Source organism: Pseudomonas sp. GL-B-26 (assembly GCF_019947405.1).
Taxonomy (GTDB): Bacteria; Pseudomonadota; Gammaproteobacteria; order Pseudomonadales; family Pseudomonadaceae; genus Aquipseudomonas.
In genome coordinates, this window is sequence record NZ_JAGYGJ010000034.1 from 1 (window position 1) to 56,287 (window position 56,287).

General features: G+C 59.6%; 53 protein-coding genes and 1 tRNA gene (1 of these 54 cut by a window edge). 42 read left to right on the plus strand and 12 right to left on the minus strand.

The genetic code is table 11. The features are described from left to right. The 5 genes from KGB23_RS20835 to KGB23_RS20855 form a co-directional block, all read left to right on the plus strand. The coding region (locus KGB23_RS20835) for an Ig-like domain-containing protein (RefSeq protein WP_223432409.1) at positions 1-6,511 on the plus strand (6,511 nt) is incomplete at its 5' end. Between the two features lie 42 nt (positions 6,512-6,553). After that, entirely contained in the window at positions 6,554-8,068 is a 1,515-nt protein-coding gene (locus KGB23_RS20840) for a TolC family protein (protein WP_223432410.1), read from the plus strand. Continuing rightward, on the plus strand, positions 8,052-8,657 hold the full coding sequence (cysC, locus tag KGB23_RS20845; RefSeq protein WP_223432411.1) for an adenylyl-sulfate kinase: 606 nt from the start codon (positions 8,052-8,054) through the stop codon (positions 8,655-8,657). Before KGB23_RS20840 ends, cysC begins: the two co-directional genes overlap by 17 nt. Beyond that, entirely contained in the window at positions 8,654-9,439 is a 786-nt protein-coding gene (locus KGB23_RS20850; RefSeq protein ID WP_223432412.1) for an aspartyl/asparaginyl beta-hydroxylase domain-containing protein, read from the plus strand. Before cysC ends, KGB23_RS20850 begins: the two co-directional genes overlap by 4 nt. Beyond that, positions 9,427-10,491 carry a sulfotransferase gene (locus KGB23_RS20855; protein ID WP_223432413.1) on the plus strand — a complete coding sequence of 355 codons (1,065 nt, stop codon included), beginning with the start codon at positions 9,427-9,429 and terminating at the stop codon, positions 10,489-10,491. The genes KGB23_RS20850 and KGB23_RS20855 overlap by 13 nt, the downstream gene beginning before the upstream one ends. Here the strand turns inward: KGB23_RS20855 and KGB23_RS20860 are convergent. From KGB23_RS20860 to KGB23_RS20870, 3 genes are all read right to left on the minus strand, one after another. Continuing rightward, complete coding sequence (locus KGB23_RS20860; protein ID WP_223432414.1) at positions 10,481-10,864, minus strand: DUF6124 family protein; 384 nt, start codon at positions 10,862-10,864, stop codon at positions 10,481-10,483. The two genes, KGB23_RS20855 and KGB23_RS20860, sit on opposite strands and share 11 nt — an antisense overlap. Positions 10,865-11,224: 360 nt before the next feature. After that, on the minus strand, positions 11,225-11,983 hold the full coding sequence (locus KGB23_RS20865; RefSeq protein ID WP_129439535.1) for a slipin family protein: 759 nt from the start codon (positions 11,981-11,983) through the stop codon (positions 11,225-11,227). A gap of 2 nt (positions 11,984-11,985) precedes the next feature. After that, positions 11,986-12,516: an NfeD family protein gene (locus KGB23_RS20870; protein ID WP_223432415.1), complete on the minus strand. Its 531-nt coding sequence runs from the start codon at positions 12,514-12,516 to the stop codon at positions 11,986-11,988. A gap of 198 nt (positions 12,517-12,714) precedes the next feature. Here KGB23_RS20870 and KGB23_RS20875 point away from each other — a divergent pair, with 198 nt between their 5' ends. Further along, positions 12,715-13,176 carry an aminoacyl-tRNA deacylase gene (locus KGB23_RS20875; RefSeq protein WP_223432416.1) on the plus strand — a complete coding sequence of 154 codons (462 nt, stop codon included), beginning with the start codon at positions 12,715-12,717 and terminating at the stop codon, positions 13,174-13,176. A gap of 139 nt (positions 13,177-13,315) precedes the next feature. Further along, positions 13,316-13,561 carry a DUF2789 domain-containing protein gene (locus KGB23_RS20880; RefSeq protein ID WP_223432417.1) on the plus strand — a complete coding sequence of 82 codons (246 nt, stop codon included), beginning with the start codon at positions 13,316-13,318 and terminating at the stop codon, positions 13,559-13,561. A gap of 3 nt (positions 13,562-13,564) precedes the next feature. Here KGB23_RS20880 and KGB23_RS20885 read toward each other — a convergent pair whose 3' ends face one another. Continuing rightward, on the minus strand, positions 13,565-13,846 hold the full coding sequence (locus KGB23_RS20885) for a type II toxin-antitoxin system RelE/ParE family toxin (RefSeq protein ID WP_223432418.1): 282 nt from the start codon (positions 13,844-13,846) through the stop codon (positions 13,565-13,567). Next, entirely contained in the window at positions 13,843-14,121 is a 279-nt protein-coding gene (locus KGB23_RS20890; protein ID WP_095127693.1) for an antitoxin of toxin-antitoxin stability system, read from the minus strand. The genes KGB23_RS20885 and KGB23_RS20890 overlap by 4 nt, the downstream gene beginning before the upstream one ends. Positions 14,122-14,318: 197 nt before the next feature. On the opposite strand from KGB23_RS20890, the gene KGB23_RS20895 reads away from it, so the two are divergent. The 7 genes from KGB23_RS20895 to KGB23_RS20925 all read left to right on the plus strand — a co-directional run bounded on the left by KGB23_RS20895 (position 14,319) and on the right by KGB23_RS20925 (position 21,871). Beyond that, complete coding sequence (locus KGB23_RS20895; protein ID WP_223432419.1) at positions 14,319-14,747, plus strand: MarR family winged helix-turn-helix transcriptional regulator; 429 nt, start codon at positions 14,319-14,321, stop codon at positions 14,745-14,747. After that, positions 14,744-16,816 (plus strand): FUSC family protein, encoded by a 2,073-nt coding sequence (locus tag KGB23_RS20900; protein ID WP_223432420.1) that lies wholly within the window; start codon positions 14,744-14,746, stop codon positions 16,814-16,816. Before KGB23_RS20895 ends, KGB23_RS20900 begins: the two co-directional genes overlap by 4 nt. Beyond that, a complete protein-coding gene (locus KGB23_RS20905; protein ID WP_008148151.1) occupies positions 16,813-17,022 on the plus strand; it encodes a DUF1656 domain-containing protein in 210 nt (69 codons plus the stop codon). The genes KGB23_RS20900 and KGB23_RS20905 overlap by 4 nt, the downstream gene beginning before the upstream one ends. Continuing rightward, on the plus strand, positions 17,019-17,906 hold the full coding sequence (locus KGB23_RS20910) for an HlyD family secretion protein (protein WP_223432421.1): 888 nt from the start codon (positions 17,019-17,021) through the stop codon (positions 17,904-17,906). Before KGB23_RS20905 ends, KGB23_RS20910 begins: the two co-directional genes overlap by 4 nt. Beyond that, positions 17,903-19,351 (plus strand): efflux transporter outer membrane subunit, encoded by a 1,449-nt coding sequence (locus KGB23_RS20915; RefSeq protein ID WP_223432422.1) that lies wholly within the window; start codon positions 17,903-17,905, stop codon positions 19,349-19,351. The genes KGB23_RS20910 and KGB23_RS20915 overlap by 4 nt, the downstream gene beginning before the upstream one ends. 82 nt (positions 19,352-19,433) lie before the next feature. After that, positions 19,434-20,072 carry an NADH:ubiquinone oxidoreductase subunit N gene (locus tag KGB23_RS20920; RefSeq protein ID WP_150656890.1) on the plus strand — a complete coding sequence of 213 codons (639 nt, stop codon included), beginning with the start codon at positions 19,434-19,436 and terminating at the stop codon, positions 20,070-20,072. Positions 20,073-20,365: 293 nt separating this feature from the next. Then, positions 20,366-21,871 (plus strand): YdgA family protein, encoded by a 1,506-nt coding sequence (locus KGB23_RS20925; protein WP_223432423.1) that lies wholly within the window; start codon positions 20,366-20,368, stop codon positions 21,869-21,871. 119 nt (positions 21,872-21,990) lie between these two features. On the opposite strand, the gene KGB23_RS20930 is transcribed toward KGB23_RS20925, so the two are convergent. Beyond that, positions 21,991-23,520, minus strand: a complete 1,530-nt coding sequence (locus tag KGB23_RS20930) for an apoptosis inducing factor family protein (RefSeq protein WP_223432424.1) — start codon at positions 23,518-23,520, stop codon at positions 21,991-21,993. Positions 23,521-23,659: 139 nt separating this feature from the next. Between KGB23_RS20930 and KGB23_RS20935 the strand changes: the two genes are divergently transcribed. The 6 genes from KGB23_RS20935 to KGB23_RS20960 all read left to right on the plus strand — a co-directional run bounded on the left by KGB23_RS20935 (position 23,660) and on the right by KGB23_RS20960 (position 28,104). Further along, positions 23,660-24,220: a YbhB/YbcL family Raf kinase inhibitor-like protein gene (locus KGB23_RS20935; RefSeq protein ID WP_223432425.1), complete on the plus strand. Its 561-nt coding sequence runs from the start codon at positions 23,660-23,662 to the stop codon at positions 24,218-24,220. Positions 24,221-24,309: 89 nt separating this feature from the next. Then, positions 24,310-26,019 (plus strand): vWA domain-containing protein, encoded by a 1,710-nt coding sequence (locus tag KGB23_RS20940; protein ID WP_223432426.1) that lies wholly within the window; start codon positions 24,310-24,312, stop codon positions 26,017-26,019. Position 26,020: 1 nt separating this feature from the next. Then, positions 26,021-26,587 (plus strand): RNA polymerase sigma factor, encoded by a 567-nt coding sequence (locus tag KGB23_RS20945; RefSeq protein WP_223432427.1) that lies wholly within the window; start codon positions 26,021-26,023, stop codon positions 26,585-26,587. Continuing rightward, positions 26,584-27,216, plus strand: coding sequence for a hypothetical protein (locus KGB23_RS20950; RefSeq protein WP_223432428.1), 633 nt, complete (start codon positions 26,584-26,586; stop codon positions 27,214-27,216). The genes KGB23_RS20945 and KGB23_RS20950 overlap by 4 nt, the downstream gene beginning before the upstream one ends. Positions 27,217-27,236: 20 nt before the next feature. Continuing rightward, positions 27,237-27,503 carry a hypothetical protein gene (locus KGB23_RS20955; RefSeq protein WP_223432429.1) on the plus strand — a complete coding sequence of 89 codons (267 nt, stop codon included), beginning with the start codon at positions 27,237-27,239 and terminating at the stop codon, positions 27,501-27,503. A 268-nt stretch (positions 27,504-27,771) separates the two neighbouring features. Next, a complete protein-coding gene (locus KGB23_RS20960; RefSeq protein WP_046047281.1) occupies positions 27,772-28,104 on the plus strand; it encodes a type II toxin-antitoxin system HicB family antitoxin in 333 nt (110 codons plus the stop codon). Between the two features lie 118 nt (positions 28,105-28,222). On the opposite strand, the gene KGB23_RS20965 is transcribed toward KGB23_RS20960, so the two are convergent. Then, positions 28,223-28,299, minus strand: a tRNA-Arg gene (locus KGB23_RS20965). Positions 28,300-28,649: 350 nt separating this feature from the next. Here KGB23_RS20965 and gabD point away from each other — a divergent pair. The 3 genes from gabD (at position 28,650) to KGB23_RS20980 (ending at position 32,931) form a co-directional block, all read left to right on the plus strand. Continuing rightward, entirely contained in the window at positions 28,650-30,092 is a 1,443-nt protein-coding gene (gene gabD, locus KGB23_RS20970) for an NADP-dependent succinate-semialdehyde dehydrogenase (protein ID WP_008148203.1), read from the plus strand. Positions 30,093-30,289: 197 nt separating this feature from the next. Beyond that, a complete protein-coding gene (gabT, locus tag KGB23_RS20975; protein WP_033058568.1) occupies positions 30,290-31,567 on the plus strand; it encodes a 4-aminobutyrate--2-oxoglutarate transaminase in 1,278 nt (425 codons plus the stop codon). Positions 31,568-31,716: 149 nt separating this feature from the next. Further along, positions 31,717-32,931, plus strand: a complete 1,215-nt coding sequence (locus KGB23_RS20980) for a response regulator (protein WP_223432430.1) — start codon at positions 31,717-31,719, stop codon at positions 32,929-32,931. 127 nt (positions 32,932-33,058) lie between these two features. Here the strand turns inward: KGB23_RS20980 and KGB23_RS20985 are convergent, their stop codons facing one another. Both KGB23_RS20985 and desA read right to left on the minus strand, forming a co-directional pair. Further along, entirely contained in the window at positions 33,059-34,048 is a 990-nt protein-coding gene (locus tag KGB23_RS20985) for a GGDEF domain-containing protein (RefSeq protein WP_223432431.1), read from the minus strand. A 238-nt stretch (positions 34,049-34,286) separates the two neighbouring features. Continuing rightward, positions 34,287-35,474 (minus strand): delta-9 fatty acid desaturase DesA, encoded by a 1,188-nt coding sequence (gene desA / locus KGB23_RS20990; RefSeq protein WP_008148210.1) that lies wholly within the window; start codon positions 35,472-35,474, stop codon positions 34,287-34,289. 147 nt (positions 35,475-35,621) lie between these two features. Between desA and dibA the strand changes: the two genes are divergently transcribed. The 6 genes from dibA (at position 35,622) to KGB23_RS21020 (ending at position 41,748) form a co-directional block, all read left to right on the plus strand. Beyond that, complete coding sequence (gene dibA / locus KGB23_RS20995) at positions 35,622-37,535, plus strand: phosphodiesterase DibA (RefSeq protein WP_223432432.1); 1,914 nt, start codon at positions 35,622-35,624, stop codon at positions 37,533-37,535. 107 nt (positions 37,536-37,642) lie between these two features. After that, a complete protein-coding gene (gene oscA, locus KGB23_RS21000) occupies positions 37,643-37,825 on the plus strand; it encodes a sulfur starvation response protein OscA (protein WP_007941032.1) in 183 nt (60 codons plus the stop codon). A gap of 142 nt (positions 37,826-37,967) precedes the next feature. Beyond that, complete coding sequence (locus KGB23_RS21005; RefSeq protein ID WP_046047285.1) at positions 37,968-38,981, plus strand: sulfate ABC transporter substrate-binding protein; 1,014 nt, start codon at positions 37,968-37,970, stop codon at positions 38,979-38,981. A gap of 70 nt (positions 38,982-39,051) precedes the next feature. Beyond that, entirely contained in the window at positions 39,052-39,870 is an 819-nt protein-coding gene (cysT, locus tag KGB23_RS21010; protein ID WP_030131597.1) for a sulfate ABC transporter permease subunit CysT, read from the plus strand. A 12-nt stretch (positions 39,871-39,882) separates the two neighbouring features. Beyond that, positions 39,883-40,755 (plus strand): sulfate ABC transporter permease subunit CysW, encoded by an 873-nt coding sequence (cysW, locus tag KGB23_RS21015; RefSeq protein ID WP_046047287.1) that lies wholly within the window; start codon positions 39,883-39,885, stop codon positions 40,753-40,755. 3 nt (positions 40,756-40,758) lie between these two features. Next, the gene (locus KGB23_RS21020; RefSeq protein WP_046047288.1) at positions 40,759-41,748 is read left to right on the plus strand and encodes a sulfate/molybdate ABC transporter ATP-binding protein; all 990 of its coding nucleotides are present in this window, start codon (positions 40,759-40,761) and stop codon (positions 41,746-41,748) included. A 90-nt stretch (positions 41,749-41,838) separates the two neighbouring features. Here KGB23_RS21020 and KGB23_RS21025 read toward each other — a convergent pair whose 3' ends face one another. Next, positions 41,839-42,363 carry a DUF962 domain-containing protein gene (locus KGB23_RS21025; RefSeq protein WP_223432433.1) on the minus strand — a complete coding sequence of 175 codons (525 nt, stop codon included), beginning with the start codon at positions 42,361-42,363 and terminating at the stop codon, positions 41,839-41,841. 84 nt (positions 42,364-42,447) lie between these two features. Here KGB23_RS21025 and KGB23_RS21030 point away from each other — a divergent pair, with 84 nt between their 5' ends. The 4 genes from KGB23_RS21030 (at position 42,448) to KGB23_RS21045 (ending at position 45,154) form a co-directional block, all read left to right on the plus strand. After that, positions 42,448-43,134 (plus strand): Crp/Fnr family transcriptional regulator, encoded by a 687-nt coding sequence (locus KGB23_RS21030; protein ID WP_223432434.1) that lies wholly within the window; start codon positions 42,448-42,450, stop codon positions 43,132-43,134. A 70-nt stretch (positions 43,135-43,204) separates the two neighbouring features. Beyond that, positions 43,205-43,570: a response regulator gene (locus KGB23_RS21035; protein ID WP_223432435.1), complete on the plus strand. Its 366-nt coding sequence runs from the start codon at positions 43,205-43,207 to the stop codon at positions 43,568-43,570. Between the two features lie 110 nt (positions 43,571-43,680). Further along, positions 43,681-43,929 (plus strand): helix-turn-helix domain-containing protein, encoded by a 249-nt coding sequence (locus KGB23_RS21040; RefSeq protein WP_223432436.1) that lies wholly within the window; start codon positions 43,681-43,683, stop codon positions 43,927-43,929. Beyond that, positions 43,922-45,154 (plus strand): type II toxin-antitoxin system HipA family toxin, encoded by a 1,233-nt coding sequence (locus KGB23_RS21045; protein WP_223432437.1) that lies wholly within the window; start codon positions 43,922-43,924, stop codon positions 45,152-45,154. The genes KGB23_RS21040 and KGB23_RS21045 overlap by 8 nt, the downstream gene beginning before the upstream one ends. Here the strand turns inward: KGB23_RS21045 and KGB23_RS21050 are convergent, their stop codons facing one another. Continuing rightward, positions 45,155-46,159, minus strand: coding sequence for an AraC family transcriptional regulator (locus KGB23_RS21050; RefSeq protein ID WP_223432438.1), 1,005 nt, complete (start codon positions 46,157-46,159; stop codon positions 45,155-45,157). It lies immediately after the preceding gene. A gap of 100 nt (positions 46,160-46,259) precedes the next feature. Here KGB23_RS21050 and KGB23_RS21055 point away from each other — a divergent pair, with 100 nt between their 5' ends. From KGB23_RS21055 to KGB23_RS21090, 8 genes are all read left to right on the plus strand, one after another. Beyond that, entirely contained in the window at positions 46,260-47,333 is a 1,074-nt protein-coding gene (locus KGB23_RS21055; RefSeq protein WP_223432439.1) for a fatty acid desaturase, read from the plus strand. Between the two features lie 380 nt (positions 47,334-47,713). Continuing rightward, positions 47,714-48,295 carry an alpha/beta hydrolase gene (locus KGB23_RS21060; RefSeq protein ID WP_223432440.1) on the plus strand — a complete coding sequence of 194 codons (582 nt, stop codon included), beginning with the start codon at positions 47,714-47,716 and terminating at the stop codon, positions 48,293-48,295. Between the two features lie 61 nt (positions 48,296-48,356). Next, positions 48,357-49,289, plus strand: a complete 933-nt coding sequence (locus KGB23_RS21065; protein ID WP_223432441.1) for a sigma 54-interacting transcriptional regulator — start codon at positions 48,357-48,359, stop codon at positions 49,287-49,289. 163 nt (positions 49,290-49,452) lie between these two features. Further along, positions 49,453-50,235, plus strand: coding sequence for a MetQ/NlpA family ABC transporter substrate-binding protein (locus KGB23_RS21070; protein ID WP_033058537.1), 783 nt, complete (start codon positions 49,453-49,455; stop codon positions 50,233-50,235). 655 nt (positions 50,236-50,890) lie between these two features. After that, positions 50,891-51,556 carry an amino acid ABC transporter permease gene (locus KGB23_RS21075; protein ID WP_008148239.1) on the plus strand — a complete coding sequence of 222 codons (666 nt, stop codon included), beginning with the start codon at positions 50,891-50,893 and terminating at the stop codon, positions 51,554-51,556. Then, positions 51,537-52,196: an amino acid ABC transporter permease gene (locus KGB23_RS21080; RefSeq protein WP_223432442.1), complete on the plus strand. Its 660-nt coding sequence runs from the start codon at positions 51,537-51,539 to the stop codon at positions 52,194-52,196. The genes KGB23_RS21075 and KGB23_RS21080 overlap by 20 nt, the downstream gene beginning before the upstream one ends. After that, complete coding sequence (locus tag KGB23_RS21085; RefSeq protein ID WP_223432443.1) at positions 52,193-52,975, plus strand: amino acid ABC transporter ATP-binding protein; 783 nt, start codon at positions 52,193-52,195, stop codon at positions 52,973-52,975. The genes KGB23_RS21080 and KGB23_RS21085 overlap by 4 nt, the downstream gene beginning before the upstream one ends. Further along, positions 52,972-53,838, plus strand: a complete 867-nt coding sequence (locus tag KGB23_RS21090) for a transporter substrate-binding domain-containing protein (protein WP_223432444.1) — start codon at positions 52,972-52,974, stop codon at positions 53,836-53,838. The genes KGB23_RS21085 and KGB23_RS21090 overlap by 4 nt, the downstream gene beginning before the upstream one ends. A 227-nt stretch (positions 53,839-54,065) precedes the next feature. On the opposite strand, the gene KGB23_RS21095 is transcribed toward KGB23_RS21090, so the two are convergent. Further along, positions 54,066-55,226 carry an AAA family ATPase gene (locus KGB23_RS21095; protein WP_223432445.1) on the minus strand — a complete coding sequence of 387 codons (1,161 nt, stop codon included), beginning with the start codon at positions 55,224-55,226 and terminating at the stop codon, positions 54,066-54,068. A 157-nt stretch (positions 55,227-55,383) separates the two neighbouring features. On the opposite strand from KGB23_RS21095, the gene KGB23_RS21100 reads away from it, so the two are divergent. Continuing rightward, positions 55,384-56,287: the 5' portion of an efflux RND transporter periplasmic adaptor subunit gene (locus KGB23_RS21100; protein ID WP_223432446.1), read on the plus strand. 200 nt of this gene lie beyond the right edge of the window; only the first 904 of its 1,104 coding nucleotides appear in the window; it begins with the start codon at positions 55,384-55,386; the stop codon falls past the right edge of the window.

The following is a 56,287-nucleotide window of genomic DNA, read 5'->3' on the forward strand; positions in this document are numbered from 1 at the left end:
CTATTACAGCAATGGCGGTAACGGTTCGACGGCCACCAATGGCACGATTTCCATTGGCGGCGGTGGTGGCGGGGCCGGTTGGGACAAGGTCGGTGGCGCTGGCGGCAACGCGGTAGGCGGGATCTATAACGCCAGCAGCGGCACCATGACCATCGTCGGCACGTCATCCATTACCAACAACATCGGCGCGGGTGGCGGCGGCGGCGGTGGCGGTGGCTATGGCAGCAATGCCACCAATGGCGGCATCGGCGGCCGGGGCGTCGGCGCGATCTGGAATAAAGGCACACTGCTGATCACGGCCGCCAACTTCGCAGCCCTGGCCGGTAATGCCGCGGGCAGTGGTGCAGGTGGTGCGGCATTGGGCGGCGGGACAACCGGCACCTCGCCAACCTCCGTCGCGACAATTTATAACGACGGTGGTGTACTCAACACCGCGTATTCGCCGCCGCCAACCGCGACCATTGTGGTCGCTGACACCACACTGGGCATCGGCGAAACGTCCTTGGTGACGATCACGTTCTCTGAGGCCGTGACCGGTCTCACCAATGCAGACCTGACCATCGCCAACGGCACGTTGACTGCGGTGAGCAGCGGCGATGGCGGTATCACCTGGACGGCAACGTTCACGCCGACCGCCAGTCTTTCCGATACGACCAATGTCATTACCTTGGACAACACTGGGGTGATCAACGGTCTGGGCACTGCCGGCGTCGGTACCACCAATTCCAATAACTACATCGTCGACACCGTACGCCCGACCGCCAGCATCGTGTTTACCGATACGGCCCTCAAAATTGGCGAAACGTCGCTGGTGACCATCACGTTCGACGGGGCCGTCACCGGTCTCACCAACGCGGACCTGACGATTGCCAACGGCACTTTGACCGCGGTGAGCAGCAGCGACGGCGGCATCACCTGGACGGGGACCTTCACCCCGACCGCCAGCATCACTGACGCGACCAACCTGATCACCCTGGACAACACCGGGGTCAGCGACGTGGCGGGCAACGCCGGCAGCGGCACCACCGATTCGAACAACTACGCCATCGATACCGTGCGGCCAACGGCGACCATTGTGGTGACGGACACGGCGCTGAGAATTGGCGAAACCTCGTTGGTGACCATTACCTTCTCCGAGGCGGTGAGCGGTTTCACCAACGCCGACCTGACCATCGCCAACGGCACATTGACGGCGGTGAGCAGCAGTGACGGCGGCATCACCTGGACCGCTACGTTCACCCCGAACGCGAGCATCAACGACTCGACCAACCTGATCACCCTGAACAACACCGGGGTCAGCGACCTGGCGGGCAACGCCGGCAGCGGCACCACCGACTCCAACAACTACGCCATCGACACCGTGCGCCCGACGGCCACCATCGTGGTCGCGGACACGTCGTTGAGAATCGGCGAAACCTCTCTGGTGACCATCACCTTCTCCGAGGCGGTGAGTGGTTTTACCAACGCCGACCTGACCATCACCAACGGCACCTTGACCGCGGTGAGCAGCGGTGACGGCGGCATTACCTGGACGGCCACCTTCACCCCGACCGCCAGCCTCAACGACACGACCAACCTGATCACCCTGGACAACACCGGGGTCAGCGATCTGGCAGGCAATGCCGGCAGCGGCACCACCGACTCCAACAACTACGCCATCGACACCGTGCGGCCGACGGCCACCATTGTGGTTGCAGACACGGCGCTGAGAATCGGCGAAACCTCGTTGGTGACGATCACTTTCTCCGAAGCGGTGAGCGGTTTCACTAACGCGGACCTGACCATTACCAACGGCACATTGACGGCGGTGAGCAGCGGTGACGGCGGCATTACCTGGACGGCCACCTTCACGCCCTCCGCGAGCATCAACGACACGACCAACCTGATCACTCTGGACAACACAGGGGTCAGCGACCTGTCGGGCAACGCTGGCAGCGGCACCACCGATTCGAACAACTACGCCATCGACACCGTGCGTCCGACCGCCACGATTGTGCTGGCCGATCCCACACTGACAGCAGGCGAAACCTCGCTGGTGACCATCACCTTCTCCGAAGCAGTGACCGGTTTCACCAACGCTGACCTGAGCATCGCCAACGGCACGTTGACGGCGGTGAGCAGCAGTGACGGCGGCATCACCTGGACCGCAACGTTTACCCCGACAGCAGGCATCATCAGCGCGACCAACGTCATCAGCCTGGCCAACACCGGCGTGGCGGATCTGGCGGGCAATACCGGCAGCGGGATCAGTTCTTCGGGCAACTATGCCATCGACACTGCCCCACCGACCGCGACGATCGTGGTGGCCGACAACGCCCTGAAAATCGGTGAAACGTCACTGGTGACCATCACCTTCAACCAGGCCGTCAGCGGTTTCACCAACGCAGACCTGACGATTGCCAACGGCACGTTGACCGCGGTGAGCAGCAGCGACGGCGGCATCACCTGGACCGCCACTTTCACCCCGACTGCCAGCATCACCGATACGACCAACCTGATCACATTGGACAACACCGGCGTACAGGCTGCCGCCACCGGCAACGTGGGCAGCGGCACCACCGATTCCAACAACTACGCCATCGACACCGTGCGCCCGACGGCCACCATCGTGGTCGCGGACACGGCGCTGAGAATCGGCGAAACCTCGCTGGTGACGATCACTTTCAGTGAAGCGGTGAGTGGTTTCACCAACGCAGATTTGACGATCGCCAACGGCACATTGACGGCCGTGAGCAGCGGCGACGGCGGCATTACCTGGACGGCGACGTTTACCCCGAGCGCCAGCATCAACGACACGACCAACCTGATCACCCTGGACAACACCGGGGTCAGCGACCTGTCGGGCAACGCTGGCAGCGGCACCACCGATTCGAACAACTACGCCATCGACACCGTGCGCCCTACGGCGACCATCGTTCTGGCCGACCCGACCCTGAGTGCCGGGGAAACCTCGCTGGTCACCATTACCTTCAGCGAAGCGGTGGCCGGTTTCACCAATGCCGACCTGTCCATCGCCAACGGCACGTTGACGGCGGTGAGCAGCAGCGACGGCGGTATTACCTGGACCGCGACCTTCACGCCAACGGTCGGCGTGAGTGACTCGAGCAACGTCATCACCCTCAACAATACCGGTGTGACCGATGTGGCCGGCAACACCGGCAGCGGCACGACTAACTCTGGCAACTACACCGTCGATACCGTGCTGCCGACGGCCACCATCGTGATGGCTGACAATGCATTGAAAATCGGTGAAACGTCGCTGGTGACCATCACCTTCAGCGAAGCCGTCAGCGGTTTCTCCAATGCCGACCTGACCATCGCCAACGGCACATTGACGGCGGTGAGCAGCAGCGATGGCGGCATTACCTGGACGGCGACGTTTACCCCGACGGCCAGCATTACCGACGCGACCAACCTGATCACCCTGGACAATAGCGGTGTGCAAAACGCCTCGGGCAACGTCGGCAGCGGCACTACCGATTCCAACAACTACGCCATCGACACCGTGCGCCCGACGGCCACGGTCGTGGTCGCAGACACAGCACTGAGAATCGGCGAAACGTCGCTGGTGACCATCACCTTCAGTGAAGCGGTGAGTGGTTTCACCAACGCGGATCTGACGATTACCAACGGTACGTTGACCTCGGTGAGCAGCGGTGACGGCGGCATTACCTGGACGGCGACGTTTACCCCGAACGCCAGCATCAACGACACGACCAACCTGATCACCCTGGACAACACGGGCGTGGCCGACCTGTCAGGCAACGCCGGCAGTGGCACCACCGATTCCAACAACTACGCGATCGACACCGTGCGCCCGACCGCCACGATTGTCCTGGCAGACCCGACCCTGAGTGCCGGCGAAACCTCGCTGGTGACCATTACCTTCTCCGAAGCAGTGAGCGGTTTCACCAACGCCGATCTGAGCATCGCCAACGGCACCTTGACCTCGGTGAGCAGCAGCGACGGCGGCATCACCTGGACGGCGACCTTCACGCCAACCGTCGGCGTGAATGACTCCAGCAACGTCATTACCCTGGCCAATACCGGAGTGACCGATGTGGCCGGCAACACCGGCAGCGGCACGACTAACTCTGGTAACTACACCATCGATACGGTGCTGCCGACGGCCACCATCGTGGTGGCCGACAATGCATTGAAAATCGGTGAAACGTCGCTGGTGACCATCACCTTCAGCGAAGCCGTCAGCGGTTTCTCCAATGCCGACCTGACCATCGCCAATGGCACCTTGAGCTCCGTGACCAGCGGCGACGGTGGCATCACCTGGACGGCGACGTTCACGCCGACCAACGCCATCACCGACACCAGCAACCTGATCACCCTGGACAACAGCGGTGTACAAAACGGCTCGGGCAACGCCGGTAGCGGCACCACCGATTCCAACAACTACGCCATCGACACCGTGCGTCCGACGGCCACCATCGTGGTCGCGGACGCGGCGCTGGCGGTGGGTCAAACATCGGTGGTGACCATCACGTTCTCCGAGGCGGTGACCGGTTTTACTACAGCCGACCTGACGGTGAGCAACGGTACCCTGAGCAATCTGAGTACCAGCGATAACATCACCTGGACCGCAACCCTGACGCCGACAGCGAGCGTCACCGATTCGACCAACCTGATTACCCTGGACAACACCGGAGTGATCGATGGGGCTGGCAACACCGGCAGCGGCACGACGGATTCCAACAACTACGCCATCGATAGCCAACGCCCGACCGCGACCATTGTGCTGAGCGATACAACCCTGAAACCGGGCGAAACCGCGCTGGTGACCATCACCTTCAGCGAGGCGGTGAGCGGTTTTGACAACAGCGATTTGAGCGTCGCCAACGGTACGTTGAGCAATGTCAGCAGCAGCGACGGCGGTATCACCTGGACCGGGACGTTCACGCCGACCATCGGCGTGACCGACGCCACCAATCTCATCACCCTGAACAACAGCGGCGTCTCGGACGTGGCCGGCAATACCGGGGCGGGCACAACCAACTCCGCCAACTATGTGGTGGAGACCCAGGTGCCGACCGCAACCATCGTGGTGGCCGACAACGCCCTCAAGGCCGGTGAAACCTCAGGGGTGACCATCACCTTCAGCGAAGCGGTCAGCGGTTTCACCAACGCGGACCTGACCATTGCCAACGGCACCTTGAGCAACGTCAGTAGCAGTGACGGCGGCATCACATGGACCGCGACGTTTACGCCAACCGTCAACGTGACGGACACCACCAACCTGATCAGCCTCGACAACAGCGGTGTAACCAACGCCTCAGGCAACAGCGGCGTGGGCGTGACTGACTCCAACAACTACGCCATCGACACGGCGCGGCCGACGGCGACCATCGTGGTGGCGGATAACCGCTTGGGCATCGGCGAGACGACCACGGTCACCATCACCTTCACCGAGGCGGTTTCAGGTTTCGACCTGTCGGACCTCAGCGTCGCCAATGGCACCTTGTCCAACCTGCTCAGCAGCGATGGCGGCAAGACCTGGACCGCCACGCTGACCCCGACCGCCAACATCAACGACACCACCAACCTGATCCTGCTCGACACCGGCAACGTGGCTGATGCGGCGGGCAACCTCGGCTCATCCATCGCGATCTCCAACAACTACGCGCTCGATGCGACCCGGCCGACCGCCACAATCGTCGTTGCCAACCCGAATCTGAGCATCGGGCAGACCACGCTCGTGACTTTCACGTTTAGCGAAGTGGTGAGCGATTTCGATCTGTCGGACCTCAGCGTCACCAACGGCGAGCTGACCAACCTGACCAGCAGCGATGGCGGCAAGACCTGGACGGCGACCTTCACGCCGACCGCGAGCATCACCGATCCGAGCAACTTCATCGCGCTGGACACCAGCAACGTCAGCGACCTTTCGGGCAATGCCGGTACCGGCGTGGCGGTCTCCAATAATTACGTGATCGACACCGTACTGGCGCCTGCCGTGGTCGTGACGCCTGACCCGCTGGCCCGGATCCCACCACCGGTGACCGTATCCGATCAGCCCAACGTGCCACTGCAACCGATCATTTTCACTCCCCCGACCGGCGATCTCGGCTCACCGCTGACCTTTACCCCGTTGTTCGAAAGCCGCGTGATCGGCAATGGCATCCGGCCGCTGGGCGACATCTTTATGAACAACGGCGCGCTGGCGCCCAGCTTCATCGCCCAGGTGTTCAGCAGCAGTGACAACGGTGGCGATGGTTCGGGCAACGGCTTCCTCGGCTTTGGCGGTGGCGATGGCGGGGTGTTCAGCACCAGCACGTTGTCGAGCCTGTTCAATCAGGACGCCGGCAGCGAACGAGACTCGCTGAGTTCATTCGGCAGTCATTCGATCAAGGCCGGGGATGTTTCACAGGGGCTGCGCGGGGTGTTTGGCGCGCCGAGTCTCGTCCAGCAATTGCAACAGCTCAAGGACACCGAGCAACGGCAGGTCGACAGCCTGGCCGCGGCTTTACGACAGGTCGGCATCAGCGAAATGCAGGCCTGAAAATAATACTTAAATCTGTGCATCACCCAGGGGCAGTCAAGGATGAAGAAAAGTCAGAAGTTGTTCGGCGCCAGCCTGCTGGCGCTTGCGATCAGCGGATGTGCAGTCACCAGTAAACCGATCGAACGCAGTGTCAGCGAGCAGCGCGCCAGGAGCGACCTGCAAAACATGTACAAGGATCAGGAGCCCCTCAGCGGGCCGCTGACCCTGCATCAAGCCATGGCCCGCGCGGTGAAGTACAACCTTGAAGGCCGACTCAAAATCATGGAAGAGGCCCTGGCCAAGCGCCAACTCGACCTCGCCAGTTTCGACATGTTGCCGCGCATGGCGCTGGACGCCGGGTACGTCGGCCGCAACAACGTCAACGCCTCCAGCAGCCAGAGCGTACGGACCGGAACCCAGTCGTTGGAGCCATCGACCTCACAGGACCGTGACCGTGAAGTCGCCGACCTGACCATGGTCTGGAACGTGCTCGATTTTGGCGTCAGCTACATCAGCGCCAAGCAACAGGGCGACCAGCGACTGATCGTTCAGGAGCGTCGGCGCAAGGTGATCAACACCATCGTTCAGGACGTGCGCTCGGCCTATTGGCGGGCCATGGCCGCCGAGCGTTTGCTCAAGCAGATCGACAGCCTCATGGCCCGGGTCGACACCGCGCGTGGCAACAGCCAGAGCATGAGCCAGCAGCGAATCGGCGATCCGATTCAGGCACTGGGTTATCAACGCTCGCTGATCGAAGCCACGCGCCAACTGGAAGAACAGCGACGCGCGCTGTCGCTGGCGAAAACCGAACTGGCGACCCTGATCAATCTGCCGATGGGCACCGATCTGACCCTGGCGACCCAGGACGACTATGTCATTCCGGAATTGAAAGTTGACCTCGCCAGCCTGGAACAGGAAGCCCTGACCAGTCGTCCCGAGCTGCGCGAACAGGATTACCAAAGCCGCATCAGCGCGGCCGAAACCCGCAAAGCCATGTTGCGGCTGCTGCCGGGGCTGGAGTTCTCGGCCGGCGGGCATTACGACAGCAACTCGTTCCTGGTGGAGCAGGGCTGGGCCGACTACGGTGTGAAAGTGACGTGGAACCTGTTCAACGTGATCTCCGCACCGGCGGCGATCAACGTCGCCAAGGCCGGTGAAGAAGTCGCCGCAGCGCGCCGCCAGGCCATGTCGATCGCGGTGCTGGCGCAGCTTTATGTGGCCAACGCCAACTACCGCGAGGCGATGCGGCAGTTCAAGACCAACCAGCAACTGTCGGACATCGACGGACAGATCGTTGGCCAGCTGCGCAACCGTTATCAGGCGGCCAGTCTGGGTGAACTGGACTTGATCCAGGGCGAACTGAACACCTTGCAGGCCGATTTACGTCGCGACCTGTCGTACGCCGATCTGCGTAACGCCTACGGCCAGATCTTCGCCAGTGCGGGGCTCGATCCGCTGCCGGATCAGGTGCAATCCACCGAAGTGCAATCTATTGCCACCGCGCTGGCCAACCGCGAAGCGGCGTGGGCGGCCGGGAACATCACGATGCCGGTGGCCCATGCCCCGGTCCAATAACCTGCTGGCACCGGCAGCGAGCATCAGCCGCGCACAACGAGAGGTGCGCAACGGCCATCGCGGCACGGCGATTTTGCTGACCGGTTTGCCGGCGGCGGGCAAATCGACTCTGGCCCAGGCGCTGCATGCCGAGCTGTTCGAGCACGGCGTGCAGAGCATCGTGCTCGATGGCGACGGGCTGCGGGTCGGGCTCAATCGCGATCTCGGTTTTGCCGACAGTGATCGTCTGGAGAACATCCGTCGCGCCAGCGAAGTTGCTGCGCTGCTGGTGGAGAACGGGCAGATTGTCATCCTCGCGATGATCGCGCCGCTGATGGAGCTGCGTGAGGTATTCGTCCGGCGACTGGGCGAGGATTACCGCGAAGTCTGGTGCAGCGCCTCCCTGGCCGTCTGCGAGCAACGCGACCCGAAAGGTCATTACGCCCGTGCACGACGGGGCGATTTGCCAGGATTTACGGGAGTGTCTGCACCGTATGAACCTCCGCCGTCCGCCTCCTTGGTGCTCGATACCGGGGTGCAATCGGTTGAGGCCTGTCTCGATCACTTGCTGACCTGGCTCGGCGAGTGCGCGGTGTTGCCGAAACGATGAGCCGAGCGGCGTTCTCCCGCTTGCCGGTGACGGTGGATCTGCCGTTGCTGTTGCAGGCGCTGATGGCGATTGGCGAGGACGAGTGGCGCGGTCATTTCAACAGTGCTTACTACACCGGCGACTGGAGTGGTGTGGCGCTGATTTCGGCGGCGGATGCGTTGACCGAACTGGCGCCGGGTCGCGGTGAACCGCTGTTGCGTGTGCCTTGGCGGCGAGATGTCAGGTGGCAGCAAGGCTTGCGGGATCTGCCATTGGAAATCGTGTCTGCGCGCCTGTTGCGACTCGGTCCGGGCGGGCAAATTCATGAACATCGCGACTATGATCTGGGCGAGCCGGACGCCGACTTACGTCTGCACATTCCGCTGCTCAGCCCACCTCAAGTGGACTTCCTGCTTGATGGTCAGCGCATGCCGATGGCTGTCGGTGAATGCTGGTTTCTCGACCTGTCGCGGCCCCATCGCGTGGACAATCGCGACACCCGCACACGGATTCATCTGGTCCTCGATTGCCGTCCCGGTCCCTGGCTGGAGCAGGCGATTGTCGAGGGTTTACCGACCACGCCTTCGTCAGATGTCGGTGATGGGGCTTTGCTGCAGTTTCAGCGTTTGGTGGCCAGCGATTCGCAGCTTTCGAAGACGTTGCAGGGCTTGCCGGACACCGAGGTTTTTATCACCCGCACACTGGAACTGGCGGTTGAGCGAGGTTTGATGTTCTCCCGCGAAGAACTGCGTGCGGCGATGCGTAACGGCCGACGCCAATGGAATGAACAATGGAGCGCCTGAATCTGGAAGGTTGGTTGCCGATTCGGGTCTGGCAGCAGGCCGGCGAGTGGCAGGTCGATTGGTGCTGGTTCGGTGACACGCCGTTGCATCAGCCGTTTTTTCGTGATGCCGTAGAAGACGCGCTGAGATTGCCGTTCAATCAGGTGTTTCGCCGGCAAACACCGCTGTCTGCCCTCGGCGACTGGCAGACGACCAGCCCCGGTTTGGCGCCGAGCGCGTTTATCTTCCATGCTTCGCGCTGCGGCTCGACCTTGATCAGTCAAATGCTCGCTCGACTCGACAGCCACATCGTTGTCAGCGAATCACCACCATTGGACGCCTTGCTGCGCAGTGGTTTGCCGCCGGCCGAACGACGTGTCGCCATCGAAGGGTTGTTGTCCGCGTATGGCCAGCGTCGGCTCGGTTCAGAACAACGTTTAGTGATCAAGCTCGATGCCTGGAACATCGGTGAATTGCCGTTGCTGCGTGAGTGTTTTCCCGACACGCCGTGGCTGTTTCTTTATCGCGATCCACTGGAAATCGCGGTTTCACATCTGCGCCGTCCGGGCATGCACATGGTGCCGGGGATGATCGGCGCGAGTGTGCTCGATGATGACTTGCCGTTTGCAGGTCGAGAGGACTTCATCGCACGGCGGTTGGGGCGGTTGCTGCAAGCAGGGTTGGCGCAATGCCGGGAGTTTGGCGGGTTGGCGGTGAATTACAGTGAATTGCCCGGGGCTATGGCCGGGCGGTTGGCTGATTTTTTTGGATTGGATGACGTGCAGCGTGAGCAAGTGTTTGCGGCGGTGGGGCAGCATGCCAAACAGCCTTCAGAAGAGTTTGTCGGGGACAGCGATGACAAGCGCCGCGAAGCCTCGGTGCTGTTGCGTGAACGGGTGGAGCGTTGGGCGCGAGCGCCTTATGACGCGCTAGTTGCTGAGTCATGTATCGACGGCACTGGCGCTTTCGCGAGCAAGCCCGCTCCCACAGTTGGAATGCATTCCCCTGTGGGAGCGGGCTTGCTCGCGAAGGCGGCGGTCAATTCATCACAAACCTACCCGCCTAAACCTTGACCCGAGCCTGCATGATCTCCGACTCCTCCCAATGATCCATCGCTCGCTCTACAAGCAACTGCACGCCATCGGCCATGCGGCTGAGCGCCAGGGCTACCGAGCGCCGTGTCCCGTCCACATCGTCTGCCAGATTGGCAGCGATGGCGCTGATGGACAGCAGGTCTTCGGAGGCGTTGGCCAGAAGGGTTTCGGTGTTGACCTCGGGGGCGACGGTGAAGAGGTTGCCTTTGCGGTGCCTGGGCGGCTTTTCGGTGGTCGGGGGGAAGTAGTGGGCGAAGGCGCGGTCTGCGGCTTCTTTGAGTTTTTCGTCTTCGAGGGAATCTTGGGAATCGGTTCCAGAGTTCTCTGGAGGATTAGGCGATACTTTGAACATGGGAAACTCGCTTTGATTGCAATGAGGCTGACCTGATGTTCGCTTGCACGCGAATTAGGGTGGCAGCTATGTGCGGGGTGCAAGACCGAGTAAAGCATCTCCCAAAAACCTCGGCAGACCCGAAGGTCTCCCGCACACAGCCGCCATGAAGCAATCACAGCAAGCATGGAAATGCCTGATGACTAGCCCGAAGCAGTATTGGGAAATGTTTTTACCCGGACTTGCACGTCCGTGTCACCGTTTATTCAGTGACAAAGCCAGACTAGACCTGGCTTCGGACCGGAACAAGTTCACCAACGCCGCTACAACTTGAAGGAAATCTCCGACGCGGTTACCGGACGTTGGTGTCTGCGCAGAAGGTCAGGGCTTGGACGACAAATCCGCCATCCCCTTGAGCAACTCGATCGGCAGCGGAAAGACAATCGTCGAACTCTTGTCCCCGGCAATCGAACTCAATGTCTGCATATACCGCAGCTGCATGGCCCCAGGCTGGCGCCCGAGCATTTCGGCGGCCTGCATGAGTTTTTCCGAGGCCTGCAATTCGCCTTCAGCGTGGATTACCTTGGCCCGGCGCTCCCGTTCGGCTTCGGCCTGTTTGGCGATGGCACGGATCATCGATTCGTTGAGGTCCACGTGTTTGATCTCGACGTTGGCGACCTTGATCCCCCAGGCATCGGTCTGGGCGTCGAGCACTTGCTGGATGTCGATGTTCAACCGCTCACGCTCGGCCAGCAGTTCATCCAGTTCATGTTTACCGAGCACCGCCCGCAACGTGGTCTGAGCCAATTGGCTGGTGGCCATGAGAAAGTCTTCAACCTGAATAATCGCTTTCTGCGGATCGAGGACACGGAAATACAGCACCGCGTTGACCTTGACCGAGACGTTGTCGCGGGTGATCACATCTTGCGGCGGCACGTCGAGGACCACGGTGCGCAAGTCGACGCGAACCATTTGCTGCACCACCGGAATCAGCAGGATCAGGCCTGGGCCTTTGACCTGCCAGAAGCGCCCGAGCTGGAACACCACCCCGCGCTCGTATTCGCGCAGGATGCGGAAGGTCGACCCCGCCAGTGCAATCACCAGTAACAGCAGCGCGGCAAAACCCAGTTGCAAGCCCATGGTTATTCTCCACCCGGCGCCGCGTCAGCCGCGGCCACTTCCAGCAATAATCCCTTGCGTGCCACCACCCGGACCCTTTGCCCGGGTTGCAGCGGCGTGGCGCTGAGCACTTGCCACTTTTCTCCTTGCAGGTGCACCCAACCGTTGTAGGCATTGCCGGTCAGCGACATCACCTGGGTCACGCTGCCCACCAGTCCTGCATCGCCACTGACGTTTTCGCGCGGTCGGGTTTTCAGAGCGTGGATCAGCAGGAAAATCAGCAACAGGGCACTGATCAGGCCCAGGCCGATCATCAACGGAACCGGCACCTCGGTGTTGGTCAGAATCACCGCACCGATCACGAACATCACAATGCCGCCCAGACCGATCACGCCGTAATTGGGCAAGGCCGCCTCGGCGATCAGAAACGCGATGCCGAACGTGATCAGCCAGATCCCGATGGGGTTGGGCACCAGCAGGACGACGGTGTCCGCCGCGAATACCGATCCGCTCAAGGCCAACAGCAGCGCAACTGCACAACAACGAGTGTTCACGTGACCCTCCGGGAGAGTCATTGATGGTTCTTTATACAGTCTAGCTGAGCTCTGAATTGTACGAATTTTGATCAGTTGTTGACGTTATTCCGGCGGGCAGATTTCCCGCGCGATTGCGCCAGCGGGCCTAGACTTTTAGTGGAGAGAAAAGGTTTAACCATTGTCCGCGAAACATTGTTGCGGACTCCGAGGTGCATCATGCGTATGGCAAGAACTGTGCAGGACAGCCTCAATAAGGCTCACTGCGAATTTGACATCGTCACCCATCCGCACTCGGCCAGCAGCCTTGAAACGGCGCGGGTCGCGGGCATTCCTGCTGAACGGGTGGCCAAATCGGTGATCCTCGACGACCACCACGGTCATTTTCTGATGGCTGTGCTGCCGGCGAGTCGTCACCTGGACCTGAGCAAAGTACGCGGCAGTGGCGAATGGCAGATCACCCGGGAAAGCACCCTGGCGCATCTGTTCCAGGATTGCGAACGCGGCGCGGTGCCTGCGTTGGGCGAATCCTATGGCCTGGACATGGTCATCGACCCACTGCTGACCCGGCAAAAAGACATCTACCTGGAGGCTGGTAACCACAACAACCTGGTGCACATGAGCGTGCCGGAATTCCTGAAAATGGTGCCGAATGCTGAAGTGTGCGAGTTGAGTCAGTAGTTTTTGCGGCGTCAGTTATGACGCCTTCGCGAGCAAGCCCGCTCCCACATGGAAACGCGGTCAACTGTGGGAGCGGGCTTGCTCGCGAATGGCCGCGCCGCGGTCACCTATCCAATACGCGGTTACAAAGGAGCCCACCATGGAATCCCCAACTCACAGCCTCCCCAACCTGTTCAAACAACTCGGCCTGCCTGATGACGCCGAAAGCATCGATAAATTCATCGCCACCCATTCACCGCTCAAACCCGAATTGCACCTGGCGGATGCGTTCTTCTGGAGCAAGAGCCAGGCGGAATTCCTTCGTGACGATATTCTGGATGACGCCGATTGGGCGGAGGTGGTGGATCAGCTGGATGTGCTGTTGCGGAAGGGGCGGGGGGTGTAAAAATCACCTTTCTGGTGGCCACTGTCGGGATGTATGGACTAGCGCGAGTATCCAGATTGCATCCGATCCTGACTGATAAACCACGCGATAACTTTGATGGGGGATCATCTCGCGAGTACCTGCAATGATTCCGACAGGGCCGCTTTCAGGAAACTGGGAAATACGAGATATCGCATCAATGAAGCGGTTGTCCATTTCGAGGGCGGCTATCGGGTTGACGGAATGCAGGTAATCCCAGATGTCTGCACGATCCTGTGCGGCTGCGGGCGTCCAGATTATTTTCATCCTTTCTTGGTTACCTGCGCACGCCTGGCGGCGAATTGTGCTTCAACTTCCTCATTGGTCAAGCCTTCACCAGCTCGCATGGAAATACGTGCACTGTCGACTTTGCGTTGCAAGAACGCTTCGTACTCGCGCGACTCTCGTTGTGTTTGAACGAACTGACGCATCATTTCCCTGACGATTTGCGATGCGGGGCGATGAGAAGCTTCAGCTTCGGCCATGAACTCTTCTCGCAGTTCTGGTTCAAGTTTCATCGTGAAAACAGCTTGTTTAGACATTTTCATATCCTCGATTCGAATACTGACGAAGTATATACGTCTTCAGTACCGGCGTTCATTCAGGCAGCCGCCTCACGACGGATGGCAGCCAATTTGTTACAAAACTTGACCAACTTTCCCCTCAAATGCCATATTGATAGTTAGCAAACTAACAGTGTGTGTTTCCCCTCGTGCCGAAGAACCTCGACGCTCTCCAGATGAACATCAGCAGCTCCATGGTGGTGGCCGCCAGGCATTGGCGGAAGATCTGCCAGACCACGCTGGTCAACTATGGAGTCTCCGAAGCCTGCGCCGCTCCGTTGTTGATGATCGGGCGTTTGGGAGAGGGTGTGCGGCAGGTGACGGTGGCGCAGGCGGCCGGGATGGAGAGCCCGTCCCTGGTGCGCCTGCTGGATCAGTTGTGTCATGCCGGCTACGTCTGCCGTACCGAAGACGCCCATGACCGGCGCGCCAAATGCCTGAGCCTGACCGAGACGGGTCGTGAGTTGGTGCAAGCCGTCGAAATCGAGCTGGTGCGCTTGCGCCATGAAGTGCTCGAAGGGATCGATCAGAGTGATCTGGAAGCGGCGTTGCGGGTGCTGAGGGCTTTTGAATTGGCCAATCACCTGCCGGTGATCAACCCTTGAGCGGATTTTTTAACGGCATGCCCCCGGCGCGGGACTGGTTCTACGGTGTGCGGACATTCGCGGCATCGATGATCGCGTTGTACATCGCCATGCTCATGCAAATGCCCCGGCCGTATTGGGCGATGGCCACGGTCTATATCGTTTCCAGTCCGTTTGTCGGCCCTACCAGTTCCAAGGCGTTGTACCGCGCGGTCGGCACCCTTCTCGGTGCCGCCGCCGCGGTTTTTTTCGTACCGATGTTTGTCCAGAGCCCCTATGTGCTGGTGGTGGTCATCGCGCTGTGGACCGGGATTCTGTTGTTTCTGTCGCTGCACCTGCGCACCGCCAACAGTTACGCCTTGATGCTAGCCGGTTACACCCTGCCGCTGATCGCTCTGCCGGTGGTGGATAACCCGTTGGGGGTGTGGGACGTGGCCGAAGCACGGACTGAAGAAATCTTCCTCGGCATCGCTGTGGCGGCGGTGGTTGGCGCCATGTTCTGGCCCCGGCGGCTGGCGCCGGTGTTCAACGATTCGGTGAACACATGGTTTGCCGATGCCTCGACCTACAGCCTGCGTTTCCTCAGTCGCAACGTGCAGCCGGACGAAGTCAGCGCGCTGCGCTCCTCGATGGTCGCGACCTTCAACACGCTGGAATTGATGATCGGTCAGTTGCCCCACGAAGGCGCGCGGCCGCAAACGGTGCGCAACACCAAGGAATTGCGCGGCCGCATGATTCACCTGCTGCCAGTGATTGATGCCCTCGATGACGCGCTGTATGCCCTTGAGCGTCGCACGCCCGAGCTTGTGGATAAGTTCGCACCGCTGCTGGCTGCGACCACCGAATGGCTCGGCCACAAAGACGCTGATCTCGCCAACTGGCAGGCGCTGAAAGACCAACTCGAAGCCCTGCAACCGTCCGCCGAGGCGCTGGATGATCGCAAGCAGCTGCTCTTCTCCAATGCCCTGTATCGCCTCGGCGAGTGGATCGATGTGTGGCAGGACTGTCGCAGCCTGCAGTACGCCATCCAGTGCGAAAGCCAGGACAGCTGGCGCGCGGTGTATCGGCACTGGCGCCTTGGTCGGCTGTCGCCGTTTCTCGACCGCGGGCTGATGCTCTATTCGGCGGCGTCCACGGTCACCGCCATCATCGTAGCTTCGGTGTTGTGGATTCTGCTCGGCTGGACCGACGGTGGCGCCGCGGTGATTCTTGCGGCGGTGGCGTGCAGCTTTTTCGCGTCGATGGACGACCCGGCGCCGCAGATCTACCGGTTCTTTTTCTGGACGGCGATGTCGGTATTGTTCGCCAGTCTTTATCTGTTTCTGGTCCTGCCCAACCTGCATGACTTCCCGATGCTGGTGCTGGCGTTTGCCGTGCCGTTCATTTGCATCGGCACCCTGACGGTCAAGCCGCAGTTCTATCTGGGCATGCTGCTGACCTTGGTCAACACCTCGTCCTTCATCAGCATTCAGGGCGCCTACGACGCGGATTTCCTCAGCTTCGCCAACTCCAACCTGGCCGGCCCCGTGGGCTTGTTGTTCGCCTTCGTCTGGACCCTGATCGCCCGGCCGTTCGGTGCGGAACTGGCGGCCAAGCGCCTGACCCGTTTCAGCTGGCACGACATTGTCAGCCTCACTGAACCGGCGTCGCTGGCCGATCACCGGCACCTAGGCGTGCAAATGCTTGATCGCCTGATGCAGCATTTGCCGCGCCTGGCCATGACCGGCCAGGACACGGGCATCGCCCTGCGAGAAGTGCGCGTGGCGCTGAACCTGCTGGATTTGCTCGCCTATACACCGCGAGTCCTCGGCGTACCGCAAGTGCTGCTGCACCAGGTGGTGGCCGAGGTCGGCGAGTATTTCAAGGCCTGCCTCAAGGCTGGCGAACGTTTGCCGGCACCGAGTCCGTTGCTGATGACGCTGGACCGCACCCGCCGTGCCCTCAACACGGAGTGCGATGAAGGTGCGCGTCTGCATCTGCTGCATGCCTTGAGCGGCCTGCGTCTGTCGCTGCTGCCAGGGGTGGAATTCGTCGGCACCGGCGAGCTCGAAGAACCGCTTCCCCATGGCATCGATGGAGCGCCTTTATGATCGGTGACCTGGATATCAGCGGGGTGTTCCTGCCCACGCTGCTGGTGCTGATGGGCATTACGTACGTGTTGTTCCTGCTGGTGCACGGGTTGCTGACGCGCCTGCACTTTTACCGTCTGGTCTGGCACCGGGCATTGTTTAACGTGGCTCTCTACGCTTTGCTGCTCGGCGCCGTGGACTCACTCAGTCGATACCTGATGACATGAAAAAACCTTTTTTGACCCTCGGTCGCGTGGTGCTGACCCTGCTGATCGTGACATTCGCCGTCGTCGTGGTCTGGCGCATGGTGATGTATTACATGTTCGCGCCCTGGACCCGGGACGGCCACATTCGTGCCGATATCGTGCAGATTGCGCCGGACGTGTCCGGGCTGATCCAGCGAGTCGACGTGCGTGACAACCAATTAGTGACGCGCGGCCAGGTGCTGTTCAGCATTGATCAGGATCGTTTCAAACTGGCCCTGCGTCAGGCCAAGGCAGCGGTCGCCGACCGTCAGGAAACCCTGGCTCAGGCGCAACGCGAAGCCAAGCGTAACCGCGGCCTCGGCAATCTGGTGCCAGGTGAGCAACTGGAAGAGAGCCAGTCCCGGGTGGCCCGCGCCGAGGTGGCGCTGATGGAGGCCCAAGTGGCGGTGGACAGCGCCCAGCTCAACCTCGACCGCTCGACCATCCGCAGCCCGGTGGATGGCTACGTCAACGACCGTGCACCGCGCAATCAGGAATTCGTTACCGCCGGGCGTCCGGTGTTGTCGGTGGTGGACAGCAATTCATTCCACATCGACGGTTATTTTGAAGAAACCAAACTGGACGGCATTCATGTCGGCCAGAGCGTCGATATTCGGGTCATCGGCGACCGCGCTCGCCTGCGCGGGCATGTGGAAAGCATCGTCGCCGGCATCGAAGACCGCGACCGCAGCAGCGGCAGCAATCTGCTGCCCAACGTCAACCCGGCGTTCAGTTGGGTGCGGCTGGCCCAGCGGATTCCGGTGCGGATTGCATTCGATGACGTGCCGGCGGATTTCCGCATGATTGCCGGTCGCACGGCGACGGTTTCTATTATGGATGACCACCAGCAGGAGCCCGCGAAATGAGCAGGGCCTCGGGTTTGGCTACCGCCGGGTTAGGCCTGTTGCTGTCGGCCTGCCAGGTGGTCGGGCCGGATTATCACTTGCCGGACGAGGCCGCCGTCCACCGTGAAGACTTGCAGGGCGACTTGGTGGTGAACGGCAAAAATGTCGTCTCGGCACCGGTGCCCAGCGATTGGTGGCGCTTGTATCAGGATCCGCACCTCGATCGATTGGTCGAGCAGGCCATGGCCTCCAACACTGATTTGCGCGTGGCGGCGGCGAACCTTTCCCGAGCCCGCGCGCAGGTCGATGAAGCTCAAGCGGCCGGTGGCTGGAGCGGCGGCGTGAAGATGGGCGCCCAGCGTTTGCAGGAGTCCGGCGAAGCATTCCTGCTGCCGGAGAAAGTGCCGGTGGCCAACGTCGGCGACATTGGCATTACCACCTCGTATCAGTTCGATCTGTTTGGCACCTTGCAGCGCGGCATCGAGGCGGCCAAGGCTAATGCCGATGCGACGCAAGCCGCAGCCGATACCGCAAGAATCACCTTGGTAGCCGATGTGGTCCGGGCCTACACCCAAGTCTGCGCGGCCAACGAAGAGCAGGAAATCGCCCAGCATTCCCTCAACCTGCAAGCCCAGAGCACCACGCTGATCCAGCGTCTGCGTGACGCCGGGCGCGGAGATGAAACCCAGGTCACCCGCTCGCAAACCCAATTCAAATCCTTGCGCGCCGACATGCCGCGTTACGAGGCGGCGCGTCAGGCCGGGTTGTTCCGGTTGTCGATGCTGTTGGCCAAACCTGTGGATCAACTGCCGGTCGGCACCGACCGCTGCGCGGAGCTGCCAAAGATTGCGCAATTGTTGCCGGTGGGTGACGGCGCCACCTTGCTCAAACGCCGTCCCGATGTGCGGCAGGCCGAGCGTCGATTGGCTGCGTCGACCGCCGGCATCGGCATCGCCACCGGCGAGTTGTACCCGGACATCAGCATCGGCGCGACCGTCGGTACCGTCGGCATCCTGGAAAACCTCGGCAAACCGGCGACCAATCGCTGGGGCTTCGGGCCGTTGCTGACGTGGACCGTGCCGTCCAACGGCTCCCGGGCGCGAATCCGTGAGGCCGAAGCCGCCACCCAAGGCGCGCTGGCGCATTTCGATGGCGTGGTGCTCAACGCCATCCGCGAGACCCAGACCGGCCTGGCCCAGTACTCCGCGTTGCTGCAGCGGCGCGACGCACTGGCCGACGCCGAGCAATCGGCACAACTGGCGGCAGACCAGACTCACCGCTTCTTCCAGGCCGGTCGCGCATCGTTCCTGGCGGACTTGCAAGCGACCCGCACCTATACCGACGTGCGGGCGCAACTGGCTTCCGCCAGCACGCAGGTTGCCATGAGCCAGATCGATTTGTTCCTGGCATTGGGTGGTGGCTGGGAAAGCGGACGAACGCAAGGCACGAACTCCGGCAAACCCTGAGGCCGTTGCTATGCTTTGAGTTGATGAGGTCGCGCGTCGAACTCATCAATCAAGGCTCGCGTTGGTCATGGGGATTCCAATAATGAAAAACCCTTATGCTCCCGGCTTCTGGTGCGCTATAGCGGCATTGGTGTTGCTATCGGCCACTTATTTCTACGGCATCATGCTGGCCCACCAGATCGACAAGGCACTGGTGTTCCTCGACAGCGCCACGGCACTGATTGCCGTGATGGCAATCGTGGTGGTGGCCTGGGCTTCAGTCCAGGGCGCGCGCATCAAAAAAAGGCAACTCGAACAAGGCAAGACCCTGGTGCTGATCTGGGACACCAAGGTCGCGCTGCGCCGTGTCGAAACGGTGTTCGATCGGTATTTCTGGGGCAGTTACTGGCAACCGGGGCGTACGTTCCAGGAAGTCATGGGCGAACTCACCGGCACACCGCTGGAAAAAAGCCTCGAAACCCTGAAAAAACAATGCCAGGCGCTGGACAAGCAAGTGTCCGAGGACGGCTGGCACTGGCTCAATAACGCCCGAGAACTCTCCGATGTCGCCACCGCCATGGCCCGCGAACGTTATCAACTGGACTTCTGCGACCCGCGCTCGGAATCCCCCAGCGGCACGGCGGTGATCAATCGCGACTTCGAAGTGCTGGTCTATACATGGACTGCACGGCTCAAGAGCTTTGATCATCAGCTTGATGAGATCGAGGTTCAGTATTCCTGAATTGATGTTGCCTGTACTGACGCCTTCGCGAGCAAGCCCGGCTCCCACATTGGATTTGTGATCGACACAAAATCCTTGTGGGAGCGGGCTTGCTCGCGAAGGCGATTTAATGACCGCCGAAACTCTCAACCCCCCTGTGTGCTCATAGACACTCTTTAACCTTTAATCATTGGGCCGCCCGGTGCGCCTGATGCTAATCTCCATCGCACTTTTAACGCAGTCGTGACCACAGCCCGTCATGGGTTCAGGGAAGACGACCACACTTCAAACAACGGACATTGATCGGGTCATTCATGAATAAATCAGCAGGCGTGCTTCTTGGAATCGTCGTTGCCATCGGCGCAATCAGCGCCGGCGGTGCCTGGTACACCGGCACCAAACTCGAAGGGGTGCTGAACACCTCGATCGCCAACGCCAACAAAGAGCTGCAAGCCGCGCTGGTCGGTTCCAACGGCACGGCGTCGCTGGAATTGGTGTCGCTGGAACGCCATGTGTTCAGCAGCACCGCGCACTACCGCCTCAAGGGCGAAGGCGAGATGTTCGGTGAGGCACCGGTGGAGCTGCTGTTCGTCGATCACATCGAACACGGCCCGCTGCCGTTTTCGCGCCTGGTGTCGCTGAAGTGGCTGCCGGTCCTGGCCACCAGTCACTACGAACTGGAAAGAACGCCTAACACCGAGAAGTGGTTCGCTGCCGCCAAGGACAAATCGCCACTCACGGGCGTGGTCAACATCGGTTACGACAATGCCACCAACGGCACTCTTCAATTGCTGCCGCTGGACGTGGCGCTTGACGACAAGTCCAGCCTGAAATTCTCCGGGCTGAACCTCGATGTCGCCGCCAGCGCTCAAGCGCAGAAGGTCAAGGCCGACGGCTACATGGACAGCCTGACGCTAAGCACGGTCGCCGAAGATCAGACGCCGGTGAAGGTCGAATTGAACGGCCTGACCCTGGCCAGCAACCTGACAAAAAGTACCTACGGCTACTACACCGGCGAGAACACCGTCGAGCTGACCGACAGCAAGACCACCTTCGGCGCCAAGCAGTCGGTCTTGGGTTTCAAGAAATTTGAAATGAAGAACCAGACCGAGGAATCCGGCACCAGCGCTTCAGGGCGTGCCGATTACAAGGTGGGTGAGGTGACCCTGAACGGCAAGGCTGTCGGGTCTGCGCAGATGGCCATGAGCCTGAAGAACCTCGACATCCCGGCAACAATGTCGTTGATGCAGATTTACCAGACCAAACTGCAACCGTACGAGAGGGCCGCCGCTGAGGCCGTGGCTGCGGGTGAACCGGCGCCAGAGCTGGTCCTGACCCCGGCCGAAGAGGCGCAGGTCAAAACCGGCCTGGAGAAACTGCTGGCCGCCGGCCCGCAGGTCGCCCTGGAGAACCTGTCGTTCAACACCCCCAATGGCGAAAGCCGCGCCAACCTGGTGCTTGATCTGACCAAACCACAATCCATGGACCTGCCGTCCGACCAACTGACCCAACAGCTGATCGCGCTGCTGGACGTCAACGTGAAAGTGTCCAAACCAATGCTCGTTGACCTGCTGAGCGTGCAGTCGCAAATCGACGGTCAGACCGACGCCAAGCTCATCGCCGATCAGGCCACCGCCACCGCCGACATGTTTGGCAGCATGGCAGTTGGCACGCAGTTGGCAAAACTGGAAGACAACAACATCGTCGCCAAACTGCACTACGCCAATAATCAGGTGGATTTCAACGGGCAGAAGATGACCGTCGAAGAGTTTGTCGGGTTTGTCATGAGCAAATTCGGCGGTAATGTCGCCGTCGAGTAAAACCAGGGTTTACAGACCGACGCCCGGCCTCTGCGCAACGCAGACGCCGGGCGTTTTGCTGTCTGGCTTGTGGCGAGGGAGCTTGCTCCCGCTGGAGGCCGAAGGACTCCCCCAGCCCGTTAATTCAGATCCCGAATCAGCCGCCACGCCTCATCCACCGGCAATGGCTGCTTCATCCGTTCGGCGAGCAGCGCTATCGCACGCTCTTCATCGCATGCCACGGCGGCGACCACCAATCCCTCCTTGCCGAACAGGCCGATAAAGGGTGGATGGTCAGGGTCGCCTTTGAACTCGACCTCATCCCAGGTCGCGGCGTGGCCGAGGTAGTCGTAGTTTTTACCGAAGTGCCAGGTCCAGAAATAAGGCACGTCGAGGTAATGCTCGTCGCCGCCGAGCATGTTCATCGCCGCGATCCGCGCCTGTTGCTGTGCCAGGCGCCAATGTTCGATCCGTTGGGGCTGGCCGTTGAGCGGGAAGGTCGCGATATCGCCGGCGGCCCAAAGCCCATCGGTCACGCGCATCCCGCCGTCGACCTTCAGCGACTGGTCTTTTTCCAGGGGAAGGCCGGTAAATGCGCCGGTTGCCGGGCTGACGCCAATGCCGACCAGTACCAAATCCGCCGGTAAACGTTGACCGTTATCCAGGCGCACCGCTTCGACCTTGGCGGTTCCTTCGATGTGCGTTGCGTTGCCATCCGTATGAAACACCACGCCGTTGGCCTCGTGCAGGGCACGAATCGATTTGCCGACGGCCTCGCCAAACTGTTTGGCAAAAGGCACGGTGTGGCGGGCTAGAACGGTGACGTCCAGGCCGTATTGACGCAGGGAGGACGCGGATTCCATGGCAATAAAACTGTCGCCAATGATCACTGCTCGTTGGCCTGGTTTTGCCGAGCCCAGAATCCGTTGCGCCTGATCCTTCGAACGCAGCACGAACACCTGCGGCAGATCGGCGCCAGGCAGCGTCAGTGGATTAGGTGTGCCGCCGGTGGCGAGCAGGGCCGCGTCGTAACTCAGCGATTGACCATCAGCCAGGCGCAACGTCTTGTTCGCGGCGTCCAGGCTCGTCACTTCAGCGTTTATTCGCTCAATGCGCTGCTCTTGGTAAAAGTGTTCATCACGCAGCGGCGGGACTTCTTCCGGCGGCATTTCCCCGGCAATCACGAATTTGCTCAAGACCGTGCGGTCGTAACCGGCCTCGGTTTCACGGTCGATCAACAGCACCCGGCCACCGAAGCCCTTTTCGCGCAACGCTGCCGCGCACGCCGTGCCTGCCGCACCGGCGCCGATGATCAAAAAGGATCGCTCGTCATCCGCCGGAGGGGTGTGTGCGTCGGACATCGGTTGATCGTCGACCCAGACCTCGTCATCGCGCACTTCCAGCGGATAGCGCTTGAGGCTGTCCAGGGCCGGCGGTTCGCACAGCGCACCGTCCTCGATCCGGTACGCAGCCTTGTGCCACGGGCAGATCAAACGTCCGTGGCACAGAGCGCCGTCGGCCAGCGGCGCCCCGGCATGGGGGCATTCGCCCTGAAAGGCGCGTAACTGATCGCCCACCCGCAGCAGGACAATTTTCGTGTCTGCGATCTGGACCTCAAGGCCCCGGTTTTCGGACACATCGGCGAAACGGGCGACGCAGTGCAGTGCCATGATCACTCTCCAGGCAAGCGTTTCACTTAAGAGTTTGGCGCTTATTTGGAGGTTCAGCCAATTCCCGCTGCCACCGAATGAGCGGTCCGGCTATAGTTTGCACGCCGACGACGGCCCCACCCGCACAAGGTGCTCCGGTATGACCCGATTGACCTCTCTGAACCCTTGGCTGGCGGCCGTTGCAGTCGCCCTTTGCGTGCAATTTCCGGCGCAGGCCCAGGAGCGTTTTACCCTGAACATCCCTGGCGTAACCGACGATCGACTGTTCACCTCGGCTGCCGCCAGCGATGCGCCCAATTGTGGTGGGCACAACCAGTCACCGGCCTTGAACTGGAACGCCGGCCCGACGGGTACCCTCAGTTACGCCATCGTCATGCATGACCCCGATGGCGCGAAAGGCCAGGGTGTCGATCATTGGGTGCATTACGGCATCAAACCAACCACTCACCAGATTCCGGCCGGTGTCGGCGCCAAATCCGGCCTCGAAGGCGTCGGTGGCACGAACGTCAAAGGCACCACGACCTATGTCGGCCCTTGCCCTCCGGTCGGCGATAGCGCGCACCACTACATCATCCAGATTTATGCCCTGGACCTGGCACCGGACGCCTTGCCCGCTGGCCTTACCCGCGCACAGCTATTGGAAAAGATCAAAGACCATGTGCTGAGAAACAGCAGCGTAGTGCGGCGTTATCACCGCTGAAGATTCTTTTCACTGCGGTTTAACCCGAACCTGTCGGGCTGTCCGTCTCAGAGGATGAATGGATCAATTTCCTCCTGAGGTCAGCCCCCATGTCCCTCCCTCTGCATTTCCTCCGCCCGGCCGCCCAGGGTTTCGCCGCCGGGTTGCTGCTGGCCATTGCCGGTTGCGGCGTTTCATCCAAATCTGATTCCGCCTCGGCTCCTCCACCGGCTCAAGGTGCGCTGCCAGTTGAAGTACTGGTGCGCAGCGAGGCTGTCATGGCGGACACCTCGATGGCCAAGCGCAGTGTTCACCCGGCACCGACGGCAAGCTATGCGCCGCTGCCCGCGGGCGAAGCATCTCCGCAGGGATATCGGGATGAGCAACGGGAGCAGTATCAAGCGCTGGCGGATAACCCGATTCACAGCGTGGCCGAAGCGCCTGTCTCAACCTTCAGCGCCGACGTCGACACCGGTGCTTACGCCAACGTCCGCCGCTTGCTCAATCAGGGGCGCCTGCCACCGGAAGGTGCGGTGCGACTGGAGGAAATGGTCAATTACTTCCCCTACGATTACGCATTGCCCACCGATGGCTCACCCTTCGGCGTGACCACAGAGCTGGCGCCGTCGCCGTGGAACCCGCATACCCGATTGCTGCGCATCGGCATCAAGGCCTCGGACCGCGCGGTTGCGGAACTGGCCCCGGCGAACCTGGTGTTTCTGGTGGACGTGTCCGGCTCGATGGACCGACGCGAGGGTTTGCCGCTGGTCAAAAGCACCCTGAAATTGCTGGTCGATCAATTGCGCGAGCAGGACCGGGTTTCATTGGTCGTCTATGCCGGCGATTCGCGTGTGGTGCTGGAGCCGACTTCCGGACGCGACAAAGCGAAGATTCGTACAGCCATCGATCAATTAACCGCCGGCGGCTCCACCGCCGGGGCGTCAGGCATCGAACTGGCCTATCAGATGGCGCAGCAGGCGTTTATTCCCAAGGGCATCAACCGCATCCTGCTGGCCACCGACGGTGACTTCAACGTCGGCATCAGCGACTTCGACAGCCTCAAGCAAATGGCTGTGGATAAACGCAAGACCGGCGTTTCCCTGACCACATTGGGTTTTGGTGTGGATAACTACAATGAACACCTGATGGAACAGTTGGCCGATGCTGGCGACGGCAACTATGCCTACATCGACAACCTGCGCGAGGCGCGCAAGGTGCTGGTGGATCAGCTCGGCTCGACCCTCGCGGTCGTGGCGAAGAACGTGAAGCTGCAAGTGGAGTTCAACCCGGCACAAGTCAGTGAATATCGGCTGTTGGGGTATGAGAATCGTGCGTTGAAGCGTGAGGATTTCAGTAACGATAAGGTTGATGCCGGTGAAATCGGCGCAGGGCATTCGGTGACGGCGTTGTACGAAATTGTGCCCAAGGGCGAGAAGGGCTGGCTGGAGCCGCTGCGGTATGGCAATCCTGGGGCCGCTGCTTCCGAAAAGACTGGGGAATTGGCGATGTTGCGCGTGCGCTATCAGTCGCCTGAGGGTGGGAACAGTCGCTTGATCGAGCGGCCGATCACTGACAGTGCTGCGCCAGCCAGTGAAGACCTGCGATTTGCGGCGGCCGTGGCGGCGTTTTCCCAGCAGCTCAAGGACGGGCGTTATACCGGTGATTTCAGCCTGAAGGACACCGAGGCTTTGGCGCGCGGTGCGCGGGGCGAGGATCGATTTGGTCTGCGGGCAGAGTTCGTGCAATTGGTGGAGTTGGCGCAAAGTCTGCGAACCACGACCGCATCGAATAGTGAGCCGCTAAAAGGAGGCTACAACTGAAATGTCAGCGCCTGAATCGAGCGACGAATCGCTGCTGGCCCGTTATCGCGCAGGCGACGGGCCGGCGTTCGAGATTCTGTACGCCCGTCACCGCCAAGGGCTCTACCGATTCCTGCTCGGCCTGAGCGGCAAGTCCGAGCTGGCCGAAGAGGTTTACCAGGACACCTGGCTGAGCCTGATCCGCAGCACCAGTCAGCCACAAGGCCGGGCGAACTTTCGTACCTGGCTCTACCAGATTGCCCGCAATCGCCTGATCGATCACTGGCGCAAACACGGAATCCACAACCCCTTGCACGACAGCTATGACGAACAGCTCCACGCGCTGAGCGATGACGCTGCTGATCCCGAACAACTGCTGAGCCTGAGCCGTGACAACCAGCGCCTCGAAGCGGCCCTGCAAAACCTGCCCGCTGACCAGCGCGAAGTGTTCCTGCTGCGCGCCCATGGCGATCTCGACCTGCCGCAGATCGCCACCCTCACCGAAACACCGCTGGAAACCGTCAAAAGCCGCTTGCGCTACGCCCAGCAAAAACTGCGTCGGCTGCTGGCCGAGGAGGTACTGACATGACTGACGCCCGTCCTACGCCAGAAGACGAAGTGTTGAAGCACTATCGTGAACACGCGACCGGCGAACCACCGCCCCATCTCGACGCGTTCCTCCTGGCTGCCGCACACCGTGAAGTCCCTGTGCAGAAGCCAGGTCTGTGGAAACGCTGGGTTCAGGCCTGCCAGAAACCCCGTTGGCAAGTCGCATTTGCCAGCCTCGTCGGTGTGGCCCTGATGCTTGCACTGGTGCAACGCACGGAGGAGCAGCTGCCGAGTTACGACTTCGCCCCTGCACCCAAAGCTTCTGTGCCGATCGCCAAAAAAGAAGCCGCAGAGGTATCACCTTCGGTTGCTCGCTCGCTGGCTGCCCCGGCCGGCGCGATGTCCGCCCCCGCGCCTGCGGCGCCAATGGCCGATTTTGCCGCGCCCGCACAGAGCGAATCGATCAATGCTGAAATGGCTGATGAAGCGAAGGTCAGCAAACGCTCGGCGATAGCTCCAGCAAAGTTTATCGACGATCAATTAAGGGAAGTGATCCGCCTGCAAAAGGCTGGTCAGGCTCAAGCGGCCGCTGACCTGATGGCGACATTGCACAAACGCTTTCCCAAGGAAAATCTCACGGCCAGACTCAAGGATTTGCAGAAACACTGAGTGGTAGAGCGGTCAGTCATTTGGCATCGACACCCGAAAGCGCGCACTATCAGCCCATAGCCGATGCGTTGGAGGAAGTCATGGCGAAAAAAATCGACCGCATCGCCCAAATGCTCAACTGCCCGGTGAAGGGTCAGGAATTACGGCGAGCAGTTACTGAGAGTCGTAAGGAGTTTCTGCTGGCGAAGCAGGCAGAAGAAGCGCTTGAGGAAGACGTTCTTGATGATGAAGTGGTCGAGGACGAAGAGGATGATGAATACGACGAGTTTGATTGGACGACAGAATGAAACACCGCATTAAGCCCGATTCCGACCATGACACGGGCTCACAGCTTGATCGGTTCCTTACAAATCGCCCACAACACGGCCTCTATCGGTTGAAGTGCTTCGGTGCTGAGACTGCTTAGGGGTTTTTTATTGCCTAGGATTTTTCCGTCTTACCGGTCGAGTTTCTGTCAGTCTTGGTCACTACCATCCGTCTAGGCCCAGAAGAATCAGCTTCGGGAAGCCAGGTTCGTGATGCTCGGGCTTTCTTTGAACAAGCAGGAGTCACCCCATGAGCGTAATGAATTACAAAGGCTATGCCGCCCGAATTGAATACAGCGAGGAAGATGGCCTGTTTGTCGGCCATATTGCTGGTATCAGAGATATTGTTGGGTTTCATGGCGAGTCAGTACAGGAGCTTCGAGATGCATTTGAAGAGGCCGTGACTGATTATCTGGAGACTTGCGCCAAGCTCGGGCGCACACCGCAGAAGCCCTATTCTGGCCACCTCAGTCTGCGCTTAGCGCCGGCACTCCACGCAACTGTCGCCGTAAAAGCGCAGTTAGCCCACAAGAGTATCAATCAGTGGGTAGCTGAGGTTCTTGATCGTGAGGTGCATGCCTGACCACTGCCATTGCACCTTCCTGAAAAGAAGCCAGAAGGTGTAAACCTTATTCAGGACGCGACAACACCCACAAAAAAGCCCCAGACCCTAAGATCTGAGGCTTTCTCGTTTCTACGTATGGTGCACCAGGCGGGATTCGAACCCACGACCACTGCCTTCGGAGGGCAGTACTCTATCCAGCTGAGCTACTGGTGCAATGCGGGCGCCATGATACTCATATGCGCTGCGGGCGTCCATGCTGCTGAATCGCCTGCGTTTTTCCAAAGCGTAACCTGCGATTGCTACGTTGATCAGAAAAATTAGGCAAATGCGGCGTTTTCGTTCTTTTTTTCGAACAGGCTATTGTCCTTTACCCCCTTTGATCCTAGGATTCGTTTGAGATTTCAAACGCTCTTGTCTGGGTGCTGAACCGCACGAGTTTCAATCAGTGCGCTATTTATGTGCTTCAGCCCGGTGAATGATTTCCCTGACGGCAGCCTATAAGGCGCCTTTCTACAATCATAATTCGCTCCGCGCTTGCCGCGGTGCTGTTAAGGAAAGCCGACATGCAGCTTAAAGACACCCAATTGTTCCGCCAGCAAGCCTTTATCGATGGCGCTTGGGTCGATGCGGACAATGGTCAGACGATCAAGGTCAACAACCCGGCAACGGGCGAAATTCTGGGCACCGTGCCGAAAATGGGCGCTGCCGAAACCCGCCGTGCAATCGAAGCCGCTGACAAAGCGCTGCCGGCCTGGCGTGCACTGACCGCCAAGGACCGCGCGAACAAGCTGCGTCGCTGGTTCGAACTGATCATCGAGAACCAGGACGACCTGGCTCGTCTGATGACCCTCGAACAAGGCAAGCCATTGGCCGAAGCCAAGGGCGAAATCGTTTACGCCGCTTCCTTTATCGAGTGGTTCGCTGAAGAAGCCAAGCGCGTCTACGGTGATGTGATTCCGGGCCACCAGCCAGACAAGCGCCTGATCGTGATCAAGCAGCCAATCGGCGTGACCGCTGCAATCACTCCGTGGAACTTCCCGGCTGCGATGATCACCCGTAAAGCCGGCCCGGCCCTGGCCGCCGGTTGCACCATGGTGCTCAAGCCTGCTTCGCAAACTCCGTTTTCCGCATTCGCTTTGGCTGAACTGGCCCAGCGTGCCGGCATTCCTGCCGGTGTGTTCAGCGTGGTGTCCGGCAGCGCCGGCGACATCGGCAGCGAGCTGACCAGCAACCCGATCGTGCGCAAATTGTCCTTCACTGGCTCGACCGAAATCGGTCGTCAGCTGATGGCTGAATGCGCCAAGGACATCAAGAAAGTGTCCCTGGAATTGGGTGGCAACGCGCCGTTCATCGTGTTCGACGACGCGGACCTGGATAAGGCCGTCGAAGGCGCGATCATTTCCAAATACCGCAACAACGGCCAGACCTGCGTCTGCGCCAATCGTCTGTACATTCAGGATTCGGTCTACGACGCGTTCGCCGAGAAGCTGAAAGTGGCAGTCGCCAAACTCAAGATCGGTAACGGTCTGGAAGAAGGCACCACCACTGGCCCGCTGATCGACGAAAAAGCCGTGGCCAAGGTTCAAGAGCACATTGCTGACGCGATCAGTAAAGGCGCAACCGTTCTGGCGGGTGGCAAGGTCATGGAAGGTAACTTCTTCGAGCCGACCATCCTGACCAACGTGCCGAAGAACGCTGCTGTGGCCAAGGAAGAAACCTTCGGTCCATTGGCTCCACTGTTCCGCTTCAAAGACGAAGCCGAAGTGATTGCGATGTCCAACGACACCGAGTTCGGTCTGGCTTCGTACTTCTATGCTCGCGACCTGGGTCGTGTGTTCCGTGTGGCTGAAGCCCTGGAATACGGCATGGTCGGCGTCAACACCGGGTTGATCTCCAACGAAGTCGCGCCGTTCGGCGGCATCAAGGCGTCGGGCCTGGGCCGTGAAGGCTCCAAGTACGGCATCGAAGATTACCTGGAAATCAAATACCTCTGCCTGGGCATCTAAGCTCGAAGGGATAAGCCCGGCAAGGCATTGCTTCAAACGCAAAGGGCACGAGAGCGCTGTCCCTTTGCGTGCAACAAACGGAATTTTCTCTGTGGCCGGGAAAGCTGTGGCAGTCGATCATCGCATGCTGCCGTAGTTGCCTCCCCGCCGCATTTTCCTTGAACCACGCCGCCCGATGAGCGGTGAATGAGGACTTTATGAGCAAGACTAACGCATCCCTGATGAAACGCCGCGAAGCCGCTGTACCACGCGGTGTTGGCCAGATTCACCCGATCTTCGCCGAGTCCGCGAAGAACGCCACCGTGACCGACGTTGAAGGTCGCGAGTTCATCGACTTCGCCGGCGGTATCGCCGTGCTGAACACCGGCCACGTGCACCCGAAAATCATCGCCGCCGTGACCGAGCAGCTGAACAAGCTGACCCACACTTGCTTCCAGGTACTGGCTTACGAACCGTACGTAGAAGTGTGCGAAAAAATCAACGCCAAGGTGCCGGGTGATTTCGCCAAGAAAACCCTGCTGGTGACCACCGGCTCCGAAGCCGTGGAAAACTCCATCAAGATCGCCCGTGCCGCCACTGGCCGTGCCGGCGTGATCGCGTTCACCGGCGCTTACCACGGTCGCACCATGATGACCCTGGGCCTGACCGGTAAAGTCGTGCCTTACTCGGCCGGCATGGGCCTGATGCCAGGCGGCATCTTCCGCGCGCTGTACCCGAACGAACTGCACGGTGTGAGCATCGACGATTCGATCGCCAGCATCGAACGCATCTTCAAGAACGACGCCGAGCCGCGTGACATCGCTGCAATCATCATCGAGCCGGTTCAGGGCGAAGGTGGTTTCTACGTTGCACCTAAAGAGTTCATGAAGCGCCTGCGCGCTCTGTGCGACCAGCACGGCATCCTGCTGATCGCTGACGAAGTACAAACTGGCGCTGGTCGTACCGGCACCTTCTTCGCCATGGAACAGATGGGCGTTGCTGCCGACCTGACCACCTTCGCCAAATCCATCGCTGGTGGCTTCCCGTTGGCCGGTGTTTGCGGCAAGGCCGAATACATGGACGCCATTGCTCCAGGCGGCCTGGGCGGCACTTACGCCGGTAGCCCGATCGCTTGCGCCGCGGCCCTGGCCGTGATGGAAGTGTTTGAAGAAGAGCACCTGTTGGATCGCTGCAAAGCTGTCGGCGAGCGTCTGGTCACTGGCTTGAAAGCCATTCAGGCCAAGTACCCGGTGATCGGCGAAGTCCGTGCCCTGGGCGCGATGATCGCGGTCGAGCTGTTCGTTGATGGCGACAGCCACAAGCCGAACGCTCCAGCGGTAGCCGCTGTTGTGGCCAAGGCTCGCGACAAGGGTCTGATCCTGCTGTCCTGCGGCACTTACGGCAACGTTCTGCGCGTCCTGGTACCGCTGACTTCGCCGGACGAGCAACTGGACAAAGGTCTGGCGATCATCGAAGAGTGCTTCTCCGAGCTGTGATCTCCAGGCTCTGATCGATTTGTGAACTGATCGACAAAAAAACCCGCTTCGGCGGGTTTTTTTGTGTCCATGGAACCCATCGATGGCAAATGCGCTGTATCGAATGGCCAGCATTGACTAAGGTGCAAGCACTACTTTGGAGTGTGTAAATGACTGCTGTGGTGTTACCCGCTGCGCCGCGTGTGCTGATTGCCGAGGCCGACCCCTGGTCCCGCGACCTGCTCAAGCAGGTGTTGTTGAATGTGCGCTGCGACGCACGGCTGGATCTGTGTGCCGATGGTCAGGAAGCGCTGCACCTGTTGGCGGAAAATCCTTACGACCTGGTGATCGTCGACTGGGAGCTGCCCGGCGTCGATGGTTTGAATGTCTTGCGCAATGTTCGTCAACGCAAACGTAATCCACCCCTGCCGTTCATTCTGATGAGCAGCCGCAACGACAGCGCCAGTGTGCGCGAAGTCTTGCCCCTGGCGCCTGCGGCGTACCTGACCAAACCCCTGAGCATGGAAAGCCTGACCCACCGCCTGCAGGACTTGCTGCTGAACGCCGGTGAGGAGCTGTCTTGCGAAACGCCTTCGCTGTCGCCAGGCATGACGTTGTCGGTTTACCTGGAGCGTCGTCGTGAGTTTGCCGACGGTGCGCCGCTGATGACTGACGTGCAGTTGGCGGTCAAGCGCAGCCTCAATCCCAATGGCCTCGACCTGACACTGCTGCATGACGAGATCCGTACCGATCCGCAAGTCACCGCTGTGCTGATTGCTGCCGCCAACAGCGCGGCCCAGCACCATGGCGCCGCCGTACAAACCCTGTCCCAGGCGCTGCACCGCCTCGGCACCGGGCAAAGCATGAACCTGATTCTGGGGCTGGCCCTCAAGCGCAGTGCCCGACTCAGCGATCCGTTTCTGGCCGACTATGCCGAGCGCTATTGGGAGCTGTCGCTGCGCACCGCCGAGTATGGCCGGACCCTGGCGCGCTTGCTGGATCTGGATCAGGAGCGCTGTTATTGCGCCGGCATGCTGCATCGCCTCGGCGACCTTGCGTTGTTGCGGTGTTTGCAGGAGTGGAAGCAGGCCGGCGGTGAGCTGGATGAATGGGAGGAGGTTGGCGAGGCGCTGGCCGAGTTCGGCGCGGCCTATGGTTCGGCGCTTCGCACTCGCTGGCGCCTGCCGCTGGAGCTGCGAGAGCTGATTGCGGCGGTCTACCAGTTAGGTGGCGGGGTTTACTCCCGCGAAGCGCTGGTGATGAACATGGCTGCGCAATTGGCGCGACTGACCGAGCACGAGGGCATTGAGGATCTGGCGAAGAGCCGGACGGCGCGGTTGCTCAAGATCGGGTTGCCGGAAATGATGCGCCTGCGCAAGAAATAGGCATCACGCAAAAACCTGTGGGAGCGAGCCTGCTCGCGATAGCGGTCTATCGGCCAATATCAATGCTGAATGTCAGTCCCTCATCGCGAGCAGGCTCGCTCCCACAGGGGGATTGGGTGTTGACCTATCAGCCCACGACAATCCGGTTCTTGCCCTGATGTTTGGCCTGGTACATCGCCGCATCCGCGCGGGCAAACAGGCTATCGATGCTTTCGTCCTCGGCGGTGAGGCTGGTCAGGCCCTGGCTGACGGTGATGCCGAACGTCTGGTCGCCATGGCTGAAACTTAAGCGCTGAATCTCCCGTTGCAGGCGCTCAGCCACTTGCATGGCCATGTCTGGCGCACAGCCGGGAAACACCGCTGCGAATTCCTCACCGCCAACTCTCCCGAACACATCACCTCGACGCAACGTCGCGCGACCGCTCTCGGCGATTCGTTGCAGCACGTTGTCGCCTTCCTGGTGGCCGTAGGTATCGTTGATGACTTTGAAGTTATCGATGTCCAGCAGCAGGAATGCCAGCGGCGTGCCTTGGTGCCGTGCCTGTTCGAATTCACGGTGGGCGCAGTCGAAGAAGTGTCGGCGGTTGCTGCTCTGGGTCAGCACGTCGGTGGTGGCCAGGCGTTGCAGCTCGGTTTCCATCTGCTTCTTGTCAGTAATGTCTTCGGCAATGCCGACGATGATCACCGGTTGCCCCGGCTCGGCCTGACGGTTGATGAAGCACTTGTCACTGAGCCAGCGGACCTGGCCGTCGGCGGCAATGATTCGGTATTCGCGGTCTTCATCAGCGCCTTTGACCAGTACTTCGGCCAGGCTGCGTTCGGCATAGTCCAGATCGTCGGGGTAAATGCTGTCGCGCCATTGGTTGTAGTCGGACAGCAACAAGCCTGCGGAGCGGCCGAAAATCCGTTCATACGCAGGGCTGACATAGAGCACCCGACGGGATTCCCAGTCGAAGGCCCAAAGCACCGCGTTGACGCTCACCAGCAGAGCGCTGAACAGTTGTTCGCGTTCGCTCAGGCGCGCCACTTCGCCTTGTGCATGCATCAGCGCCAGCAAGGTTTGCGCGGCCTCGGGCCACTGCGGGAGGGATGAGTCTTGTAGGCTTTTATTGACCATCGACACAAAATCTCAAAGGGCGTGTGCCGCTCGAGGTTCGAAAGCGGCCAATACCAGAGCCCGCCTGGATGGCGAAGTGTCTTTGAGATAGGGGATTTGGAGCTTAGTTCCCGCCTTCTGTGGTGAGGGAGCTTGCTCCCGCCGGGCGGTACTGGCGACGCGTTTTTCAATGAAAGAACGCGTCGTCAGGTTTTGCGACTGCTGCGCAGCCGAGCGGGAGCAAGCTCCCTCGCCACAGTCAGACTGCAGCGGCGGGGCGCAGGGAGTAGGTTTTCAACTGATCGGCGAAGTCGCGCAGGGATTGAATCCCGCTGGCCTCGGCTTCGTGTACCCAATCCTTGATGGCGGCCAGCATGTCGTGACCATTTGAGCTGGTCTTGACCCAGATCTGCTGCAAGGCCAGGCGTTTCTCGTAAATTACCTTCAGCGCCTGACTGTGCTCGAGCATGGTCTGGATGCGAATGTGGTGTTTGTCATCCAGCAGGCTGGTTTCTCGCGAGAGCAGACGCTTGGCGCGGTGGAACTGGTGACGGACCGAGTGATCGACCTTTTCCAGCTCTTGTTTGACCAGCGGTGCGATCACCAATTTGCGGTACTGGGCCATGATCTGGAAGCGATTGTTGAGGATCGCCATGGCGGTGTCCATGTCCAGGTTGCCTTTGCCTTCGACCCGATGGGCGATGGGCGCGACCCGCTGAACCTTGGCCAGACGCAGGAAGCTGAAGACCTGGATCCAGGCCCAGCCGAGATCGAATTCCCACTTCTTCACCGACAGTTTTGCCGAATTAGGGTAGGTGTGATGGTTGTTATGCAGTTCTTCGCCGCCGATCAGGATGCCCCACGGCACCAGATTGGTTGCCGCATCGCGGCATTCGAAGTTGCGGTAGCCGATGGCATGGCCCAGGCCATTGACCACGCCGGCGGCCCAGACCGGGATCCACATCATCTGGATCGCCCAGATGGTGATACCGATGGTGCCGAACAGCAGCAGGTCGATGACGCCCATGATCGCCACGCCCAGCAGCGGAAAACGGCTGTACAGGTTGCGTTCGATCCAGTCTTCGGGGCAGTTCTTTCCGTAGATGCGCAGAGTCTCGGGGTTTTCCGCCTCGGCGCGGTACAGCTCGGCGCCTTTGCGCAGAACGGTGGACAGGCCCTTGATGACCGGGCTGTGCGGGTCATCGACGGTTTCGCATTTGGCGTGGTGCTTGCGGTGGATAGCGGTCCACTCACGGGTGTTCTGTGCCGTGGTCAGCCACAGCCAGAAGCGGAAGAAATGTTTCAGGCCGGCATTGAGCTCAAGCGAGCGATGGGCTGAATAACGATGCAGATAGACCGTGACGCCGATGATCGTCACGTGGGTCATCAGCAGGGTGACTGCCACCAGTGACCAGGGTGACAAGCCGAGAAAACCTTCGTACCACATAGGCTATTTGGCCCTCGATAAAGAAAATAACAGCCGTTGCATTATCACTAAGCTCACAGATAAAACCAGTCGCCCTTTCAGATAAGAGTGGCTGGATGTTTCTTTAAACTATAATTCCATCCTTTTTGAAGGGATATGGACGGCCGAATGTCTGCCACCTATCGCGATGCTTTGCGTGCAGCGCTGCTTTATCTTCTGGTTTCTGTAGGTTGGCTGCTGTTTAGCGGTTATTTATTGAACAGTTTCTTCGATAGCTCTGCTGAGCTAATGCGATGGCAACTGATCAACGGTTATGCCTGGGTGGTGTTCAGTGCCGGTTTGATTTTTCTCGCCCGGGCGCGATTGTTTCGTTGCCTGGGGATCGGCGCAAATTTGCGTGAGCGCACTGAAGAGCGCGAGCGTTTGCGTCAGGCGGCCGCGGTGTTCGATTGCACCCGCGAAGGCGTGCTGGTCACTGATAGCGAAGGCTTGATCGTCCATGTAAACCGGGCCTTCATGGCAATCACCGGCTATCAGAGCGAGGAGGTACTCGGCCAGCGCCCCAACTTGTTCAAGTCCGGTCATCACCCACCGGCTTTCTACCAGGCGATGTTCGCGACACTCAACAGCACCGGCGAGTGGAGCGGAGAAATCTGGAACCGTCGCAAAAGCGGCGAGATCTACCCGCAATGGCAGACCATCCGCATCATTGATGACGAGAGGGGGCGGCGCAGCCATTACGTGGCAGTGTTTTCCGACATTAGCGCAATCAAGAACTCCGAACATGAGCTGACGCACCTGGCTCACTACGATCCGCTGACCGATCTGCCCAACCGCTTGCTGTTCACCGACCGCACCGAGCAGGCCCTGGCTTCGGCGCAGATCCACAAGCGCGGCTGCGCGTTACTGATGATCGATCTTGATCACTTCAAGATGATCAACGACAGCCTCGGGCATAGCATTGGGGACCAGTTGCTCAAGGGCGTTGCCGAGCGCTTGAAAGCGATGGTCGGTCCGGGAATCACCCTGGCGCGCCTTGGCGGTGACGAGTTCGCCGTGCTGGCTGAAAGCTGTCCGCAAATGGTGCACGCGGCGGCGTTGGCTCAGCGGCTCATCGATGGCCTCAAAGAGCCGTTCCAGATCGATGGGCATCAGTTGTTCGTCAATATCAGCGTCGGCATCAGCCTGTTCCCCGGCGACGCCTTGAGCGCCGAGCAGCTGTTGCGCAACTCCGACTCGGCGCTGTTCAAGGCCAAGAGTGCCGGTCGCAACGGCTACGCTCTCTATACCGAAGAGTTGACCGCCCACGCCCAGCAACGGGTCGAGACTGCATTCGAATTGCGCCGTGCGCTGGAGCAGCAGGAGTTGCGGGTGTATTACCAGCCGGTTCACGACCTCAAGACCAGTCGCCTGATCGGCGTCGAGGCATTGGTGCGCTGGGAGCATCCGCAGCGAGGGTTGGTGTCGCCGGCAGAATTCATCCCCATTGCCGAGCGCACCGGTCTGATCGCCGAAATTGATGCCTGGGTGATGCGCCAGGCCTGTGAGCAGATGTGCCAGTGGCAGCAGGCCGGGGTGGTGTTGTCGTTTGTCGCGGTGAATGTTTCTTCTCGATTGTTCGCCCGCCGTGAGTTGTTTGGGCAGGTGGCGAAGGTGCTGCACGAAACCGGGCTGGATCCTGCCTGTCTGGAGCTGGAGGTCACTGAGAGCGCTGTGATGGATGACCCGGAAGTCGCGCTGGAGCAGATGCACAGGTTGCGTGAATTGGGCGTGCGGCTGGCCATCGATGACTTCGGTACAGGCTATTCGTCGTTGCTGCGCCTCAAGCGGATGCCGGTACAGAAACTCAAGATCGATCAGGGCTTCGTTGCGGGGTTGCCGTGGGATGAGGATGACGCGGCGATTGTGCGGGTGATCATTGCGCTGGCCCAGAGCATGGGGATGCAGGTTCATGCCGAAGGGATCGAGCAGGTTGAGCAGGCGGGCTTTTTGCTCGAACACGGCTGCGATCTTTTTGATCTCCAGGCTAATAACGTTCCGCAATCCCTTGCGCCATCAAATAATATCTTTTGGTTATATTAAAATTCTTAAATAGTCTTTTTAAGAATATCAGCGCTTATCTACTATTGGTCTCACGCCGCAAGCAGTCTTGCCACTGCCAGGCAACCTCTAGTTGAAGGAGCAGCACCATGAGCGCATCCCTGCGTAGCGTTGACGGCCAGGACGAAGCAACCATTTTGCGTGAGATCCAGAGCGCCTTGCGCGATCTGCGTTTTGGCGCAGTGGAAATCACCGTGCACAACGCCCAGGTGGTCCAGATCGAACGCAAAGAGAAATTCCGGTTGCAGAACCCAGGCAACAAACCGAGCTGAAACAAAGATCAAAAGATCGCAGCCTGCGGCAGCTCCTGCGGGGAGCTTTGTGTAGGAGCTGCCGAAGGCTCGATCTTTGGCAGGCAACCCCGATTCCAGACCATAAAAAGCCATTACAAACAGAATTCCAGGAGCTTTCACCATGTCGTCGATTCGTCATTTCGCTTTGGCCGCCCTGGCCAGTGCCCTTTTTGCTGGTTCCGCGGTTGCCAAGGATTACGAACTGCTCAACGTGTCGTACGACCCGACTCGCGAGCTGTATCAGGACTACAACGCCGAATTCGTCAAGTTCTGGCAGAAAGACCACGCCGGCGACAGCGTGAAAATCCAGCAGTCCCACGGTGGTTCGGGCAAGCAGGGCCGGGCAGTGATCGACGGTCTGCGTGCCGACGTGGTGACCCTGGCCCTGGCCGGTGACATCGACGAAATCGCCAAACTCGGCAAGACCCTGCCAGCGGATTGGCAGAAGCGTCTGCCGGAAGCGAGCACGCCTTACACCTCGACCATCGTGTTTCTGGTGCGCAAGGGCAACCCTAAAGGCATCAAGGACTGGGGCGACCTGACCAAAAATGGCGTGGAAGTCATCACCCCGAACCCGAAAACTTCCGGCGGCGCACGCTGGAACTTCCTCGCGGCGTGGGCCTATGGCCTGAAAGCCAACGGTGGTAACGAAGCCAAGGCCAAGGAATACGTGCAAACCCTGTTCAAGCACGTTCCTGTGCTGGACACCGGTGCTCGCGGTTCGACCATTACCTTCGTCAACAACGGTCAGGGCGACGTGTTGCTGGCTTGGGAAAACGAAGCCTTCCTGGCCCTGAAAGAAGACGGCGGCGCTGACAAGTTCGACATCGTCGTGCCTTCGCTGTCGATCCTCGCCGAACCTCCGGTAGCCGTGGTCGACAAGAATGCCGAGAAAAAAGGCAACACCGAGATCGCCGACGCGTACCTCAAGCACCTGTACAGCCCGGCCGGCCAGGAAATTGCGGCAAAAAACTTCTATCGTCCACGTGACAAGGATGTTGCCGCCAAGTACGCCAAACAGTTCCCGACACTGGACCTGGTGACCATCGACAAGGACTTCGGCGGCTGGAAAACCGCTCAACCGAAATTCTTCAACGACGGTGGCGTGTTCGACCAGATTTATCAGGCGCAATAACCTGAAATAAGCCATAAACGAGCCTCGAATTCCGATTCGAGGCTTTGCGCGTTCTCAACCAAGGACTTTTATGTCGCGTCGTATCTCCCCCGTCATACCCGGCTTCGGGCTGACGCTGGGCTACACCTTGGTGTACCTCAGCCTGATTGTGCTCATTCCACTGGCGGCGATGTTCGTGCATGCCGCTCAACTTACCTGGGACCAGTTCTGGGCGATTATCTCGGCGCCACGGGTGCTGGCGGCGTTGAAGCTCAGCTTCGGCACCGCGCTCTATGCCGCGATCATCAACGGCATCATCGGCACGCTGCTGGCCTGGGTGCTGGTGCGCTACACGTTCCCCGGTCGCAAGATCATCGACGCGATGATCGACCTGCCGTTCGCGCTGCCCACTGCCGTGGCCGGTATCGCGCTCACTGCGTTGTACACCCCCACAGGGTTGGTGGGTCAGTTTGCAGCGGACCTGGGTTTCAAGATCGCGTATACCCCCCTCGGCATCACCCTTGCCCTCACTTTTGTGACACTTCCATTCGTAGTACGTACCGTACAGCCAGTATTGGCTGATATCCCGCGTGAAGTGGAAGAAGCGGCGGCGTGCCTGGGTGCAAAACCGTTACAGGTTTTCCGTCACATTCTGGTGCCCGCATTGTTGCCAGCGTGGCTGACCGGTTTCGCGTTGGCCTTTGCCCGCGGGGTCGGCGAGTACGGTTCGGTGATTTTCATCGCCGGCAACATGCCGATGAAAACCGAGATTTTGCCGCTGCTGATCATGGTCAAACTCGACCAGTACGATTACACCGGCGCCACGTCCATTGGTGTACTGATGCTGGTGGTTTCCTTCGTCCTGTTGCTGCTGATCAACTTGCTGCAGCGGCGCATCGAAACCCCATAAGGAGGCGCGAAAATGTCCCAATCGTCTATTAGCGCCGCTTCCTCGGCCAACGCTGCCCGCCGTGGCAGTGCCACATCGCGGCGAATCCTGATCAGCCTTGGCTGGTTGGTCTTTGCGCTGTTTCTGTTGCTGCCACTGTTCATCGTGGTGTCCCAGGGGCTGAAAAATGGCCTCGGTGCGTTCTTCACCGCGATCTTCGAACCCGACGCGCTGTCGGCCCTGAAGCTCACGGTGATCGCTGTGCTGATTTCGGTGCCGCTGAACCTGGTGTTCGGTGTCAGCGCCGCGTGGTGCGTGAGCAAATACTCGTTCCGCGGCAAGAGTATGTTGGTCACGTTGATCGACCTGCCGTTTTCGGTGTCGCCGGTAATTGCCGGTCTGGTCTACGTGTTGATGTTCGGCGCCCAGGGCCTGTTTGGTCCGTGGTTGCAGGACCATGACATCCAGATCGTCTTCGCGTTGCCGGGCATCGTGCTGGCGACGATCTTCGTCACCGTGCCGTTCGTGGCGCGCGAACTGATCCCGTTGATGCAGGAACAAGGCACACAGGAAGAAGAGGCCGCGCGTCTGCTCGGGGCCAATGGCTGGCAGATGTTCTGGCACGTCACCGTTCCCAACATCAAATGGGGCCTGATCTACGGCGTGGTGCTGTGTACGGCGCGGGCCATGGGTGAGTTCGGTGCGGTGTCGGTGGTTTCCGGGCACATTCGCGGGGTGACCAACACCCTGCCGCTGCACGTCGAGATCCTCTACAACGAATACAACCACGTGGCCGCGTTCGCCGTGGCGAGCCTGTTGCTGATCCTGGCGCTCTTCATCCTGCTGCTCAAGCAGTGGAGCGAAAACCGTATTAACCGCCTGCGCGCCAGCGCCGCGGAGGAATAAGTCATGTCGATCGAAGTGCGTAACGTCAGCAAGAATTTTCACGCGTTCAAGGCGCTGGACAACATTAGCCTGGACATTCAAAGCGGCGAACTCGTGGCGCTGCTTGGCCCGTCCGGCTGCGGCAAGACCACGCTGCTGCGGATCATCGCCGGTCTGGAAACCCCGGATAAGGGCAACATCGTGTTCCACGGTGAAGACGTTTCCGGCCACGACGTGCGTGATCGCAACGTCGGTTTCGTGTTCCAGCACTACGCGCTGTTCCGCCACATGACCGTGTTCGACAACGTCGCGTTCGGCCTGCGCATGAAACCGAAAAACCAGCGCCCGAGCGAAAGCCAGATCGCGGTGAAAGTCCACGAGTTGCTGAACATGGTGCAACTGGATTGGCTGTCGGATCGCTACCCGGAACAACTCTCCGGCGGTCAGCGTCAACGTATTGCCTTGGCTCGCGCGCTGGCGGTTGAACCGAAAGTCTTGCTGCTCGACGAACCCTTCGGCGCCCTCGACGCCAAGGTCCGTAAAGAACTGCGTCGCTGGCTCGCACGCCTGCACGAAGACATCAACCTGACCTCGGTGTTCGTGACTCACGACCAGGAAGAAGCGATGGAAGTCGCCGACCGCATCGTGGTGATGAACAAGGGCGTGATCGAGCAGATCGGCTCACCGGGCGACGTCTACGAAAACCCGGCCAGTGATTTCGTTTATCACTTCCTGGGTGACTCGAACCGTCTGCATCTGGGTGAAGACAACCATGTGCTGTTCCGTCCGCACGAAGTGTCGCTGTCGCGTCATGAGCTGGAGGATCACCACGCAGCCGAGGTGCGGGATATTCGTCCGCTGGGCGCGACGACACGGGTGACGCTGAAGGTCGAAGGCCAGAGCGAATTGATCGAAGCTGAAGTGGTGAAGGATCACGACAGCCTGATCGGGTTGGCGAAAGGCGAGACGCTGTTCTTCAAGCCGAAGGTCTGGCAGAAACTCGCCAACATCTAAGATCAAAAGCTTCGCGAGCAAGCCCGCTCCCACAGTGATTTGTGTCGTTCACAAACCCCCTGTGGGAGCGGGCTTGCTCGCGAAAGCGATCTACACCGCAGCGTTTTTCTGACGCAAGCGCACACCACCCACCCGCGCCTCGATCTGCTCTTTCAGGTCATGCCGCAACCCCAGCAAAAACGCCAACTCAACCACCACAAACAAGGGCCCGACAATCAACCCCGTCACATCATCGACGAACGCCGGTTTGCGCCCTTCGTAGTGATGACCGACAAACTGAATCGCCCAACCCACCACAAACATCCCGATGCCGCTCGCAAGCCAGACCAGCGTGCTCTGCTGCGCGAGCACATGACCCAGCCAAATACATAGCCCCAACAACACCGTCATCAGCACGCCCAGCCGTAACTCCAGTCGCAGATAAAACCACGCCGAAGCCAGCGCCAAGAGCACGGCCGGTGACACCCAAGCCCCGGCCAGCGACCACTCGGGCCGTGACAGCAGCACCGCCACTGCGACAACGATCAGCGGAATACCGATAAAGTGGCTGGCAATATTGCGCGGGTCACGGTGATAGGCGGCGTATTGACTGAGATGGTCGACGAGGCTTTTCATTGTTGTTCCTCCTGTTGGGTGATGGATCATGCCCCGGGTCCACATTTCGCTCTGTCAGGCAGACGACAATCTCCAGGAGTTTTCATGGACATGCAGGTTTGGCGTTCACGGCTGGATAAAGGGCAGTGGTTCAGCCATTTACCTGTTCCCTTGAAGGATAGTCTGCTGGCCGCCGCCAGGGTGCGGCGGTTGTCGCCGGGCCAGCGGCTGTTCAAGCGCGGCGATCCACCGTGCGGGCTGTACGCGGTGCTCGAAGGTTCGGTGCGCATCGGCGCGGTGAGCGAGCAGGGCAAGGAGGCGCTGTTGAGCCTGGTGGAGTCGCCCCACTGGTTCGGCGAAATCTGCCTGTTCGATGGCCAGCCGCGCACCCATGATGCATTCGGTCTTGGTCATTGCACTCTGTTGCACATCCCGCAAATCGCGCTGCTGACATTGCTTGATGTTCAACCGGCGTACTGGCGGCAACTGGCATTGCTGATGAGCCAGAAACTGCGCCTGACGTTCATCAATCTCGAACAGCTGAGCCTCATGCCAGCCGCCGCTCGACTGGCTCATCGCTTGCTGATGATCGCCGAGGGTTATGGCGAGATTGACCCGCCGCGCAGTGTATTGCAGCTGCCACAGGAACAATTGGCGTCGATGCTTTCGCTGTCGCGCCAGACCACCAACCAGATTCTCAAGGACTTGCAGGGGCAGGGGATTGTGAATCTCAAGTACGGCGAGATCGAGATTCTGGATGCGCAACGATTGCGGATGTTGGCGATTATCTAAAACCCGGCGTTAGTGGTGGGCTTTGGACGCGAAGGCGCCTAGCCTGTGATGACGACAATCGAGGTGTGCCATGCGTGTGCTGTTAGTGGAAGACGAACCTGAGACCGCCAAACTCCTGGCTAAAGGTCTGAGCGAGGCAAGTTACTCAGTCGATGTGGCGGTCAACGGTATGGACGGCCGACGCTTTATCGAGTCCGGCGAATACGAGCTGATCATCCTCGACGTCATGCTGCCCGGGCTCAATGGCTGGCAGTTGCTGCAGCAGATCCGCAAGCTCGGTGATACGCCGGTGCTGTTCCTGACCACCAAGGACGGCATCGAGGATCGTCTGCGCGATCTGGAGTTGCATGAGGATGATTACCTGCTCAAGCCGTTTGCCGTCAGTGAACTGGTGAAGCGAGTGCGCAAGTTGTTGCGGCGGGATCGGGGGCGCTGAGACCGGGTCCGATCAATCAATGAGCTAGACTTCGACTTGGTTATGCATTAAATACAATGCAAATAGATTATTTCAATAAATATGCACTGTATATGATGCAGGTGGGCGCGATGGAAAACCTCGGCGAACTGATCAGGTTGCTGCGCAAAGAACGAAAGATGTCTCAACAGGACCTGGCAAAGCAGTACGGCATGAGCCGTTCCACGATTTCGGGTATCGAGAACAACACCATTTCCGAAATTGGCCTGCGCAAGGTTGAAGCGATCCTCAATGGCTTCGGGTACGAACTGAGGGCCGTGCCGCGGCGGTCGACGCGTCCAACACTGGACACCCTCAAAAAGGTCAACTTCCATGGGTGAGCAGCAGGAAAAGGACCGGCTGCACATCAATGTTTCCGGCACAACGGTCGGAACCCTCGGCCGTGGTCAGTCTCGCATTGATTCAGTGTTTGCCTACGCCGAAGACGCGCTGGAAGAAAACGCCATCTCGTTGACCATGCCCGCTCGTCTCGAGAGCTACACGTGGGAGCGAGGTGTCCCGCCGGTTTTTGAAATGAATCTACCGGAAGGCTCTCTGCGTGAAGAATTGACTCGTCGTTTCAGCAAAGCGATTCGAGGGTTTGACGACTTCGCGATGCTGGCGATCGTCGGCCCGCACCAGCTTGGGCGAGTGGGGATTGCAAACGCGCAAGAGGCAAGTGAACGGCTACCTGAAACCAGCCTCGCAGAACTGCTGGTTCATGACGGTGCGCAAGGTTTGTTCGAAGATCTGCTGCACACCTATGGCCAATATTCGGGCGTTTCCGGTGTGCAGCCGAAGGTGCTTATCCGTGACAGTGCGACAACTGTCGACCGATTGACCCATCGAGGGGCAACGCACCTGGTCAAATCGTTTCGGCCGGAGGAATACCCGGAACTCGCTGCCAACGAGTACTTCTGCATGAGGGCTGCGCGGCATTCGGGTCTTGATGTGCCGGTTTTCGACCTGAGCGATCACGGTAAATTTCTGGTCGTCGAACGTTTCGATCTGAATGAAAGAGGTTATCTGGGCTTTGAGGATTTCTGCGTGCTCAATGCCTGGCCTTCGAAGGCCAAATACGATGGTTCGTACGAAGGCGCCGCGAGGCAGATCAAGGAGTTTGTCTCCCCGCCATTGCTCAACGAAGCCCTTGAGTCTTTTTTCAAAGTAGTGGCGTTGTCATCCGCTCTGAAGAATGGCAATGCTCACCTCAAGAACTTCGGTGTGCTGTACGAACATTGTGGTGCTGATGCGCAAATCAGACTGGCTCCGGCCTACGACATCGTCACGACTTCGGTCTACATCAAGGCAGACAGTATGGCGTTGCTGTTAGGCGGATCAAAGGCGTGGCCCAAATACAAAATGTTGATGCGTTTTGGTCGGTCGGCTTGCAACCTGACCGAGGGGCGGTGCAATGAATTGCTGCAGCAAGTCGTTCATGGAATGGATGTAGCGATGGCGGAAATGGTTGATTACATCAGGAAAAATGGCGCCTTTGCCATGGTGGGCGAAGCGATGATCGAACAGTGGAAATCAGGCATCGCGCGCAGCTTGGTCAAAAGCTGATTACCGCAACCCATCCCGAAATTGCCCCGGTGTCATCCCCGTCCAGCGCTTGAATGCGCGGCTGAAGCTGCTCGTGTCCGCAAATCCCAGCAGATAGCTGATCTCGCTCAATGAGCATTGCGGATCGCGCAGATGCAGCAGCGCCAGGTTCTCGCGACTCTCGTTGAGCAGCGTATCGAACCGGCAACCCTCGTCCGCCAGATGCCGTTGCAGGCTGCGCAAACTCAGGTGCAGGGCGTGGGCGATGTGTTCGGCGCTGGGCTCGCCTTCCGGCAATTGCTCCTCAATGGCGTCGCGAACCTTGCGTTCCCAGGTCATGGGTTTGAGTTGGGCGAGGGTGCGTTTGAGCACGGTTTCGTTGTGCTCGGCCAGTTCCGGGTTGGCGTCGTCCAGGTGGCTGTCGAAGTCCACGACGGCGAACTCCAGTCGGTCTTCATCGGCGGCGAAGTACACCGGTGAGCGGAAGACTTTGTGCCATTGATGCGGGTCCGCCGGTTCCGGGCGACGCAAGTACACCGCCAGCGGGGCGTAATCGCGGCCCAGACGATTGCGGCAGGTGCGTACGTAAATCGCTGTGAAGGCGTCGATGGCTTCGAAGGCCGGGGCCGGATTGCCTGGCGGGATTTTCAGGCGGAAACGGTAGCGGTCCTCGGCGCGAGTCAGTTCCAGATCCAGAGCATCGCTGACCACCTGGTGATAACGCACGATGCGCTCGAACACTTCTCGCAGACTGCCGCTGGCCACCAGCGCATAACCGAGTGCGTGAAACGTGGTGGGGCTGACGAAGCGCGATACCCGCAAACCAATCGCCGGGTCGCCGCTGACTTGCACCGCGATTTCCCACAGGCGCGTTGTGCCGGACAACGGGTAACGGGCGTTCGGGTCGTCCATCAGTTGCGGGTCGAGCCCCGCCTGTTGGCACAGGGCGGTGCTGTCGAGGCCCAGGGCATCGAGTTGCTTGCGCAGGGCGCGGGTCCAGCTGGCGAGGGAGGTCGGTTCAGTCATGCTGATTGGCGCTTCCGGTCAACAGGTTGGCGTTCACGGCTACCGCGTTGCGAGGGTTCACAAGGCAGGATGCGAACATCAATAATAAGAGGATGGAAGCATGCACGGTACTTCTGCAAGTCCCCAGCGACTGAATGCAGCTCAGCGATCAGCGCATATTCGCCAAGTGGTGCTGGCCAAGGGGGTCGAACTGCGTCAGCGCTACCCGATTCTCAACCATCAGGACGCCCTGGGCGCGGGAATTCTGGCCTTCGCGCTGGTCGGCATGATTGGCTCGGCGACGCTCTACATGACCGGGCACATGGCGTGGTGGGTGTGCCTGCTGCTCAACGCATTTTTTGCCTCGCTGACTCACGAGCTGGAACACGACCTGATTCATAGCATGTACTTCCGCAAACAGCGCGTGCCGCACAACCTGATGATGGGACTGGTGTGGCTGGCCCGGCCGAGCACGATCAATCCGTGGATTCGTCGGCATCTGCACCTCAATCACCACAAAGTCTCCGGCACAGAATCCGACATGGAAGAGCGCGCCATCACCAACGGCGAACCCTGGGGTTTTGCGCGGCTGTTGATGGTCGGCGACAACGTGATGTCGGCGTTCATCCGTATGCTGCGGGCCAGGACCTGGGCTCACAAGATCAGCATCATCAAGCGCGCGCTGAAGGTCTACGCCCCACTCGCGCTGGTGCATTGGGGCGCTTGGTACATGTTCCTGGGCTTCCATACGGCCAATGGCATCGCCTATCTGATGGGCGCGTCGATTGAATGGTCGGCGACTACTTTGTCGGTGATGCAGGTGATCGACATCGCTGCCGTGGTGATCATCGGGCCGAACGTGTTGCGTACCTTTTGCCTGCATTTCGTCAGCTCGAACATGCACTACTACGGTGACGTGGAGCCGGGCAATGTGATCCAGCAGACCCAGGTGCTGAACCCTTGGTGGATGTGGCCGTTGCAGGCGTTCTGCTTCAACTTCGGCAGCACTCACGGGATTCATCATTTTGTGGTGAAGGAACCGTTTTACATCCGTCAGATGACCGTGCCAGTGGCGCATAAAGTGATGCGTGAGATGGGTGTGCGGTTCAATGATTTCGGGACGTTTGGGCGGGCGAACCGATTTGTGCGCACGGAAACAGCAGAGGCGCAGGAGGTTCGTGCCGCTCAGGCTTGATCGATGCGCCCGGAAACTCAAAACAACAATGCTCGTCATCAATCTGACCCAAAAGGTCGCTACGTTATGACGCGAGCAGTGGTACTCAGCGGTCACTGTGGTGTGATTGGTATATGTTTTTTTAATCTAATAAAGTAATTAAATATTCCTTTATTAGATAACAGTTTCAGCCAATCATCGCATCCAGTGATGTTGATCGCGCTAACAGATTTTGAGTTTCCGGGGCCGTCTCCTTGGCAGGGTGCGGCCCCTTTTTTTGTCTGTCCCAAACTGCTTCATATTCTTTATTGGTCTTAATAAATAGCTTCTTATTCCTTAACGAATATAACTCTCCTCCCTATACTTGCTCAGGAACAGACACGCAGCAGGAGAGTTCCCCCATGCGCAACGAATCAATTCGCTACCTGATTGTGCCGGGCTGGCAAGGATCGCCAGAAGATCATTGGCAAAGCCATTGGCAGAACAGCCTGCCGAACAGCGCACGAGTGGAGCAGGCCGACTGGCTGACGCCGCGTCGTGAAGACTGGGTCGCGGCACTGGCTGAGGCGATTGCCGCTGACAGCACGCCGGTGATCCTGATCGCCCATAGCCTGGGTTGCATCACTGTCGCGCATTGGGCGGCCACCGCGCCCGTGCAGTTTTTGCGTCAGGTTCGCGGCGCCTTGCTGGTCGCCCCTGCGGACGTCGAGCGTCCGGCCTGCGCACCGGCCCTGCGCAATTTCGCACCAATTCCAACCCACCTGCTGCCGTTCCCGAGTCAGGTTGTCAGCTCCGACAACGACAGCGCCGTCAGCACACCGCGTGCATTGGAACTGGCACGTCACTGGGGCGCCGAGGCGGGGATTTTGTCGGGTGCCGGGCACATCAACGTGAAGTCTGGTCACCAGCGCTGGGAGCAGGGTTTTGCCTATCTCTATCGCCTGCAAAACCGCATGGAACACCACGCCCTGCGACGTGCTTGAACCCTTTCTTTTTTTTAAAAAATCGCCCCCGTCTCCCGGCGGTTCAGGGCGGGAGTCTGCCATGAGTTTTGAAGCCTTCGGTCAGCCGCTGCTGACCTTCCCCGACGCAGAAAAAAGTCCCCTGAGCATTCGCGCCAAGGCGCTGGTGTTTGTCGATCCGCGTTCGCGTCAGTTACGCCAGGAGCTGGAGTTACTCGCACCGCGCTCGATCTCGGTGTTGATCCGTGGCGAAACCGGCAGCGGCAAGGAGTTGCTCGCGCGGCACATCCATCGCGCGAGTGATCGTGGCGGGTTGTTCGTCTCGGTCAACTGCGGCGCGATCAGTCCGACTTACGCTGATGCTGAATTGTTCGGTTATGCCGCTGGCAGTTACAGCGGTTCGGCCAGCAGTCGTGCGGGTTGGTTCGGTTCTGCCAACGGCGGGACGCTCTACCTGGATGAGATTGGCGACCTGCCGCTGCCGATCCAGATCAAATTGCTCGCGGCGCTGGAAAACCACGAAGTCACCCGTGTCGGTGCTCAACAACCGAGCCCTGTGGACGTGCGCCTGGTCGCCGCGACCAGCATCGACCTGGCCCAAGCGGTGGCCGCCGGAAAATTCCATGAGCGGCTCTACCACTACCTCAGCGAAGGCCAGCTCGAACTGCCGGCCTTACGTGAACGGGTGGGCGATATTTTGTCGCTGTCCGAATATTTCCTCGGCATATATAGCCAGCGCCTGGACCTGCCGGTGCCGCTGATCAGCGAAGCCGCGCAGCATTTGTTAGAGCAACACAGTTGGCCGGGCAACACCCGGGAGCTGGAAAACGTCATTCACTTTGCGTTGTTGGTCAGCACCGGCGATGAGATTTTGCCAGAGCATTTGAATCTACCCGAGGCGCCGCCGTCATTGGTGCAGATTGAGCAACAAGCTGCTCAGCTGATTAAAAGCGGCACGGCTGCCGAGCGATCCGCACTCAAGCATTTGCTCGAAAGCCTGACGCAGACGCTGTAGCGATCTGTATGAACAAAATGGAATATGAAAGTGAATAAAAGATATTGTTCGGGAATAAAAAATCCCGGTATTGTCCGCGTCACGCCAGCGATAGCACTTCACTGGCACTCGTACTAAACAAGCCGTCGTCGATGACGACCGTGATTTTCGATAAGGACACTGCATGAAAAAGGTTCTGTTGTTCACCGCATTGGCGGCTGCCCTGACCGCGGGCCTGGCCCAGGCTGGCGAGAAACTGGTAGTTGCGGCGACCCCGGTTCCACACGCCGAGATTCTGGAACTGATCAAACCCACCCTCGCCAAAGAAGGCGTGGACCTGGAAATCAAAGTCTTCACCGACTACGTTCAGCCGAACGTACAGGTCGACCAGAAGCGTCTGGACGCCAACTACTTCCAGACCCTGCCGTACCTGAAAAGCTTCAACGAAGGTAAAGGCACCCACCTGGTGACCGTGATCGGCGTGCACGTCGAACCGTTCGGCGGCTACTCGAAGAAAGTCAAAACCCTGGCTGAGTTGAAAGATGGCGCGACTATCGCTATCCCCAACGAAGGCAGCAACAGCGGTCGCGCCCTGATCTTGCTGCAGAAGGCTGGCCTGATCGAGTTGAAAGACCCGAAAAACGCTCTGGCCACCCCGAAAGACATTGCCAAGAACCCGCACAACTTCAAGTTCAAGGAACTGGAATCGGCCATGCTGCCGCGTGTTCTGGACCAGGTCGACCTGGACATGATCAACACCAACTATGCGCTGGAAGCAGGTCTGAACCCGGCTAAAGACGCGCTGGTGATCGAAGGTGCAGATTCGCCATACGTGAACTTCCTGGTGGCTCGTCCGGACAACAAGGACAGCGTTGCCATCCAGAAACTGGCCAAGGCCTTGACCAGTCCTGAAGTGAAAGCATTCATCGAGAAGAAGTACAGCGGCGCGGTACTGCCGGCGTTCTGATTCGCGAGGTAAACCCCTTCAAGGTTTCAAACGCCGACGGCTGATATAGCGTCGGCGTTTTTTTATTGGGTGTTGGGAATTATTTGGAATGTGAGTTCGGCTTTAGAACCACCCCTCACCCCAGCCCTCTCCCCACGGGGGAGAGGGGGAAAGGGAGCAGATCCTCATGCTTTTCAAAACCTGAGTTCGACTCGATTTGTCAGGTCGATGTCACTCCAAGAACACATCGGTCAGTCCCCTCTACCCTCTGGGGAGAGGGTTAGGGTGAGGGGTGGTTCTAACTACTCCCGCGTATTCAACGCCCTGCGCAACGCCATCAACAACTTCACGATGTCCTGCGGATCCAGCCGCTGTGGCACTTTTGCGTCAGCCATTTTTCTCTTCCTTGTGATGGTTCGGCCGGGGAGTCTGGCCAAAAGCTGTGCATCCTTGGAGGGGGATTCTGAAAAAAAGATCCTTCCTACAGCGCAAAGAAAAATAGTCGTCTTCCGCCGCCACAGCAAATGCGGAGGATAGTTTTTTGCGTGATATCAATATGCTTTAACGGTATTTAAATTCTTCTTTTTATACCTTTAAAGTCGGTGCCTGTCGGGTAGTTATCCACTGCCCATGGACTGCACCACCGTCGCTTACCCTGCGGCGTCCAGGATGTTCAATGAACTTCGATTACGCATTTATCCTCAGCACCTTGCCGGCGTTTCTCAAGGCCGTGGGCGTGACGCTGCAGGTTGGCTTCATCGCTATCGGCACGTCGTTGCTGGTGGCGCTGATCAACGCGACGATTCTGGTGTTCCGCACGCCTTACTTGCAGCGCCTGGTCGGGCTGTATGTGGAGCTGGCGCGCAACACGCCGCTGTTGATCCAGCTGTTCTTCGTCTACTTCGCCTTGCCGGCACTGGGCATCAAGGTCTCGGGCTTTGCGGCGGCGATCATCACCATGACCTTCCTCGGCGGCGCCTACCTCACCGAAGTGCTGCGTGCCGGTGTCGACGCGGTGCCACAGGCGCAGCTCGAGTCCGGCCGCTCCATCGGCCTGTCCCACGGGCAATTGCTGCGCTACGTGATCCTGCCGCAAGCCGGCATCCTCAGCCTGCCGTCGCTGTTCGCCAATTTCATTTTCCTGCTCAAGGAAACCACCGTGGTCTCGGCGGTGGCAGTGCCGGAGATTCTCTACACCACCAAAAGCTACATCGCGCTCTACTACAAAACCTACGAAATGCTCGCCGTGCTGACGCTGATTTGCGTGCTGCTGTTTCTACCGCTGTCGCTATTGCTCAGTCGTCTGGAAAGGAGGCTCCAGCATGGCCAGTTCGGGTCTTGAGTTGCTGTGGGTGTCGTTGCCGCAACTGGGCAAGGGCGCCGCGCAAACCTTGTCGATCTCTTTCCTGAGCATCGCCATCAGCACCGTTGGCGGCGTGCTTTACGGTGTGCTGCGCACGCTGAATTCGAAATGGCTGAACGCGGTCCTGCGCGTGTATCTGGAATTGTTCCGGGCGATCCCGGTGCTGGTCTGGTTGTATTTGCTGTTCTTCGGTCTGCCGATTTTCTTTGGCCTGAGCATTCCGAGTTTCTGGTGCGCAGTGCTGGTGTTGTCGTTGTGGGGCGCCAGCGAAGTCGGCGAAGTGGTGCGCGGTGCGTTGCATTCGTTGCCTCGCGGGCAGCGTGAAGCGGGGTTGTCGATTGGCCTGGACGGCCCGCAACTCTACGGCTACGTGTTGCTGCCACAAGCGCTGAAACGCATGACGCCGCCGACCATCAACGTCTACACGCGGATCATCAAGACCAGCTCCCTGGCGGTGCTGATCGGTGTGGTCGACGTGATCAAGGTCGGCCAGCAGATCATCGAACGCACTTACGAATCAGTGCTGATCTACGGCGCACTGTTCCTGTTTTTCTTTTTCATCTGCTACCCGCTGTCGGCCGCCTCGCGCGTGCTGGAGCGGCGCTGGACGCAAGCATGAGCGCATTGATCGAGTTCAAGGGTTTCAACAAGTTTTTCGGCGAGCAGCAGGTGCTCAAAGAGATCGACCTGCAAGTGAAGTCAGGCGAAGTGATCGTCATCCTCGGCCCCAGCGGCTGCGGTAAAAGCACCTTACTGCGTTGCCTCAACGGTCTTGAAATCGCCCACAGCGGCAGCTTGAATTTTTCCGGTCGCGAGTTGCTGGACAAGGGCACCGACTGGCGCGAAGTGCGGCAGCAGATCGGCATGGTGTTCCAGAGTTATCACCTGTTCCCGCACATGAGTGTGCTCGACAACCTGCTGCTCGGCCCGGTCAAAGTGCAGAAGCGCGAACGCCGCGAGGCGCGCGCCCAGGCCGAAGCGTTGCTTGAGCGCGTGGGCCTTTCGGACAAGCGCGATGCCTTCCCGCGTCAGCTCTCCGGTGGCCAGCAGCAACGCATCGCCATCGTCCGCTCGCTGTGCATGAACCCGAAAGTCATGTTGTTCGATGAAGTCACCGCCGCCCTCGACCCGGAAATGGTCAAGGAAGTGCTGGAAGTCATACAGGGCCTGGCCCGCGAGGGCATGACCCTGTTGATCGTCACCCACGAAATGGCCTTCGCCCGCGCCGTGGCTGACCGCATTGTGTTCATGGATGCCGGGCGAATCCTTGAGCAAAACCCTCCCGAGATTTTCTTTACGAACCCGCAAACCGCACGAGCGCAGCAGTTCCTGGAGAAGTTCTCCTACGTCGCCGCACTACCCAAAACGACTCAAACAAAGGAACTGGAACTGCTATGAAAACTGCCAAGACTTCACTGCTGCTACTCCCGCTGCTCGGCCTCGCGTTGCTGGTCGGCTGCAACAAAACCGATGACCCCGCCAAACCAGCGGCCACCAGTGCTAGCTATCTGGAAAAAATCAAAGCACGGGACAAGCTGATCGTTGGTGTCTTCACCGATAAACCGCCGTTTGGTTTCGTCAATGAAGCCGGGCGTTATGTTGGTTTCGATACCGACATCGGCCGTCAATTCGCCAAGGACCTGCTGGGTGATGAGAACAAGGTTGAGTTCGTCGCGGTGGAACCGGCGAGCCGGATTCCGTTCCTGCAAAGCGACAAGGTCGATTTGATTCTGGCCAACATGACCGTTACACCCGAGCGTAAGGAAGCGGTGGAATTCACCAATCCCAACCTGAAAGTTGCGGTGCAGGCGCTGGTGCCACAGGCAAGCACTGTGAAGAACCTCGATGACCTGGCAACTCGCACGACCATCGTCACCACTGGCACTACAGCCGATATCTGGCTGACCAAGAACCACCCGGACTGGAAACTGCTCAAGTTCGAGAAAAATTCCGAGTCTCTGCAAGCATTGGCCAATGGGCGGGGCGATGCGTATGCGCAGGACAATCTGGTGCTGTTCAGCTGGGCGAAGCAGAACCCTGGCTACCGCGTGCTGAGCCAGACGTTGGGCGCTGAAGCACCGATTGCGCCGGCGGTGAAGAAGGGCAATGTCGAGCTGCGTGATTGGGTGAATGTCGAGTTGGCGAAGCTGGGTGAAGAGAAGTTTTTGCTCAAACTGTATGACCAATATGTGCGTAAAGAGCTGAGCGATGACACGAAGCCTGAGAGCGTGATCGTTGAGGGTGGGAAGTGGCAGGGTTGATCTGCTGATTATTCGGTGAGGCTAGAAACCACCCCTCACCCCAGCCCTCTCCCCACGGGGGAGAGGGGGAAAGGGAGCAGATTGGGGGCCTTTCAGAACCTGAGTTCGACTCGGGCTTTCAGGTCGATGTAGTTCGAAAGTACAACTCGGTCAGTCCCCTCGCCCCTTGGGGCGGTCCGACGCTTCGGGAGGGCTAGGGTGAGGGGGTGGATCTAAAGCCCAGCCAATCAATCCGGCCAATACCACGCCGGTTCATCCAGCATCCGCTGCCCGACAATCCCGGTCTGGCCCAATGTCTTCTCCAGCACAATGCAATTGCACTCCGGATCCTCCTGCAACGCCGAAATCAACCGCCGTGCATGAGAAACCACCCACACCTGACACTGCTCTGACGCCCGAATAATCAACCGCGCCAACGCCGGCAACAGGTCCGGGTGCAGACTGGTTTCCGGCTCGTTCAGCACCATCAGCGTCGGCGGCCGAGGCGTCAGCAGCGCCGCCACCAGCAACAAATACCGCAACGTCCCGTCCGACAGCTCGGCCGCTGATAACGGCCGCAACAACCCTTCCTGATAAAACTCGATGGCAAACCGTCCGCCCTGCAACTGCTCGATATTCAAGCGCGCCCCGGGGAACGCGTCGCTGATCGCGGTCTGCAAAGCTTCCGGATCGCCGATTTCGCGGATGGTTTGCAACGCAGCGGCGAGGTCGCGGCCGTCGTGATGCAATACCGGCGTACGGGTGCCCAATTGCGGTTGGCGCGCCGGCGCGTCGGCGTCGCTGCGAAAGTGATCGTAGAAGCGCCAGCGGCGGATGAACTCGCGCAGTTGCAGGACTTCCGGTGAGGTGCGCAAGCTGCCGACCTGATCGAACAGGCTGTCGAAATTCGGCGTGTGCTGGGTCAGTACTTCCCAGCTGCGACCTTCGCGAGCGCGGATCATCGGGCCTTCGCGGTCCACCAGCAGGCTGGCGGAGCGGTAGAACGGCCCGGACCAGATGCATTCTTTTTTGATTTCCGGGTCGAGGGCAAAGTACGAGCGCGTCGGTGCCGGCAGGCCCAAGGCAATCGAATAGCTGAAATCTTCCCCGGCAAACCCCAGACGCAGGCGTACTGCGCCGTGTCGAACGGTCGCCTCGATCGGGACTTCGCCATTACGCATCCGTCGGCTGATGTTTTCCGGCCCGGCCCAGAAGGTCGAATCCAGCCCACCCTCGCGGGCCAACGCATTGACCACGCCGCCCTGAGCGGTTTCCGCCAGCAGGCGCAACGCGCGGTAGAGGTTGGATTTGCCGCTGCCGTTGGGGCCGGTGATCAGGTTCAACCGACCCAACGGAATCACCAATTTATTGATCGAGCGGTAATTGGCCACCGCGAGGGTTTTGAGCATGGGAAGCTTCCTGCTGCGTGGTGCGCGATTCTGCCTTATTGTCGACGTCATCGTGCGCCAGGCTTTATTTCAAACCGTGAGGCGCACCCTTGGAACCCTGTTCTAAGCTCACAGTCGTATCGCCATTGGCACGAACGTACAACGCAAAGGAGTCTGCATGGTGGGTCCCGGATTGAAAACAGTGGTTGGCCTGAGCCTCCTTGTCCTGCTGAGCGCCTGCGGCGAGAAAAAACCGGTCGAGAAGGACCGCCCTCGGGTGTTCGTGCAAGAGGTCAAATCGGCGGATTACGCGGCGACGGTGACCCTGACCGGTGATGTTCAGGCGCGGGTCCAGACCGACCTGTCGTTCCGCGTTGCCGGCAAGATCATCCAGCGTACAGTCGATGTCGGTGATCGGGTTTCGGCCAAACAGGTTTTGGCAAAACTCGATCCCAAGGACCTGCAAACCAGCGTCGACTCGGCCCAGGCGCAGGTTGTTGCCGAACAGGCCCGAGTCAAACAGACCGCTGCCGCGTTTGTTCGTCAGCAAAAACTCCTGCCCAAGGGCTACACCAGCCAGAGCGAATTCGATTCCGCCCAAGCCGCCTTGCGCAGCAGCCAAAGCGCCCTGACGGCGGCCCAGGCGCAACTGGCCAACGCCCGTGAACAACTGGGCTACACCGCGTTGGTTGCCGACGCGCCGGGAGTGATTACCGCGCGTCAGGCCGAGGTCGGCCAAGTGGTGCAGGCCACCGTGCCGATTTTCAGCCTGGCGCGCGATGGCGAGCGCGACGCGGTGTTCAACGTCTACGAATCGCTGCTGACAGAGCCGCCAGAAGGCAAAACAGTGGTCGTCAGCCTCCTCGACAAACCTGAGATCAAAACCACCGGCACCGTTCGGGAAATCACCCCGGCCGTCTCCGCGCAGACCGGCACGGTGCAGGTCAAAGTCACTCTCAACGGACTACCGGAAGGCATGCAGCTCGGTTCGGTGGTGAGTGCCACGGCCAAGACGCCAGGCAAGTCGGCGGTCGAATTGCCCTGGTCGGCACTGACAAAAAATCTCAGCGACCCGGCCGTAT

What these genes read in the sequence shown, in the direction of transcription:
- KGB23_RS20840 (WP_223432410.1), top strand. Translation starts at nt 6,554, where the DNA reads ATGAAGAAAAGTCAGAAGTTGTTCGGCGCCAGCCTGCTGGCGCTTGCG.
- cysC (WP_223432411.1), top strand. Translation starts at nt 8,052, where the DNA reads ATGCCCCGGTCCAATAACCTGCTGGCACCGGCAGCGAGCATCAGCCGC.
- KGB23_RS20850 (WP_223432412.1), top strand. Translation starts at nt 8,654, where the DNA reads ATGAGCCGAGCGGCGTTCTCCCGCTTGCCGGTGACGGTGGATCTGCCG.
- KGB23_RS20855 (WP_223432413.1), top strand. Translation starts at nt 9,427, where the DNA reads ATGGAGCGCCTGAATCTGGAAGGTTGGTTGCCGATTCGGGTCTGGCAG.
- KGB23_RS20860 (WP_223432414.1), bottom strand. Translation starts at nt 10,864, where the DNA reads ATGTTCAAAGTATCGCCTAATCCTCCAGAGAACTCTGGAACCGATTCC.
- KGB23_RS20865 (WP_129439535.1), bottom strand. Translation starts at nt 11,983, where the DNA reads ATGGGCTTGCAACTGGGTTTTGCCGCGCTGCTGTTACTGGTGATTGCA.
- KGB23_RS20875 (WP_223432416.1), top strand. Translation starts at nt 12,715, where the DNA reads ATGCGTATGGCAAGAACTGTGCAGGACAGCCTCAATAAGGCTCACTGC.
- KGB23_RS20880 (WP_223432417.1), top strand. Translation starts at nt 13,316, where the DNA reads ATGGAATCCCCAACTCACAGCCTCCCCAACCTGTTCAAACAACTCGGC.
- KGB23_RS20885 (WP_223432418.1), bottom strand. Translation starts at nt 13,846, where the DNA reads ATGAAAATAATCTGGACGCCCGCAGCCGCACAGGATCGTGCAGACATC.
- KGB23_RS20890 (WP_095127693.1), bottom strand. Translation starts at nt 14,121, where the DNA reads ATGTCTAAACAAGCTGTTTTCACGATGAAACTTGAACCAGAACTGCGA.
- KGB23_RS20895 (WP_223432419.1), top strand. Translation starts at nt 14,319, where the DNA reads ATGAACATCAGCAGCTCCATGGTGGTGGCCGCCAGGCATTGGCGGAAG.
- KGB23_RS20905 (WP_008148151.1), top strand. Translation starts at nt 16,813, where the DNA reads ATGATCGGTGACCTGGATATCAGCGGGGTGTTCCTGCCCACGCTGCTG.
- KGB23_RS20910 (WP_223432421.1), top strand. Translation starts at nt 17,019, where the DNA reads ATGAAAAAACCTTTTTTGACCCTCGGTCGCGTGGTGCTGACCCTGCTG.
- KGB23_RS20915 (WP_223432422.1), top strand. Translation starts at nt 17,903, where the DNA reads ATGAGCAGGGCCTCGGGTTTGGCTACCGCCGGGTTAGGCCTGTTGCTG.
- KGB23_RS20920 (WP_150656890.1), top strand. Translation starts at nt 19,434, where the DNA reads ATGAAAAACCCTTATGCTCCCGGCTTCTGGTGCGCTATAGCGGCATTG.
- KGB23_RS20925 (WP_223432423.1), top strand. Translation starts at nt 20,366, where the DNA reads ATGAATAAATCAGCAGGCGTGCTTCTTGGAATCGTCGTTGCCATCGGC.
- KGB23_RS20930 (WP_223432424.1), bottom strand. Translation starts at nt 23,520, where the DNA reads ATGGCACTGCACTGCGTCGCCCGTTTCGCCGATGTGTCCGAAAACCGG.
- KGB23_RS20935 (WP_223432425.1), top strand. Translation starts at nt 23,660, where the DNA reads ATGACCCGATTGACCTCTCTGAACCCTTGGCTGGCGGCCGTTGCAGTC.
- KGB23_RS20940 (WP_223432426.1), top strand. Translation starts at nt 24,310, where the DNA reads ATGTCCCTCCCTCTGCATTTCCTCCGCCCGGCCGCCCAGGGTTTCGCC.
- KGB23_RS20945 (WP_223432427.1), top strand. Translation starts at nt 26,021, where the DNA reads ATGTCAGCGCCTGAATCGAGCGACGAATCGCTGCTGGCCCGTTATCGC.
- KGB23_RS20950 (WP_223432428.1), top strand. Translation starts at nt 26,584, where the DNA reads ATGACTGACGCCCGTCCTACGCCAGAAGACGAAGTGTTGAAGCACTAT.
- KGB23_RS20960 (WP_046047281.1), top strand. Translation starts at nt 27,772, where the DNA reads ATGAGCGTAATGAATTACAAAGGCTATGCCGCCCGAATTGAATACAGC.
- gabD (WP_008148203.1), top strand. Translation starts at nt 28,650, where the DNA reads ATGCAGCTTAAAGACACCCAATTGTTCCGCCAGCAAGCCTTTATCGAT.
- gabT (WP_033058568.1), top strand. Translation starts at nt 30,290, where the DNA reads ATGAGCAAGACTAACGCATCCCTGATGAAACGCCGCGAAGCCGCTGTA.
- KGB23_RS20980 (WP_223432430.1), top strand. Translation starts at nt 31,717, where the DNA reads ATGACTGCTGTGGTGTTACCCGCTGCGCCGCGTGTGCTGATTGCCGAG.
- KGB23_RS20985 (WP_223432431.1), bottom strand. Translation starts at nt 34,048, where the DNA reads ATGGTCAATAAAAGCCTACAAGACTCATCCCTCCCGCAGTGGCCCGAG.
- desA (WP_008148210.1), bottom strand. Translation starts at nt 35,474, where the DNA reads ATGTGGTACGAAGGTTTTCTCGGCTTGTCACCCTGGTCACTGGTGGCA.
- dibA (WP_223432432.1), top strand. Translation starts at nt 35,622, where the DNA reads ATGTCTGCCACCTATCGCGATGCTTTGCGTGCAGCGCTGCTTTATCTT.
- oscA (WP_007941032.1), top strand. Translation starts at nt 37,643, where the DNA reads ATGAGCGCATCCCTGCGTAGCGTTGACGGCCAGGACGAAGCAACCATT.
- KGB23_RS21005 (WP_046047285.1), top strand. Translation starts at nt 37,968, where the DNA reads ATGTCGTCGATTCGTCATTTCGCTTTGGCCGCCCTGGCCAGTGCCCTT.
- cysT (WP_030131597.1), top strand. Translation starts at nt 39,052, where the DNA reads ATGTCGCGTCGTATCTCCCCCGTCATACCCGGCTTCGGGCTGACGCTG.
- cysW (WP_046047287.1), top strand. Translation starts at nt 39,883, where the DNA reads ATGTCCCAATCGTCTATTAGCGCCGCTTCCTCGGCCAACGCTGCCCGC.
- KGB23_RS21020 (WP_046047288.1), top strand. Translation starts at nt 40,759, where the DNA reads ATGTCGATCGAAGTGCGTAACGTCAGCAAGAATTTTCACGCGTTCAAG.
- KGB23_RS21025 (WP_223432433.1), bottom strand. Translation starts at nt 42,363, where the DNA reads ATGAAAAGCCTCGTCGACCATCTCAGTCAATACGCCGCCTATCACCGT.
- KGB23_RS21030 (WP_223432434.1), top strand. Translation starts at nt 42,448, where the DNA reads ATGGACATGCAGGTTTGGCGTTCACGGCTGGATAAAGGGCAGTGGTTC.
- KGB23_RS21035 (WP_223432435.1), top strand. Translation starts at nt 43,205, where the DNA reads ATGCGTGTGCTGTTAGTGGAAGACGAACCTGAGACCGCCAAACTCCTG.
- KGB23_RS21040 (WP_223432436.1), top strand. Translation starts at nt 43,681, where the DNA reads ATGGAAAACCTCGGCGAACTGATCAGGTTGCTGCGCAAAGAACGAAAG.
- KGB23_RS21045 (WP_223432437.1), top strand. Translation starts at nt 43,922, where the DNA reads ATGGGTGAGCAGCAGGAAAAGGACCGGCTGCACATCAATGTTTCCGGC.
- KGB23_RS21050 (WP_223432438.1), bottom strand. Translation starts at nt 46,159, where the DNA reads ATGACTGAACCGACCTCCCTCGCCAGCTGGACCCGCGCCCTGCGCAAG.
- KGB23_RS21055 (WP_223432439.1), top strand. Translation starts at nt 46,260, where the DNA reads ATGCACGGTACTTCTGCAAGTCCCCAGCGACTGAATGCAGCTCAGCGA.
- KGB23_RS21060 (WP_223432440.1), top strand. Translation starts at nt 47,714, where the DNA reads ATGCGCAACGAATCAATTCGCTACCTGATTGTGCCGGGCTGGCAAGGA.
- KGB23_RS21065 (WP_223432441.1), top strand. Translation starts at nt 48,357, where the DNA reads ATGAGTTTTGAAGCCTTCGGTCAGCCGCTGCTGACCTTCCCCGACGCA.
- KGB23_RS21070 (WP_033058537.1), top strand. Translation starts at nt 49,453, where the DNA reads ATGAAAAAGGTTCTGTTGTTCACCGCATTGGCGGCTGCCCTGACCGCG.
- KGB23_RS21075 (WP_008148239.1), top strand. Translation starts at nt 50,891, where the DNA reads ATGAACTTCGATTACGCATTTATCCTCAGCACCTTGCCGGCGTTTCTC.
- KGB23_RS21080 (WP_223432442.1), top strand. Translation starts at nt 51,537, where the DNA reads ATGGCCAGTTCGGGTCTTGAGTTGCTGTGGGTGTCGTTGCCGCAACTG.
- KGB23_RS21085 (WP_223432443.1), top strand. Translation starts at nt 52,193, where the DNA reads ATGAGCGCATTGATCGAGTTCAAGGGTTTCAACAAGTTTTTCGGCGAG.
- KGB23_RS21090 (WP_223432444.1), top strand. Translation starts at nt 52,972, where the DNA reads ATGAAAACTGCCAAGACTTCACTGCTGCTACTCCCGCTGCTCGGCCTC.
- KGB23_RS21095 (WP_223432445.1), bottom strand. Translation starts at nt 55,226, where the DNA reads ATGCTCAAAACCCTCGCGGTGGCCAATTACCGCTCGATCAATAAATTG.